Origin of the sequence: Acinetobacter sp. CFCC 11171 (genome assembly GCF_003268405.1) — a bacterium.
Taxonomy (GTDB): Bacteria; Pseudomonadota; Gammaproteobacteria; order Pseudomonadales; family Moraxellaceae; genus Acinetobacter; species Acinetobacter amyesii.
This window is the reverse complement of record NZ_LQXP01000008.1, coordinates 57,672-102,559: the sequence shown is the minus strand read 5'-3', so window position 1 is coordinate 102,559 and position 44,888 is coordinate 57,672. Positions and strand designations below refer to the sequence as shown.

46 protein-coding genes and 2 tRNA genes (1 of these 48 only partly in view) are annotated in these 44,888 nt (G+C 40.3%); 26 read left to right on the top strand and 22 right to left on the bottom strand.

Going from position 1 to position 44,888, the window contains the following annotated elements; translation table 11 throughout:
* Positions 1-191 precede the first annotated feature (191 nt).
* On the bottom strand, positions 192-581 hold the full coding sequence (locus AVJ20_RS05975) for a GNAT family N-acetyltransferase (RefSeq protein ID WP_078193146.1): 390 nt from the start codon (positions 579-581) through the stop codon (positions 192-194).
* Between the two features lie 97 nt (positions 582-678).
* Here AVJ20_RS05975 and hisB point away from each other — a divergent pair, with 97 nt between their 5' ends.
* The 8 genes from hisB (at position 679) to AVJ20_RS05935 (ending at position 7,146) form a co-directional block, all read left to right on the top strand.
* The gene (gene hisB, locus AVJ20_RS05970) at positions 679-1,272 is read left to right on the top strand and encodes an imidazoleglycerol-phosphate dehydratase HisB (RefSeq protein ID WP_078190487.1); all 594 of its coding nucleotides are present in this window, start codon (positions 679-681) and stop codon (positions 1,270-1,272) included.
* Positions 1,272-1,889, top strand: coding sequence for an imidazole glycerol phosphate synthase subunit HisH (gene hisH / locus AVJ20_RS05965; RefSeq protein ID WP_078193147.1), 618 nt, complete (start codon positions 1,272-1,274; stop codon positions 1,887-1,889). The genes hisB and hisH overlap by 1 nt, the downstream gene beginning before the upstream one ends.
* A 130-nt stretch (positions 1,890-2,019) precedes the next feature.
* Entirely contained in the window at positions 2,020-2,529 is a 510-nt protein-coding gene (locus AVJ20_RS05960) for a DUF805 domain-containing protein (protein WP_111884526.1), read from the top strand.
* Between the two features lie 229 nt (positions 2,530-2,758).
* Positions 2,759-3,232 carry a DUF805 domain-containing protein gene (locus tag AVJ20_RS05955; RefSeq protein WP_162689739.1) on the top strand — a complete coding sequence of 158 codons (474 nt, stop codon included), beginning with the start codon at positions 2,759-2,761 and terminating at the stop codon, positions 3,230-3,232.
* Between the two features lie 155 nt (positions 3,233-3,387).
* The gene (locus AVJ20_RS05950; RefSeq protein ID WP_111884524.1) at positions 3,388-4,053 is read left to right on the top strand and encodes a 3'-5' exonuclease; all 666 of its coding nucleotides are present in this window, start codon (positions 3,388-3,390) and stop codon (positions 4,051-4,053) included.
* A gap of 433 nt (positions 4,054-4,486) precedes the next feature.
* Complete coding sequence (locus AVJ20_RS05945) at positions 4,487-5,251, top strand: hypothetical protein (protein ID WP_111884523.1); 765 nt, start codon at positions 4,487-4,489, stop codon at positions 5,249-5,251.
* A gap of 193 nt (positions 5,252-5,444) precedes the next feature.
* Positions 5,445-6,176 carry a 1-(5-phosphoribosyl)-5-[(5-phosphoribosylamino)methylideneamino]imidazole-4-carboxamide isomerase gene (gene hisA, locus AVJ20_RS05940; protein WP_078190493.1) on the top strand — a complete coding sequence of 244 codons (732 nt, stop codon included), beginning with the start codon at positions 5,445-5,447 and terminating at the stop codon, positions 6,174-6,176.
* Positions 6,177-6,258: 82 nt separating this feature from the next.
* Positions 6,259-7,146: a DMT family transporter gene (locus AVJ20_RS05935; protein WP_111884522.1), complete on the top strand. Its 888-nt coding sequence runs from the start codon at positions 6,259-6,261 to the stop codon at positions 7,144-7,146.
* 90 nt (positions 7,147-7,236) lie between these two features.
* On the opposite strand, the gene AVJ20_RS05930 is transcribed toward AVJ20_RS05935, so the two are convergent.
* From AVJ20_RS05930 to AVJ20_RS05920, 3 genes are read right to left on the bottom strand one after another with little or no spacing between them, the layout of a single operon-like run.
* Positions 7,237-7,629, bottom strand: coding sequence for a DUF4870 family protein (locus tag AVJ20_RS05930; RefSeq protein WP_078190495.1), 393 nt, complete (start codon positions 7,627-7,629; stop codon positions 7,237-7,239).
* Between the two features lie 39 nt (positions 7,630-7,668).
* A complete protein-coding gene (locus tag AVJ20_RS05925) occupies positions 7,669-8,295 on the bottom strand; it encodes a DUF1294 domain-containing protein (RefSeq protein WP_111884521.1) in 627 nt (208 codons plus the stop codon).
* A gap of 26 nt (positions 8,296-8,321) precedes the next feature.
* Positions 8,322-9,272 (bottom strand): homoserine kinase, encoded by a 951-nt coding sequence (locus AVJ20_RS05920; RefSeq protein WP_111884520.1) that lies wholly within the window; start codon positions 9,270-9,272, stop codon positions 8,322-8,324.
* A 110-nt stretch (positions 9,273-9,382) separates the two neighbouring features.
* Here AVJ20_RS05920 and hisF point away from each other — a divergent pair, with 110 nt between their 5' ends.
* On the top strand, positions 9,383-10,144 hold the full coding sequence (hisF, locus tag AVJ20_RS05915; protein ID WP_320109244.1) for an imidazole glycerol phosphate synthase subunit HisF: 762 nt from the start codon (positions 9,383-9,385) through the stop codon (positions 10,142-10,144).
* A gap of 374 nt (positions 10,145-10,518) precedes the next feature.
* Here the strand turns inward: hisF and AVJ20_RS05910 are convergent, their stop codons facing one another.
* Positions 10,519-11,139 carry a hypothetical protein gene (locus AVJ20_RS05910; RefSeq protein WP_111884519.1) on the bottom strand — a complete coding sequence of 207 codons (621 nt, stop codon included), beginning with the start codon at positions 11,137-11,139 and terminating at the stop codon, positions 10,519-10,521.
* Between the two features lie 111 nt (positions 11,140-11,250).
* Here AVJ20_RS05910 and AVJ20_RS05905 point away from each other — a divergent pair, with 111 nt between their 5' ends.
* Positions 11,251-12,261, top strand: a complete 1,011-nt coding sequence (locus AVJ20_RS05905; RefSeq protein WP_111884518.1) for an AraC family transcriptional regulator — start codon at positions 11,251-11,253, stop codon at positions 12,259-12,261.
* A 166-nt stretch (positions 12,262-12,427) separates the two neighbouring features.
* Entirely contained in the window at positions 12,428-13,114 is a 687-nt protein-coding gene (gene aqpZ, locus AVJ20_RS05900; RefSeq protein WP_111884517.1) for an aquaporin Z, read from the top strand.
* A 99-nt stretch (positions 13,115-13,213) separates the two neighbouring features.
* Here aqpZ and AVJ20_RS05895 read toward each other — a convergent pair whose 3' ends face one another.
* Positions 13,214-13,462 carry a hypothetical protein gene (locus AVJ20_RS05895; RefSeq protein WP_111884516.1) on the bottom strand — a complete coding sequence of 83 codons (249 nt, stop codon included), beginning with the start codon at positions 13,460-13,462 and terminating at the stop codon, positions 13,214-13,216.
* A 117-nt stretch (positions 13,463-13,579) separates the two neighbouring features.
* Positions 13,580-14,668, bottom strand: coding sequence for a DNA/RNA non-specific endonuclease (locus AVJ20_RS05890; protein WP_111884515.1), 1,089 nt, complete (start codon positions 14,666-14,668; stop codon positions 13,580-13,582).
* 263 nt (positions 14,669-14,931) lie between these two features.
* Between AVJ20_RS05890 and AVJ20_RS05885 the strand changes: the two genes are divergently transcribed.
* The gene (locus AVJ20_RS05885) at positions 14,932-15,600 is read left to right on the top strand and encodes a hypothetical protein (protein WP_111884514.1); all 669 of its coding nucleotides are present in this window, start codon (positions 14,932-14,934) and stop codon (positions 15,598-15,600) included.
* Between the two features lie 201 nt (positions 15,601-15,801).
* Here AVJ20_RS05885 and AVJ20_RS05880 read toward each other — a convergent pair whose 3' ends face one another.
* On the bottom strand, positions 15,802-17,682 hold the full coding sequence (locus AVJ20_RS05880; RefSeq protein WP_111884513.1) for a potassium transporter Kup: 1,881 nt from the start codon (positions 17,680-17,682) through the stop codon (positions 15,802-15,804).
* A gap of 122 nt (positions 17,683-17,804) precedes the next feature.
* Between AVJ20_RS05880 and AVJ20_RS05875 the strand changes: the two genes are divergently transcribed.
* The 6 genes from AVJ20_RS05875 (at position 17,805) to AVJ20_RS05845 (ending at position 22,128) form a co-directional block, all read left to right on the top strand.
* Positions 17,805-17,895, top strand: a tRNA-Ser gene (locus tag AVJ20_RS05875).
* 183 nt (positions 17,896-18,078) lie between these two features.
* Positions 18,079-19,275: a tyrosine-type recombinase/integrase gene (locus AVJ20_RS05870; RefSeq protein WP_111884512.1), complete on the top strand. Its 1,197-nt coding sequence runs from the start codon at positions 18,079-18,081 to the stop codon at positions 19,273-19,275.
* A 1-nt stretch (position 19,276) separates the two neighbouring features.
* A complete protein-coding gene (locus tag AVJ20_RS05865; RefSeq protein WP_111884511.1) occupies positions 19,277-20,074 on the top strand; it encodes a hypothetical protein in 798 nt (265 codons plus the stop codon).
* Positions 20,075-20,181: 107 nt separating this feature from the next.
* On the top strand, positions 20,182-20,376 hold the full coding sequence (locus AVJ20_RS05860) for a helix-turn-helix transcriptional regulator (RefSeq protein ID WP_228144768.1): 195 nt from the start codon (positions 20,182-20,184) through the stop codon (positions 20,374-20,376).
* Between the two features lie 243 nt (positions 20,377-20,619).
* Positions 20,620-20,892, top strand: coding sequence for a hypothetical protein (locus AVJ20_RS05850; RefSeq protein ID WP_078193165.1), 273 nt, complete (start codon positions 20,620-20,622; stop codon positions 20,890-20,892).
* A gap of 300 nt (positions 20,893-21,192) precedes the next feature.
* Positions 21,193-22,128, top strand: coding sequence for a hypothetical protein (locus AVJ20_RS05845; protein ID WP_162689738.1), 936 nt, complete (start codon positions 21,193-21,195; stop codon positions 22,126-22,128).
* A 227-nt stretch (positions 22,129-22,355) separates the two neighbouring features.
* Here the strand turns inward: AVJ20_RS05845 and AVJ20_RS05840 are convergent, their stop codons facing one another.
* Together AVJ20_RS05840 and AVJ20_RS05835 are read right to left on the bottom strand one after the other, a co-directional pair.
* Complete coding sequence (locus AVJ20_RS05840; protein WP_111884508.1) at positions 22,356-24,938, bottom strand: DEAD/DEAH box helicase; 2,583 nt, start codon at positions 24,936-24,938, stop codon at positions 22,356-22,358.
* Positions 24,939-24,945: 7 nt separating this feature from the next.
* Positions 24,946-25,887 (bottom strand): DUF1837 domain-containing protein, encoded by a 942-nt coding sequence (locus tag AVJ20_RS05835; protein WP_111884507.1) that lies wholly within the window; start codon positions 25,885-25,887, stop codon positions 24,946-24,948.
* 599 nt (positions 25,888-26,486) lie between these two features.
* Here AVJ20_RS05835 and AVJ20_RS05830 point away from each other — a divergent pair.
* Together AVJ20_RS05830 and AVJ20_RS05825 are read left to right on the top strand one after the other, a co-directional pair.
* On the top strand, positions 26,487-26,714 hold the full coding sequence (locus AVJ20_RS05830; protein ID WP_078190515.1) for a hypothetical protein: 228 nt from the start codon (positions 26,487-26,489) through the stop codon (positions 26,712-26,714).
* Positions 26,715-26,903: 189 nt separating this feature from the next.
* Positions 26,904-26,979, top strand: a tRNA-Thr gene (locus tag AVJ20_RS05825).
* A gap of 51 nt (positions 26,980-27,030) precedes the next feature.
* Here the strand turns inward: AVJ20_RS05825 and AVJ20_RS05820 are convergent.
* The 3 genes from AVJ20_RS05820 to AVJ20_RS05810 all read right to left on the bottom strand — a co-directional run bounded on the left by AVJ20_RS05820 (position 27,031) and on the right by AVJ20_RS05810 (position 30,467).
* Complete coding sequence (locus AVJ20_RS05820) at positions 27,031-27,858, bottom strand: SAM-dependent methyltransferase (RefSeq protein ID WP_111884506.1); 828 nt, start codon at positions 27,856-27,858, stop codon at positions 27,031-27,033.
* A 1-nt stretch (position 27,859) separates the two neighbouring features.
* The gene (locus AVJ20_RS05815) at positions 27,860-29,158 is read right to left on the bottom strand and encodes an FAD-dependent oxidoreductase (protein ID WP_111884505.1); all 1,299 of its coding nucleotides are present in this window, start codon (positions 29,156-29,158) and stop codon (positions 27,860-27,862) included.
* A gap of 430 nt (positions 29,159-29,588) precedes the next feature.
* Positions 29,589-30,467 carry a pirin family protein gene (locus AVJ20_RS05810; RefSeq protein WP_111884504.1) on the bottom strand — a complete coding sequence of 293 codons (879 nt, stop codon included), beginning with the start codon at positions 30,465-30,467 and terminating at the stop codon, positions 29,589-29,591.
* A gap of 328 nt (positions 30,468-30,795) precedes the next feature.
* Here AVJ20_RS05810 and ycaC point away from each other — a divergent pair, with 328 nt between their 5' ends.
* Positions 30,796-31,422 (top strand): isochorismate family cysteine hydrolase YcaC, encoded by a 627-nt coding sequence (ycaC, locus tag AVJ20_RS05805; RefSeq protein WP_111884503.1) that lies wholly within the window; start codon positions 30,796-30,798, stop codon positions 31,420-31,422.
* Between the two features lie 107 nt (positions 31,423-31,529).
* Complete coding sequence (locus AVJ20_RS05800; RefSeq protein WP_111884502.1) at positions 31,530-32,453, top strand: LysR substrate-binding domain-containing protein; 924 nt, start codon at positions 31,530-31,532, stop codon at positions 32,451-32,453.
* A gap of 67 nt (positions 32,454-32,520) precedes the next feature.
* On the opposite strand, the gene ahpC is transcribed toward AVJ20_RS05800, so the two are convergent.
* Positions 32,521-33,084, bottom strand: coding sequence for an alkyl hydroperoxide reductase subunit C (ahpC, locus tag AVJ20_RS05795; RefSeq protein WP_078190520.1), 564 nt, complete (start codon positions 33,082-33,084; stop codon positions 32,521-32,523).
* A gap of 162 nt (positions 33,085-33,246) precedes the next feature.
* Positions 33,247-33,885 (bottom strand): TetR/AcrR family transcriptional regulator, encoded by a 639-nt coding sequence (locus AVJ20_RS05790; RefSeq protein WP_111884501.1) that lies wholly within the window; start codon positions 33,883-33,885, stop codon positions 33,247-33,249.
* Between the two features lie 132 nt (positions 33,886-34,017).
* Here AVJ20_RS05790 and AVJ20_RS05785 point away from each other — a divergent pair, with 132 nt between their 5' ends.
* Complete coding sequence (locus AVJ20_RS05785; protein ID WP_111884500.1) at positions 34,018-34,482, top strand: hotdog fold domain-containing protein; 465 nt, start codon at positions 34,018-34,020, stop codon at positions 34,480-34,482.
* A gap of 124 nt (positions 34,483-34,606) precedes the next feature.
* Here AVJ20_RS05785 and ssb read toward each other — a convergent pair whose 3' ends face one another.
* From ssb to AVJ20_RS05770, 3 genes are all read right to left on the bottom strand, one after another.
* Positions 34,607-35,194: a single-stranded DNA-binding protein gene (gene ssb, locus AVJ20_RS05780; protein ID WP_111884499.1), complete on the bottom strand. Its 588-nt coding sequence runs from the start codon at positions 35,192-35,194 to the stop codon at positions 34,607-34,609.
* A gap of 51 nt (positions 35,195-35,245) precedes the next feature.
* Positions 35,246-36,610: an MFS transporter gene (locus AVJ20_RS05775; RefSeq protein WP_111884498.1), complete on the bottom strand. Its 1,365-nt coding sequence runs from the start codon at positions 36,608-36,610 to the stop codon at positions 35,246-35,248.
* Between the two features lie 155 nt (positions 36,611-36,765).
* Entirely contained in the window at positions 36,766-37,851 is a 1,086-nt protein-coding gene (locus AVJ20_RS05770) for a DUF475 domain-containing protein (protein WP_078193178.1), read from the bottom strand.
* 207 nt (positions 37,852-38,058) lie between these two features.
* Here AVJ20_RS05770 and tenA point away from each other — a divergent pair, with 207 nt between their 5' ends.
* The gene (tenA, locus tag AVJ20_RS05765) at positions 38,059-38,724 is read left to right on the top strand and encodes a thiaminase II (protein ID WP_111884497.1); all 666 of its coding nucleotides are present in this window, start codon (positions 38,059-38,061) and stop codon (positions 38,722-38,724) included.
* A gap of 109 nt (positions 38,725-38,833) precedes the next feature.
* On the opposite strand, the gene AVJ20_RS05760 is transcribed toward tenA, so the two are convergent.
* The 3 genes from AVJ20_RS05760 to AVJ20_RS05750 all read right to left on the bottom strand — a co-directional run bounded on the left by AVJ20_RS05760 (position 38,834) and on the right by AVJ20_RS05750 (position 40,602).
* On the bottom strand, positions 38,834-39,556 hold the full coding sequence (locus tag AVJ20_RS05760) for a hypothetical protein (protein ID WP_111884496.1): 723 nt from the start codon (positions 39,554-39,556) through the stop codon (positions 38,834-38,836).
* Positions 39,557-39,745: 189 nt separating this feature from the next.
* Positions 39,746-40,084 carry a GlpM family protein gene (locus AVJ20_RS05755; RefSeq protein ID WP_111884495.1) on the bottom strand — a complete coding sequence of 113 codons (339 nt, stop codon included), beginning with the start codon at positions 40,082-40,084 and terminating at the stop codon, positions 39,746-39,748.
* 134 nt (positions 40,085-40,218) lie between these two features.
* Positions 40,219-40,602: a hypothetical protein gene (locus tag AVJ20_RS05750; RefSeq protein ID WP_111884494.1), complete on the bottom strand. Its 384-nt coding sequence runs from the start codon at positions 40,600-40,602 to the stop codon at positions 40,219-40,221.
* A gap of 179 nt (positions 40,603-40,781) precedes the next feature.
* Here AVJ20_RS05750 and uvrA point away from each other — a divergent pair, with 179 nt between their 5' ends.
* On the top strand, positions 40,782-43,613 hold the full coding sequence (gene uvrA, locus AVJ20_RS05745; RefSeq protein WP_111884493.1) for an excinuclease ABC subunit UvrA: 2,832 nt from the start codon (positions 40,782-40,784) through the stop codon (positions 43,611-43,613).
* A gap of 32 nt (positions 43,614-43,645) precedes the next feature.
* A complete protein-coding gene (locus AVJ20_RS05740) occupies positions 43,646-44,185 on the top strand; it encodes a hypothetical protein (protein ID WP_111884492.1) in 540 nt (179 codons plus the stop codon).
* Positions 44,186-44,402: 217 nt separating this feature from the next.
* On the opposite strand, the gene blaOXA is transcribed toward AVJ20_RS05740, so the two are convergent.
* On the bottom strand, positions 44,403-44,888 hold the 3' portion of the coding sequence (gene blaOXA, locus AVJ20_RS05735) for a class D beta-lactamase (protein WP_111884528.1). The gene runs 366 nt beyond the window's last position; 486 of the gene's 852 nt are visible here — the last part of the coding sequence; its start codon lies beyond the right edge, outside the window — the gene reads right to left on this strand; its stop codon occupies positions 44,403-44,405.

Genomic DNA, 44,888 nt, shown 5'->3' with positions numbered 1-44,888 from the left:
GGCGCGTATTAAACAATTTAAGCTGAATGCCGTCAAGCATAAGCATGGGCTTTTTTCTCAAATGTTTATTTTTAAATCAATATTTCACACTAATCGATTACTTTTTGTCTTATTTACATTTAAGTCTGAGTCAATTTAATTATTCAGACGAAAAAAAGACAGCACGGAGACTGTCTTTTAAAAATTGAACTTTACTCAACTACGTCAATTTTACCAATGTGTGCTAAACAACGATGAATCGCGCCACAACCTGGCTCGAAAGTTTTTACACCTTTTTCTTCCTCCATACGGGTAGCTTCACTGACCAAACGTTCTGCAACACCACGCCCACGATTTGCTGGGTGTACCACAATATATTCAAGGGTTTTGCTTTCACCTTGGCCTGTACACCAAATCGCGCCAATCAATTTTGTATTAAATTCTGCAGTATAAACTAAGGTATACTGGGCTAAGTTCTGCTCAAGTTGTTCAATCGCATCGGAACCGTCGCTAAACTCAGGGCTGGTGTCATACAGTCGCTCAAGCTGGCTGCGCACTTCATCATTTTCCAAAGAAGTATAGGCATGTACGGTAATAGGCATTGATAAACCCTCCTGAGCAATCTAATATGCGGTGACTTTTCGTCACAGCGAAAATATTTTTACATCAATCATTTTGACGTATTTGAGGAACGTGTCTATGACAGATCGTATCAGTGAAGTGGTAAGAAACACCAACGAAACCAAAATTCGAGTTCGTGTGAATCTTGATGGTACTGGTCAAGGCACTTTAAACACTGGTGTTCCATTTTTAGATCATATGATTGATCAAATCAAGCGACATGGTCTGTTTGATATTGATATTCATTGTGATGGCGATCTTGAAATTGACGATCATCATACCGTAGAAGACTGTGGGATTACACTTGGCCAAGCCTTTGCTCAAGCACTGGGCAATAAAAAAGGCTTACGTCGCTACGGTCACTTCTATGCGCCGCTCGATGAATCACTGAGTCGTGTTGTGGTGGATTTATCTGGCCGTCCGGGTCTTTGGATGGATATTCCATTCACTCGCGCGCGCATCGGGACTTTTGATGTGGATCTTTTCTCTGAATTTTTCCAAGGTTTTGTGAACCACGCGTTAATGACGCTGCACATCGACAACCTAAAAGGCAAAAACAGCCACCACCAAATTGAAAGCGTATTTAAAGCCTTTGCCCGTGCATTACGTATGGCTTGTGAAGTTGACCCGCGTGCCGAAAATACTGTTGCGTCTACCAAAGGAACATTGTAATGACCCGTATTGCCCTTCTTGACTATGGCATGGGAAATCTTCACTCAGCAGCAAAAGCCCTCGAACACGTGGGCGCAACTGTTGATGTCACCAATGATCCTAAGCTGATTGCACAAGCAGATAAAATTGTGTTCCCCGGTGTGGGAGCAATGCGTGACTGTATGCAAGGCATGCATGATGCAGGGATTGATGAAGTAGTCCGTAAAGCGGCATTTAATAAACCTGTGCTTGCGATCTGTGTCGGCATGCAAGCCCTAATGCAGCATTCCGAAGAAAATGGCGGTGCAGATGCATTGGGTATTTTTGAAGGTTCGGTTAAACGCTTCCCTGATGTAGAGGGATTAAAAGTGCCGCACATGGGCTGGAACCAAGTGCATCAGGCAGACCCTAGCCACCCGATGTGGAAAAACATTGAGCAAGATGCACGTTTCTATTTCGTACATAGCTTCTATGTAGAGCCGCAAGATTCAAGCATTGTCGCTGCTACCTGTGACTATGGTTTGGAATTTTGTACCGCAATTCACAAGGAAAACTTGTTTGCGACACAATTTCACCCAGAAAAAAGTCATACAGCCGGTCTGCAATTGCTGAAAAACTTTGTGGAATGGGATATTTAAAATTCCTTCACCGCAAAAAAGCCCGCTCCTTGCGGGCTTTTTTGTACTGTTTATTTTTCATCCTTTTATTTTCTACATATTCATTTTAGAATTTGCCTACTTATAAAAATACCAAAGCCTAGGAATAATAATGAATACCTTCACATCTGACTCACCGACCCAAGCCAGTGGTCGCTTTAGCCGGCGCGCATATCTTGCATGGAATCTACTTCTCGGCATTATTTTTACGCTAATTGCTGTTGTAGTCGGCCTGCTCATACCCGGCGCGCAAAATGCGCTGACTGAGGGTGCTATGTCGACGCCACTCATGATTATTTTCTTTATCATGTATGCCATCGTCATTTATTACAGCGTCATTTTCTTAATCCGTCGTTTACATGACCGAGACCATTCTGGATGGCTTGCACTGCTGATCTTAGTTCCTGTAGTGAATATATTGTTTGCGCTCTATGTGTTATTTGCACCGGGTAATAACGGTAGTAATAGCTTTGGACAACCACGCCCGACCAAAGGCTGGGAAACCGTGCTGGCTGTTTTGTATATCGTGGTGTTTATAGTCGGGATACTTGCTGCGATCATGATTCCGTCTTACCAAAACTATGTGATCCGCTCTCAACAAACCACGATTCAACAACAATAATGATAAATCATTAGATGCCGCCGAGATCGTCCTAAACAGCAATACATCTACTCAAACAAGCTCACACAAGTGGGTTTTTTTTGTACTTTACCTTTATAATCAACGCGCTTTTTTGGTACAGGATCAAATCCTGTACTTTTTCACATTTTTATGTCGTTTTTAGCTCAATTTTTTGCGGCTAAAAATGAATGATAACAATACTTTTTACGATAATTTAAGATCATTTAATATGAATAATTCACCCAATATTAACTCTGGCTGGAACCGTGACGGTCGCTTTAATCGCATGTCATTTATCGGTTGGAATGTCTTCTATGGCCTCATGCTAAGCATACTGATGCTGCTGATTGTCAGCATGATGCCCAATACTCTCAATGCCCTAATAGCTCACGCTGAAAATCCAATGACGCAAGTGATTGGATTGATCCTAAATATTTTAATGCTGATCCCTTTGATGATTTTTTCAGTGCGTCGTTTGCATGACTTTAATCTCTCAGGCTGGTTTGCACTCTTAGAGCTGATTCCGTTGCTCAATATCGTTATGTGCATTGCGCTGATGCTCATCCCGGGGTCTGCAAATGCCAATCAATATGGTGAGCCACGTGAATCCAAAACATGGGAGGTGGTCCTCGCCTTTCTCTTTATCGGTTTATTCTTACTGATCTTGGTAAATGTATTATTTACTGCGCGTTTTCTATTTTAAGTCGTCACTGACTTTAAGCCTATTGGTCACTGTCATAGCAACGCGCTATGACAGGCAGGTGAGTCAATGGCTCATGCTCAACGCCACATCTCGATATTTGCATTTCCCTAATAAACGCTCTAGGCTGCAACAACAAGCCTTTGAATTGAATCACAATGACTGATGCTCTACTGACACCTATTTTGCCAACAAAAGAACAGATTAAAGATTTTCCATTGTTCCAAAATTTAGTGCCAGAGCAGATCCATGTCATTCACAATGCCGAACAATGCCAACACTGGGCCGATGAATTGCAGACGACTGCCTTATTCGGTTTCGACTCTGAATCTAAGCCGACTTTTCGTAAAGGTGAGGTCTCTACCGGTCCACATTTAATCCAACTTGCGACGGCGCAACAGGCGTGGTTGTTTCAAATGAACGAATGCACTTGGGATTTTTTAAGACCAATCTTGAGTAATCGTGATCAAATTAAAGTGGGTTTTGGCTTAAAAAATGATGCGCATTTATTTCGTAAAAAAGGCATCCAACTGAATAGTGTCTTGGAACTCTCCAAGTGCTTTGCTTCTTTTGGCTTAACCCAACCCGTCGGTTTAAAAAATGCCATGGCACTGCTTTTTCGTGTGAATTTTCCAAAATCTAAATCGGTCAGCACCTCGAATTGGGCCAAAAAGCGCTTAAATCCAGAACAAATTCGTTATGCCGCTGCCGATGCCTATGCCCCTGTTTTGGTCTTTGAAGAATTATTACAACGTGGCTTATTACCTAAAACCATTCCCAATACGTCTCTCAAACTAAGAATTCGTCCGCACATGAAATTTTAAATCCTTAATTATTTTAATGATTTAATTTATATTCAGCGATGTAACCACTCTGTAACTGGATATTGCCCCAATCTATGGCATGACCAAGTGCAAAGATCGGCTGAAGAGTGCCAATGAATTTGCAGTATATTTGCGCTAAAGATTTGAACAGTACGTTATTGCTTTAAAAATAGTCACAGCACAGCCTAAAAACAATAAATTTGCACCTTTTAAGTACATTTATATCATTGATTTAGCTCATTTTAATTAAATTAATATACATTTATATTTTTATTCAACTAAGGTTTTGATCTCTCTAAGTTTTCTAGCAGAATTACATGATTTATCTTATTCTTTCTATACTTTCATAATTTGTTTTCATCAATCTCCTTTTGCTAAAACAAGTCTGCCAAATACATAACACATCATAATTTAAAAGCTTGGAGAACCTGACATGTTGAACTTATTTACAGGAAAAATCAGCGGTGTACTCAGCCTGACTTTACAAGGGATCAGTAAAGCAGTTGGACTGGTTTTAAATAGTGTTTTGGATACAGTAGACAGCGTATTAAAGACCGTTAATAGCTTAACAGCGCCCTTAACGGATGCACTGACTGAACTACCACTGATTGGTGGGACCATCGAAAAAGTACTCGCAGTTGAAAATCAGTTGGTCGACACCTTAGACGAAGGCTTACATGCGGTAGCCGATAAACTGGCGACCGGTGATCTTCTCGGAGGTGTACAGACCGCTCTCAATGGTGTAACTGGTGGGGTCGGTCAAACCGTGACAGAAGTTGCAAGTTTAGTTGATCATATAAGTGGTGTTGCTGCACCAATCACAGCCGCACTTTCTGACCTGCCATTGCTTGGCGGGCTATTGAATGCAGTAGGCGAAACTACGGGTAATTTAACAGGCTTGTTGGCTGAAACGGGCGACTATGTAGCCAGTATTGATCCTACCGAATTATTAACATCCGTCCTGAATGATCCATTAGCAAGTGTAGGTGGTGTCGTGCAAGATGTTTCAGGCACTTTAGATGCCTTACTGGATGACATTGCACCGATTACATCGATTGCAACTGAACTTCCTGTAGTCGGTGATCTCGTTCAAGTGGTCGGTGAAAGTACCACAGCCCTCAATCAAGGCTTATACGATGTCGGTAGCTTACTTCAATCCGTAAACATCGATTTATTACAAACAACCGCTTATGTTTAATGACTAAAAATACTAATACACAGCGCATTTTTATAGACCAACAATAAAATCCAATCCTCTATTTACACTGGCCTGACACATGTCAGGCTTTTTTAATTCATCAATTCTGATATTAGCATTTAGTGAATAGCCGTTTATTTGATAAGATTAGGTACAAATTCATTCTTAATTTGATTGAGCAAGGAGCGAAAGCATGCTGATCATCCCTGCAATTGACCTGAAAGATGGCAAATGTGTCCGTTTAAAACAAGGTCGTATGGAAGACGATACCGTATTTTCTGACGATCCAGTGGCAACTGCACAGCATTGGGTAAATGAAGGCGCGCGTCGCTTACATTTGGTAGATTTAAACGGTGCTTTCGCTGGTACACCGATTCATAAGCCTGTGGTTGAAGCGATTGCTAAAGCACAGCCTGAATTGCCAATTCAAATTGGTGGTGGTATCCGCTCTCTTGAAACCATTGAACATTACCTTGATGCAGGCGTCTCGTTTGTCATCATTGGTACAAAAGCGGTAAAAGAGCCTGAATTTGTTGAAGAAGCGTGCAAAAAATTTGCAGGCCATATCATTGTCGGTATCGATGCCATGAACGGCATGGTAGCAACGGATGGTTGGGCAAATGTCACTGATGTGAAAGCTACTGATTTGGCAAAACGCTTTGCAGATGCCGGCGTATCGAGCATCGTCTACACCGACATCGCACGTGATGGCATGATGCAAGGTGTGAACGTTGAACAAACCGTAAACCTTGCAACATATTCAGGCTTACCTGTTATTGCATCGGGTGGCGTGACCAACCTTGACGACGTGCGTAACTTAAAAGGCCAACCGGGCATTTTAGGTGCGATTACCGGTCGTGCAATTTATGAAGGCACATTGAACCTTCGTGAAGCTCAGTTACTGCTTGATCAACAAAGCTTGTAATATACCCGAGCAGAAAAGAGGTCTTCGGGCCTCTTTTTTTATTTCTCATTTTTATTTCCCCTCTTCGAACAATCAAATACACATGTCAACCGTCCAATCTGCTTGGAAAGCCAAGTTTCCGCAGCTCGCACTCATCCTGATTACCATGATTTGGGGCGCCAGTTTTATCACCGTGCAATACGGTTTAAATTTTAGCAGTCCAGTGCTGTTTGTCGGTCTACGTTTTGCCGCAGCCACATTGGCTGTGAGTCTATTATCGCTCAAATATCTTAGACATTTTTCTCAATATGATGTCATTGCGGGCGCAAGTATTGGCGCTGTGATTGCGATTGGCTATGCGACGCAAACAATCGGCCTGCAAAGCATCAGCAGCAGTGAATCGGCTTTTTTAACAGCGCTGTATGTACCGCTGGTGCCGATTTTTATGTGGCTCTGTTTTCGGCATAAACCGCATGTGATGACATGGCTGGGTGTGTGTTTGGCTTTTGTTGGTTTGGTCTTTTTAACGGGTAATGGTTTTGGCGCTATTCAGCTCAATTTTGGACAAATCATTACGCTGCTCGGTTCGATTGCCATTGCCTTTGAAATTATCTTGATCAGCTATTTTGCGCCCCGCGTCAATCTGCGCAGAGTGACGGTTCTACAGTTGGCATTTGCCTCTCTGTTCTGTTTCTGCTTCGCTCCACTGGTGGGTGAAACCACTTTGCCAAAATTTGAATGGCCATTAATCGCTGTACTCTGTGGATTAGGTCTGGCCAGCGCCGTAATTCAACTGGTGATGAACTGGGCGCAGCGCATGGTCGATCCTGCACAGGCAGCAATCATCTATGCAGGTGAACCGGTTTGGGCCGCGATCATTGGGCGGCTTGCAGGTGAACGCTTAACACCGCTCGCTCTCATTGGCGGACTGTGTGTTGTTCTGGGTGTGATTGTGAGTGAATGGCGGCCGAAATGGTTAAAGAAACGCTAATTTCAGCTTCCTCTCTTAAATCAAAAAAGCGGCCCATACAGCCGCTTTTTTGATGCCAAGATTTTTATGCCAAAAAGTTCTGAACTCGCATTAGTCATACATCGGTCTGTTGTCATTGACACGAATTAAACCTTTAATCGCGCGGTACACAATCCATAACCAAGACAGTCCGATCACCGTGACACAGAAGGTACTCGCTCCCAGTGCTACACCTGCAAAAGCATTGGCATTATTGCCGGTAAAGAACAGAAAAATAAAAGGCACGAAAGCAATGATGTTCCAAATGAGATACCACCAAAACGTACGGATCTGCCAAGTGAAATGGCTTTCAAAAATCGTACCGCGGACGTCACTGCGTTTGACGTAATTGATAATCAACGCGAGGACCGCAAGCAAGCCGGCAGAAAAAATCGCCACAATATAAAGAATATACAAAATAATCGTGAGCAGGCGGTTTGGATCTTTATCAATGGAATAATTCATTTCGCTCTCCGTCATGATGATTTTGCGGATCATTCCACCCTAAATATGTAGGATATTAAATGGTGAAATTAGCCATAAAATCAGTAATATGTTAAAGGCTATAGTACAGAAATATATTTTTCGAAATGGTTGTTTTTGTGTTTTATGCCGCAAACGTTGCTGAGCCAGCCATGCCGCCGGCCACCCACCTAAAAAAGACAAAAGATGCAGTGTATTTTCTGGCACGCGTCGATTCCCCATTTGCGCAGCTTCTTTATCCTGCGCATAGAACCAATAGGTCAGGACATTGATAATACTCACAAAAAGCAGCACCATGCCACTGAGTAAACCCGCCACAGACAAGCCCGCCAAGGCGAGGATATAAATGATGCACACGATTTGCATCGGCTCTGCCTGACGCGGCATCTGCACCACATTTTTTTTATTGGGGCGTTGTGTAGCTTTGGTTTGTGAGGCTTTTAAATAATGCACTTGCTGTGCACGAAAGCGTCCGCGTTCGTCTAAGATCACAGCATAATCCAACGCGCAGCCCACGATTGGTCGTGGGCCGGGACGGGAAAAATCTTTAATGTGCAAAAATACGCGATCTTTGGTGCTATCGTTCGGTTGAATGAAGCCGTAGCCCTTGTCATCAAACCATTCTACTAAGCGTCCTTGATCACGCATGCTTTTCCCTCTCGTTGTTTTAAAATTTATGCTGTGACGAATTTTAATCGTTCAATCAGCATATTACGCATTTCAGCAGGGTTTTTCTGCAAAATATCATCCCCTGTACGGCCTTCTGCAGCATTTTTCTGTGCCACCTGTAAACGCATCATCCAGAAGCGACCCGCCGCCATCGCCAAATATAACTCTAGGCATGATTTTTCATCTGCGGTTAATGGACGCACGCTTTCATAGGCATTTAAAAAGGCAATGGCTTTGTCTTCATTCAAATGTACATCCGGATATTCAGTACAAAAGTCATTTAAAGTAATAGCAATATCAAACAAGAGTTCGTCTTTATTTAACTCATAAAAGTCTAAAATGCCATTGAGTTGATCGCCTTCAAATAGAGTATTGTCACGGAACAGATCAGAATGAATAAAACCGGTAGGACGGTCTGGATACATCGCCGTTAAGATGTCATATAAGCCCAACAGATTGTTAAGTAACGTGGTATCTGCTTCATTTAATGTTGGACGAATATCACGTGAAACTTGTAACCAATAAGCATGATCACGATATTCTGCACGTTCCAAAGGGAAATCTTGTAAAGCCACATGCATTTTCGCTTGAGCCACAGCTATCGCCTCTGCTTGCGCTAAGCTCGCAGGCATGGGATGTTGACCTTGCATGCGTGGCGCAATCTGTGCAGGTTTATCCTTTAAACTATGAATCGCTTTACCTGAATGATTCAGCGGTACAGGCACAGCTAGACCAGCCTGCCCCAAATGTTCGAGTACAGGAACCAGCTCCCCTGCACCTTGCTCGTCCATCTCTTCAAAAACGGTTAATACATACTGCGTACCATTTTCGCAAACAATAAAATAGTTGGTATTTTGAATACCGCCTTGAATCGGAATCAGGTCAATCACCTCCAGTCCATAAGGTGCTGCAAAATCCTGAACTTCCTTTAAAGTCAAAGTGGTATAAACCGACATAGAAAACCTGCGAAAAAACTTACATATTTTTGATAGAATAACCGCTCCGACTACTAAGGTGTAGCATCTAAGTCGCGAAGTTTCATAATCGGCTGTTATTTTTGGAAAAAATTATGCTTGCTAAACGTATTATTCCTTGCCTCGACGTGGACAACGGTCGTGTAGTGAAAGGTGTTCAATTTCTTGATATTCGTGATGCAGGCGATCCAGTTGAAGTTGCACGCCGTTATAACGAACAAGGTGCGGACGAAATTACCTTCTTAGACATTACCGCAACCTCAAATGGTCGTGATACCACTTACCGTACGGTAGAGCGTATGGCTGAGTCTGTATTTGTGCCATTAACAGTCGGTGGTGGCGTGCGGAAAGTAGAAGATATCCGCCTGTTATTAAATGCGGGTGCGGACAAAGTTTCGATTAACTCTGCGGCTATTTATAATCCTGAATTTGTACAAGAAGCCTCTCAGCGTTTTGGCGCACAGTGTATTGTGGTTGCTATTGATGCGAAAAAAACCGGCGATAATAAATGGGAAATTTTCACCCACGGTGGTCGTAAAGAAACCGGTATCGATGCCATCGAATGGGCGGTAAAAATGGCGGACTTCGGTGCAGGTGAATTACTCATCACATCGATGGATGCTGATGGAACCAAAGCTGGTTATGACATTGAACTGATGCGTAATATTAATGACCGTGTGACCATTCCAACCATTGCTTCTGGTGGTGTCGGTAATCTACAACATTTGGCCGATGGTATTTTAAAAGGCGGTGCAGATGCGGTGCTTGCAGCCTCTATTTTCCACTTTGGTCAACACACCATTCCTGAAGCGAAAAAATATCTAGCAGAACAAGGCATTGAAATGCGCCTTTAATTGATTCATTTTCAATGAAGATTTAAAAGAGCGATGATTCGCTCTTTTTTTTGCTTTGGTGTTTTTGATGCAACAACATGGAGTTACAGCAGAGCATCGTCCATAAAATTCATTTACTATAGACATAAAAAAAGGAGCCTTGTCGGCTCCTATAAACCAAGAAAAACTACAGCACTTGGTCTGATACTTAAAACAAATGAAAAAATATACATAGCAACTTCATCAATCAACTCGTCGTGTACAAGCCTTTTGATGATTTAAATATAGGGCATTTGCACTGCATTTGATTGACAGTAGATTCATAATTTATTGACAAATTGCGACAATTCAATTGAATGGCAAAGCTAGTTGTCAAAACCCATGGTGCGTTCATATTAGACCGTTTCAAGAAGTGCAGCTGGCTTTTCACGCTCAGCGACCCACTTTGCAGGAAATACCCGATTGACCCAGTGTGACAATGGTTTAGCAATCGCTGTCGGCAGTAGCACACCCAATGGGTTCTGCTCCTGTAATTTCGCCGAGGAGATCACCCGAGTTCCTAAAATATAATCAAACCACGGCTTAGTCACACACCAATTGGCATCCTGATTTGAGTTCATATGGTGGTCATAGTGCCATGGAATCTTTTTCATCGCCCACTCTGGCTCAAGATGTGCGCGACGATGGATATAATAATAATTCCCTGCACAATACAATACCGACAAACTCATTCCTTTGGAAATAGGATAAAACAGCGGGACAAATACGGCTGAAACTGCCACCAGTGACAATATTTCATTTTTAGTGCGCCAGTTCTGTACACCTTCAACATAGCCATGATCATGAAAATCTGTTTTTCGAACTTCACGATGATGTTCCCAATGTGATTTCATGCTTTTCGGTACTGGACTAAAACGTGGCTTGCCTGACCGATGTGTCCCATGCAAAACATATTTATGCGCGAACCATTCAAAGGCATTGGCGACGACCAACCCTGCAATAAAACCTTTTAACATGACCAATATCTCCTTTTCTTAGCTCCACTATAGGTAATGAAAAGGGCTAGATATTGACCGTTTTTTTTAATATTATTGACAAAACACGACAAAATTTAGAATTAAAAAAATATGCAACAACTCAAGGACTATACAGGATCGGTCTATGGAGGACTGGGCCATTTGCTCTATGCTTATCACCAAGCTCAAGGCATTGCTATTCCTGAAAAATTGAATAAAGTTAAAAACTTAGAGCGTTTTGATTATGCCATTTGGCGTGATTTATTGATGGATTTAGATCAAAAGATCCAAAAGCCGGCGCTGGGTTTAGAAATTGCTGAACATGTGCAACCCAAACATATTGGCATTATTGCGTATATTGCCCTGTCCTGTGAAAACTTGGGCGAAGCGCTGCTCCGCTACCATGATTTTCATCGCTTAATCTTCGATGGCAGTCCATTGCTGATTGATATTCAAAATGATTTTTTTTCGATCGGTTGGAATGATTTACCCATGAATATGGCCAATCAATTGACCGATGAAATTGCGATTGCGTTAATGCTGCAGTTTCTAAAATTATTCATGCGTTTTGAAGATATCAATTTACACGAAGTGCATTTTCATAATCCTGCACCGAAAAATGTCGCTCAGTATGAACAATATTTTCGCTGCAAAGTTCGTTTTTCCCAAGAAAAGTCGAAGGTTATCGTTCCCATTCAAGAACTGTCTCGCCCTTTTTCCCAAGGCGATCAGACCTTACAAAAACTGTTGATGCAACAGGCACAGTCTTTATTAGAAAAACTGCCTAATACCACGCAAATCGACCAACGCTTACAGCAAGCCATCTTAATGGGTTTGCAAAAAAATCAGTTCCAAATTGAACATGTCGCTACGCAACTCAATCTTTCCGTCCGACAATTACAACGCCATTTACAACAACAAGGCAGCACCTATCAGCAACGTATGCAGGAAGTCCGCTGCATGATGGCTGAAGAATTTTTAAGAGACCCGCATTTAAGTTTGCAAGAAATTGCGTTACTGCTGGGTTATTCAGAACAGAGTGCGTTTCAACGTGCGTTTAAACAATGGCGAAACTTAACCCCACAGCAATGGCGCTTATCGCAAATTGAAGCAGCAAGTTAAAAATGTGACACGGTTATCATTTTAAATGTTGTGATTTTCAGCAAAATCCATTAAATCTATGCATATTCAATAAATGAATAAAACAACACTTCACAACTAGATTGCACTCATGCTGAGTGAAAGATTGAAAATCTATTCCAAATGACAAAAACAAATGGAGTTTTAAATGAATAAATATTTAGCAGAGCTGATCGGTACCTTTTGGCTGGTCTTTGGTGGTTGTGGTAGTGCGGTCTTGGCTGCAGCCTTTCCTGAACTTGGCATTGGCTTCGCTGGCGTGGCACTGGCCTTCGGTCTAACCGTATTAACGGCTGCTTATGCGCTGGGTCATATCTCAGGCGGACATTTTAACCCTGCAGTGAGTATCGGCTTGTGGGCAGGCGGTCGTTTTGAAGCCAAAGAACTAGCACCCTATATTATTTCTCAATTGCTGGGTGCAACCCTCGCCGCATTTATTCTATTCATCATTGTGCAAGGTCAGGCTGGATTTGCAGGCGTCGGCGGTTTTGCCACCAATGGCTATGGTGAATTATCTCCGGGCAAATACTCTATGCTCTCAGCGTTAGTTATTGAAATTGTGCTGACGGCTGGCTTCCTGATTGTGATCATGGGAGCAACAGATAAACGCGCCCCTGCTGGCTTTGCCCCAATTGCGATCGGTCTTGCGCTCACATTGATCCATCTCATCAGCATTCCCGTCACCAATACTTCGGTCAACCCAGCGCGTAGTATGGGTGTGGCATTCTTTGCTGAAACTGCTGCGCTGTCACAAGTTTGGCTATTTTGGGTAGCCCCAATCATTGGCGCGGTGATTGGTGCTGTCATCTATAAACTGATGGCAAAAGACGCATAAATAGAAGAAGACACCATAAAAAAGCTCACAACCTGTGAGCTTTTTTTTTCATTCATCCCGAATTGAGCATTGCGTCCTTCGACGGCCGATGAAACAGCATTAAAGAAATGGATTTTCCACTTCGTTTTCATCACCGCCCTGCACTATTTTTTCAGCTAAGTTGGTTTCTGCCTCAAGCGTGGTCACCACATCATTGAAAAATGCCTGTAAAGCTTTCGCTGCAGCTAAACCAGCTTGGTCTTTCGTCACCTGTAAGTTGCCATAAATATTAATTCGATCTTGGCCATTTTCTAGTGTTAAGTCATGAATTGCATGCGACGCAGTGTCATTTTCAAATGCTTTAAACATGTTGGATATCCTTCTTTTTTGTTGTAGTGATGCAGCAATAGAAATACGTGAAAAAGATTTCAACTGCAAGCAATAATCCTCTTCATCGCTCGCAGTTCAACGCTATTAGCTGCTCGATTATTTCAAAATCTGTAGCAGATATTGCAAAATTTCTTCAATCAATTGTTTGACCAAGGCATCTTGATTGTTGTCATTTTCACTGCTTGCCATGGATGTCTCTCCCACAGAACCACCACTCGATTTAAACTCTTTTTGCAAACTTAAAATCTTGTCTTCTGCGACATCTGCAGCACACTGGCTTTCAGCATCCCAATGCAAATAAGCGATGTCTTGATTTGCTTTGACTTGGGTGGCTTTGAGTGGCAAACGGTAGGTATTACGCTTTTGGTCTTCGGTTAATTCTGGAAAGAAATTAATTCCAGTCAGTTCTTCTAGCGCACAAATACTCATGACTTTGACTGTCGGTGCCGTATCTCGCAAGGTATTGTCTGCATAGTACACGCCTGCAACACCTTTTTTCGGCAAATAGATCGCCTTATAAGTAGCGGTCGGCACGATGACCCCTTGCCCGATGGTTTTTAATTTTTTCGCACTATATACCGGCCCCGTCACCACATAGACATCTTGCTTTTGTTTGGTCACTATCGCCCGTGTGGCTTCTTCTAACTCACGCCACACTTGCTGATTATTTTTTGGAGCTTGCGGCACCATATTGGCCAAAGAAAAACTGTCTAACTGCGCAGCTTTATTGGGCATATCGGCATTTGGCGCCATGTGTCCACGGTCATAGCCTGAAGATTTATAGTCTGAAAGCAAAGCCCGATATTCAGACGGCACGCGAGTCTCTTCATGAAAGTTATCTTCACGCGGAATTTTTTGACTCAGGCGTGCGGGGGTTAATGCTTCTGCAACCCAAAGCGGTGTCTTGGATATCCCTGAATACATGACATTAAAGCCATTAAAACACAGTGGAAAAATGTTTTTATGTAAGCTTTCACGGACCAAATAAGGTGGCACTTCACGATAAAATTGGTCCAAACAGGCGCTATTTGAAGTGCTGCTCATAGAAACAAGTTGTTGAATTTTTTCTTGCCCGAAAGCAATAGCAAAGCTTCCTGTTGCCACCAGACCCAACAGCACTTTTATGCCATTTTGCCCAAATAACTGTGAAAGCGGATTTGCTGAATTGCGTTTCTTTTTGACCATGACTTACAACAATGACTTCTAAAAGGACTATTTTTCCGCAGCTTAGCAAGGGCGCAAATTTTAGTACACTTTTCTTTTTTAATTTGCTTAACAATCACACAAATATTGTTTAACAAAGCAGCAGTTGATGTAACTTTATGTCGCAGTTGTGCAGTTCTTTATAGGAGGTCATGAAGCAGTTGCGTATGTTTCATTGAATTCGCCTCAAGAATTATGACAAGGTAAAAATACGAAAAATTGCGATAAAAATATACGGAGTGATTATGCATTCTAAAATTTTAGGTTTAGGTTTAATTTCAGGTTTAATGAGCGCAGCAGCATTTGCAGAACCGCCGATTCAACCCGGTGATACATTAGAAAGCTTATCTAAAGTCAAAATTGTGACCACCGTGAATGGTCAACCTGGTTCCATTCAGGACTTAGTTTCAAGTGGCCAAGTTCAATTGGTTGAAGCTCCTGCCGGACAAGTCAATGCCGCTGCAACAGAACAGCCCTTAAACCCTGAACAGGCTCAGGCAAACCAAATCGATCCGAATGCCCCTGCAGTTCCTGCAAATGCTGAACAAGCCGTGACTGAAGCGGAAAATGCACTCGCAAATGAACAACAAAGTGTAGCTGCTGCACCTACAGAGCAGTCCGTTCCAACTGAACAAACAGCAGTGGCCAATACACCTGAAGCCGTAGCGACGGATGCCAATGCTGCACCTGTCATTGCCTCTTCTGCAGAAGCGCCAGTGAATGCCGATAGCGCATCGGCTGCATTGCCTGAAGCTCCTCAAGCACAACAGGATGCTTTTATGGCAGCACCTGAAACTCAAAGTGCAAATCCTGCAGATGCATCAATTCAAGCCAACCCAGAAGCACCTGTTGCTGACGAAGCCATCCAAGCTGCGCCTGAAGCCTCTGCAGATGTAGACGCGACAATCAACTAATCAGCGTATTTTCAAGGATGAAATAACGCAACATCTTCATTCTGTTGTTTTGCTCGCATACTCCTCCCAGGAAAAAGCAACAGAATGATCTCTATGTCTTTGGACTAAAAAAGTTTAATTATTACAGATAAAAAAGCCAGAATTGATCTGGCTTTTTCGTGTCTAACTTTTAAATCTATGCCTAAAAGTTCAATCTACGTCTTAAATTTCAATCTGACTGCCCAACTCAACCACACGGTTGGTTGGAATTTGATAAAAATCGCTGACTGGACTGGTATTTCGCTGCATAGAGATAAACAGCTTTTCTCGCCAAGGTGCCATGCCTTCACCCAAGGTATGAATAATGCGGTCTCGGGAAATAAAGAAACTGATTTGCATTAAATCAAATTCAAAGCCCAATTCACGATACGCATGCTCCAAAGCGGCAGGAATATTCGGCTGATCTTTAAACCCATAAAACATGGTGATTCGATAGAATCGATCATCTAGTTTTTCCGTGATCACCCGCTCATTTTCGGGTACAAATGGCACATCTCGGGTGTTGACCGTAACCATAATATTGCGTTCATGCAGGACTTTATTGTGCTTGATATTATGCAACATGGCATGAGGCACGATCTCAGGCGTTCCAGTTAAGAATACCGCATCACCTGGAACAAACTTGGTTTCACTGCCCATGCTGACACTGCGAATAAACAGGTCAATAGGCAAGGCATCTTTACCGAGTCGATTGAGCACCAATGCCCGACCATCTTTCCACGTCATTAAAATCGTAAACAATACCGCACCAATCAGGATTGGAACCCAACCGCCCGCTGCGATTTTTAATGATGTCGATGCAACAAAAATCAAATCAATCAATAAAAATGGAGCTGCAAAAATCGCCACTTTCCAAACCGGCCAACGCCATAAACCATAAGCTAAAACTGAGATCAAAATCGTACCGCAGAGCATGGTCATGGTCACAGCTACGCCGTACGCACTGGCCAAATTCGCACTGTTTTCAAACAGCAAGATCAAGATCAGCACCGAGATAAACAATGCCCAGTTAATAAATGGTAAATAAATCTGACCACGTTCAACTTCAGAGGTATGTTTCACTGTCAAACGCGGCAAGTAACGCAATTGAATCGCCTGATTGACCATAGAGAATACCCCTGTGATCACCGCTTGAGAGGCAATCACCGCGGCCGCTGTTGCCAAAGCAATCATTGGATACAATGCCCATTCAGGAATCAGCATATAGAATGGATTGGCTAAAGCTTCAGGATTACGCAGTAGCAAAGCACCTTGACCCGCATAGTTCAACAGCAAGCACGGCATCACCACAATAAACCATGCCAAGCGGATTGGGAGTCGGCCAAAATGCCCCATATCGGCATATATTGCCTCACCACCCGTCATCGTCAAGATAACCGCACCCATGGTCAAAAACGCAACATAAGGCTGCTGTACTACAAAATTGAAAGCCCAATGCGGACTGATCATCGTCAACACAAATGGCGTTTGCGAAATACTCCATAGTCCAAAACCACCAATGGATAAAAACCACATAAGCGTCAAGGGACCAAAGAATTTACCCATCGTGCCTGTGCCATGGCGTTGCACTAAAAATAGCCCCGCCAAAATACCGATCGATAAGGGTTGCAGCCATTGGTTAAACATCGGCGTCGCAATACTTAAGCCTTCAATAGCGGATAACACAGAGATTGCGGGGGTAATGATCCCATCACCAAAGAACAAAGATGCCCCAATAAAGCCAAGGGCAATCAGGTAGATTTTTTTGTTTTCGGCAATTCGTGTGGTTCGTAGATTCAAGGCCAACAGCGACATAATGCCGCCCTCGCCATTGTTATCTGCGCGCATGATGATGCTGACGTATTTAAAACTAATCGTCAGCATGATGCACCAGAAAATCAGGGACAGAATACCCAGCACAGACGCTTCGCTAATCGCCAAGTGTGCTGTGAGGAAACATTGGCGCAGCGCATATAACGGGCTCGTCCCAATGTCTCCGAATACTACGCCCAAGGCTGCCAAGGTGATGGCAGGCAATGCGGCTTTTTGTGCAGTACTTTGCATATAATTGTCTTCAATTTAGACAGGATTTTTGCGAATCATAGCACCGCTCAAGATGTTTTTGTCTAATTCAATTGTTTCTCTTGGCAGAATATATTTTTTTCGCTATTATCCACCGCGCAAAAGGTGAAGTGTCCGAGTGGCTGAAGGAGCACGCCTGGAAAGTGTGTAAACGTTTATAGCGTTTCGAGGGTTCGAATCCCTCTTTCACCGCCAAAATTCATAATCATGCAGTCACATGATGTCTTAAAAGGCTTAAATCTAAAGGGTTTAAGCCTTTTTTGTTGTCTCATTCAATCTCATAGCATTCATTGCAATCCCCCATTTTGAGGGGGATAATTGGGGGATAAATTATCTCGGCAGATTTTCGTCCCCCAAATTGTATGGAAGCGCCTCAAAATGCTCACAGATGCTCAAATTAGAAAGATCAGACCACTTGAAAAGAAAAAACGCTATTCAGATGAAAAAGGCTTATATCTAGAAGTTACTCCTGCGGGCGGTAAGTTTTGGCGCTTAAAGTATCGTTTTAATGCTCGTGAAAGCACTTTAACTATCGGAAGCTATCCAGAAATCTCACTTGCCCAGGCCCGCCGTAGTCGCGATGAAGCACGTATTCAGTTGTATCAAAACATTGATCCTAATGCGGTGAAGAATCAACGCTTACAACAAATTGATGAAAGTATCCTTTTTAAATCACTTGCAATGGAATGGATGGATGACCGTAAGGCTGTTATCAAAGAAGCTACCTATTTACGCGACCTTTCCGTTTTTGAAAAAGATTTATTTCCAGCTTTAGGTAATCTACCTATTGATCAAATCAAAGGAAAAGATGTCCTCGCTTGCGCTAAAAAAATTGAAGAGCGTGGTGCACAGGAAATGGCTAAGCGCTCTATCCCTCTAGCGGGCCGTATTTTCCGTTTTGCGATACGTAAAGGCATAATTGAACATGATCCTACTCCTCACCTACAAGAGGCTCTAAAGCCCCGCAAAGTGATGCATATGGCACGTCTAGACATTTCAGAGTTCCCTGCTTTTTTACTTCGCATGGATAACTACCACGGCAATATTTTAGTTAAAACAGCTTTATTAGTGATGACATTAACTTTTGTCAGAACATCTGAGCTTATCAATATGGAATGGAATGAAATTGACTTCGAAAATAAATTATGGCGCATTCCTGCTCATAAAATGAAAATGGCTCTACCTCATATTGTCCCACTCTCAAAACAATCCTTAGAACTAATAGAAGGCTTAAAACCTCTAACAGGTAATAAACAATTTGTATTCTATAATCACAGCACGGCAAAACCCTTGAGCAACAATGCATTATTAAGTGCTATTCGAACTATGGGCTATATGGGCAAAATGACAGGTCATGGATTTAGAGGACTTGCATCTACCACCTTACATGAACAAGGCTATTTGCATGATGCAATTGAAATTCAGTTAGCCCATCAAGTCGGTAATGCGGTGTCTCAAGCCTATAACCATGCCCAACATATGGACTATCGAATAAAAATGATGCAGGAATGGTCTGATTTCATAGATAGTTTAAGGAATAATGTAATCCCATTCCCTAAATATAGAGTCTCATAACATGTCAGATATATTGCCATACACCTTTGAAGAGGCACTAAGTAAATTAGGTCATGGCTTTGATCTCGCAAAATTACTGGATCATATTGCCAACGGTGATTTAAAAATATGCTTTAGATATGATGGTGTAATAGGTTTTTTGAACCAATTTCTATCTTTTATGCATCCTCAAATGTCATCAGATGAATTAAGAGGTGAGCTAAGTGGTTCTATGGAGTTTCATGGATGGCTAACTATTGATTGCGGTTCTGAACAAACGAATGAAATCTTATATGGTGAAAAGACAGGCATTGATATCAATTATTCAAATGAGAAGAATCCAAATATTGATGTTCATAATAAATTTGATTTCATTCTCTTAAATGAAGACTTAGAGCTTTATAATTGTAATGGGCAAAAAGTTGAAACGCCTCGCATTTTTTCTAAAAAGATTTACTTTCAAGATCTTAGGATCACTCAGAAAAGTTTCAATTCATTCTTTCAAGAAAAATTAAAATTAGAAAATGATAATGAATATTCAAAATTACTAACAAAATTCAAAGAGCTTGAAAGTGAATACAATAAGCTTAAAAAAGAATTAATTAATGCAAAAAGTAAAAAAAGCTACGATCAAGCCATCTATTTGTTATGCCATTACCCCGAAATAATCGACTTAAATCAGAAACCTTATTCTAATTATGAAAGAGTAGCCAATCATTTTTCTCAACAAAGAATCACTCCTCCAATTCCTACAGATGAAACATTTGTAAAAATTTTACGTTCAGCGAAAACCGAATTTGATAATTTTTCTCCGAAATAACCCGATATCGGACATCAAAATTTAAGCCTTTTCTAGAATACACCTATCCCATGCAGTTACAACTAATTGCATGGCATTCCAACAACTTACATTGATAGGTGTAAACCATGTTTCAAGAAGAATTCTTGAGAATGAAAGATCTTGCCAATCGACCCGATAGCAAAGGACTGATTGGCGTCTCCTCCCAAACACTTTGGCGGTGGATTCAACAAAAAAAATTCCCTGCTCCCACAAAAATCGGTTCTAACATTTCTGTATTCAGAATGTCTGAAGTTCAGGCATGGATGAAGGCACAGGGCTAGAAATGACAGAGTCAAAAATTTACAACCGTAAACAGGCGTCTGAACTTCTAGCAAGCCATTTACCCCACAAAACGGTGGATCAATGGCATCACTGGCTTGTTAGAAACATTCGACAGTCAAAGCATGTTTACAAATTGACGTTTAAAGAAATTGGAAGGCAAATCTGTTACTCAGAAAACAGTTTACTTGCCTTCATTAAATCATCAACAACACCCTACAATCAAATGAACAAAGGAGTTCAACATGGACGTTAAAACTAAAATTCTCAGCGCCGTAGTTTCACAAGTCGTTGCGGATTTAATGAATCACAAAGACTGGGATTCATTCATGGACTACACAGATTGGACAGCTTTCCAAGCTGAAGTAAATAACAAGGAACTTACTTCAAAAATTCAACGACTACTCCAATGTCCTGAATATAAGCAAATCATTCAATATGGCAACAAAGTCTTTAATGATGAAATGAGTCGACAATCGGAGGAATTCAATCAAATGATTCAAAACATCCCTTGTTAACACATACGTATTGAAGAACGGCTCTAAGAGCCGTTTTTTATTACATTTAAATTTAAAAGGAATACAGAAGCCATGAATGATATTCAACTGAGTCCAAAATACCAACAACTTATGAATCGATTGGATCATTTAGATTCTATTGATCCATTTCACAATGATTATTATGCAGAAATGCAAGCCATCAATTTTCAGCGTGCATTTCTCAAAGCTCAATCCGCGCGACAGCTACATCTACCATCGACAACATCCCAAGTTTTGAGTCTCTCCATTTACACGCCGCATGCTGAAATGACCAACCTTATGAATTCATTAGATCAAATTTATGCCGAAAATGCTCAGTCGGCGATTGATTTAGAAACCGTTATTTACTCAAACATTAATAACTATGATTTCAAGGAAATGAATATTATGGTTAAAGCTCAAGTCGATTTTTTAGACTTATATTTTGAAATTGGAAAACCTTCTACACGGCATGACATTAAGAAATATTTAACGGAAAAAACTGGGATTACTCACTACATTTCAGAACATAAAAAAGGTTTCATCATTCGCCTGCATGATATGAATTCTTTGCACGAATTACGGCGCCGTATCCAATATTTAGATCATTATAAATGCAATAAAGACAGCTTTCGAATCATGGAACTTGAACTGGCAATTGATTTATATCGTTTTAAGCACAAAGCGCTTGTTACAGCCCTTTTTAAATCTATTTGTCTTCCTAGTACAGCTGAAAACTTCCGTGTTTTTAAGAACCAATTAGGCGTATTTACTCCCATTCCGTTAACCCCTCTCACAATGATGAAAAAAATTGAAAGTGGGTATAACATCGGAATCAATCACAAAAAAGCAGATGAATACTGGCATCTTTATGTCAAAACAACGGATCAAAACAAGCAACCGTTGCCTGAACACAAATGGCGCATCCGCGCAGAAAAGAACATTAAGCTTAATATTCTAACTAAAATGAATAATCGACTGAATAATTTAAAAGGTCTATTGTTCGATGGGTTTAAAGGACTGAGCTTTACGCAATTAGTGAATAATGCGCCCCAATCTGTGAAAGATATCTATAAAGAATCGATTCTACCTTTTGGGATGGAGCAAAAAATCTACTATGGCAAATCTCGTCATAAGAGGACTTTACAAGGATATATCAAAAAAAATGCAGATTTGAACCGATTCATTTCCAATGCGGTTCATAATCTTCTTCGCAATTTTGCTATCAGTGCTTAGCGATAAGGATTCTCCCGTAAGCTTTAATCCATAAGGCTTACGGGTTAAATCGTTTGATTGATCTGCCTAATAACTTATATACCCTATATACAAGTTATAGATATGATTCAGCTTAACATTAACTTAATCCTAACTTAACGCTTTTCAAACAAATGAGCGAAGTCTTAGGAAAGTAGCGAAATCGTGTATGGAGAGCATTTACAAAAACTGAATCATTTACAACATTCTTATACTTTCAAAGTATTATTCAAATTTCTAGCTAAAACATTATCAAGTTCTTTAACTAGAATTTTGTTCATTTTAGCTCTGCAATCAATTAGATTTTTTTCCAACCACATAAAAATTTCTCTTTTATTGCAATCAGTTTTAATTATTAATCTTGACAAATATAGAGCAGAAGATCGGGATAAACCAATAGAAACTAAGGTCAATTGAGTTTGATTAGAAACACCCATTTCTAAAAATGAATGAAAATCTCTGTGATCTTCAATTAAATCACTTCTACCATTATCATTTAAATATATATTTAATATGTCATTATAACATCCAATATACTTAGGAGCATTGAAACGTGGAATACGTTCAATACTATCAAGTACATCTCTAATAACCTTATTAGAATTAAAATTCTCCCCCTTTTCTTGGAGATATGAAATTCTTTCACTTATTATTCTAGAAACACTAAAACCCCACATCCACTTCAAAATTAGACTGTTATAAAAATTCTGTTGAGAAAAACTAAAACCCAAGTTATAGGTTAAGCTATTTTTTATTCTTTCTAGAACGCCTCGATACCGTTGATAAGATAATTGATTTTGAGCCCCACCTAAACACAAACGCTCAATCGGCTTATTATTATTAAAGTAAAAAGAGTTATATAGATTATTCATAAGTATTGGACTAATTCCTGGATTTTTCTCAACCACCTCAATATTTATTTTTAACGTAGCATTTAAATTATCCAAAGCAGTGTATAAACAACCCAAATCAATTAAACATTTTTTAAATTTAAAATAATCCAAATTTTTATTTCTAAAATAGTTAACAAATATTAAGTTTAAAAATGCCTCTAAATTTGGATTAGCCCGACACTCAGAAAAATGATCTGTTGATTGAATAAAGTTAATTATATCTGTAACTGAAAATTCACATTTCTGAGAAAATTTATGTATCTGAATTTTTTGTTTTTTTATAGGAGGTTCTCCTCCTTCCCATAATTCGTTTACATTAGAATCAACACAAAAAATATTTCCTTGGAATTCTTTACCCCAACGACCTGCTCTCCCGACAAGATTCCAAAAGTCTGTTGGTTCCATTAATTTCGTTCTACCCTTTTTAGGCCCTCTAACAAAAATATTTTTACATGCAAGGTTAACACCTTCTATTAAAGTTGATGTACAAATTAAAAATCTAATCTTATTCTCTGAAAATAAACGTTCGACTTCTGACTTTAAGGCTAGAGGCATATTGCCATAATGATAAGCAATCCCCTTAGTTAAAACTTTTGCCAATAAAAAATCTTGGTGTACTTCAGATTTAGCGAAATCTATTAACTCATCTATATCTTCATAAAATAGACTATTATTTATATATTGATATAATTCTTGTGCAATTTTTTCTGCATCAGCGGCTCCATTCACATAAATAATATTCCCATAACTATTATTAGAAATATTAAAAGCAACTTCTACTAAACGCTTTACTCCAGAAGTATTATTTTTCTTATATAAAAAATTACCTAATTTATTTTTTTCTTCAAAATAATTAAGATATACATCCCATTTTTTTTGTTTTTTATCTTGTTCAACCCATAACAAATTTTGATTTACCGTAATTAAATTACTTTTATACACTTCTGAAGTTTCATTATGATCTAAGAGTATTTCAGGATTATCTGTAAATGGACTAGCATATAAAATCTTAACCAGTGGATTATAAAACTTACAACTCATTATTGCTTGTTCTAAATAAACACCTCTAACTCCATCACCTATTTTATGAGCTTCATCGACAATCAAGACATCAACTTTATCTCGATAATTTATAGATAAAAAAATATTCAACCTTTCTTGAGTGAAAATTAGAATATTCTTTTTATACATTTTAATATCTTCAATTATCGGAATAACATTAATATTAACTTCGTTACTTACAACACCTAAAAAATCATTATAGACTTGGTTGATTAATGCTCTAGTTGGCACTACATATATAACTAGACCACTATCACTTTTATCTAAAAAATCTTTAACCCATGTTGCTAATATAAATGACTTTCCTGCAGAGGTTGGTGCGGAAATTGATACTTGCTTACTAGTAGTATCTTGGAGTAAATCCCAACATTGTTTCTGAAATTTATTTAGGTAAATTTCTTCTTGATCCGATAATTCAATCGAATATTCAAGATCCCTTCTAAATGATTCTATTTTTGCACGCACACATAAACGGTCAAAATATCCTTTGCTCACCAATTCTCTTTTCTCAGCTAATTTAATCGCATTTTTATTAGTAAGAGTATCTAAAATTAATAAAGCACTATCCTTATTATCACATTGTGACTCAGGTGTTAAACAATATTGAGCAACCTTGAGAGCAATATCTTGAAATAGCGGTTTATCAGAATTACAAAATAGACTTGCGCATGTTAACAAATAATTAATATCTTCATTTTTCAAACGATTAGAAATAATTTCTTCATTTTTATTTATATTTTCAAACTGATCACATACATAATTTACAGCTAGTTTAAGAACTAAATCTTTTACATAATTTTTACCAACTAGATAATCACACATCTGTTCAATGTTCATAATATTTTCATCCCGTCAATTTCTCATTAAATTTTTCTCTAAATTCTTGGACGTTTGGAAATGGCAATAAAAAGACATGAATTTTTATCTTAGTTAAATCCTCAGCAGATATTCTCGTTAAAACATTCTGGTTCCATTGAGTAATTTGACTAGAAACTCTCTCTCTTACTTCTTCAATAGCTTGGGCAATTCCTACTTCACCATAACAATTATGATCAAATGCGATTAAACAAATTCCTCTATATTCTAAAACGTTAAAATTAGGATCATCTGGATCAAGATATGATTGTAAAGCTTGTATTAAGTCTGGTTCTGTAACATTCATAAAGTCACTTAATAAATGCAAGTCCCTCCTGTCATAGCCAGTTCCATTACCTTTCAACAGAGGTGCTATACTTTTCATACACTCATAAATTGCACTACTAGGGCTTTTATATAATTTAGACTCACCCCAATATAAACAAAGTTTCTTTGTATCTTCACATACCCCTATATGTATCCCATCCGCCCCATTGTAGTGAAGCTGGCTGTTAGTCTTCAAACTCATTTTGCTAATTAACTGGGGTAGTTTTAACAGATACTCTGCAAAAAGAAATAAAAGTAGTTCTCCACTTTCTCCGCTATTATTTAATGAGGTAAACAAGCCTTTAGCTTTATTGCTTAGTTTCGCCATCTCGATCATTGAGCCAGTTTTATTAAAATCTGCAACGACCTTCTTTATTTCATTCCGAGGGATAGCATAATCGATCAAGCAATTACATAAATGCTCTACCAAACCATCTATTCTAATTTGACCATTTCCATCTAAATTCACACAGTGAAAGTGACAAATTGTACTCGTATCATTAATAGCTACATTTGGCTGAACCTCATGTAGGTAAGCACTTAAGGGCTTGGCCTTATCTCTTGCAAGATTAGTTAAAGCATTTTGTATTTCTTTAATTTCCATAATTTCTTTTAAACAATTTTCATACAATCATACTATATTTTTATGTCGAAATTTAAGAACTACTCTTTGCTAAAACTCATTGGGGGATAATTGGGGGATCAAAAAAAATATAAAATTTTTTATTAAAAGAATATCAATTACTTAATTTAAAAATATGACTCCCTCTTTCCAGAATAAACTGCAATGCCAAGTAGAATGAAGGTCTAAATTGATAAAATTTAGGCCTTTTTTAATTTTATTGTTCTCAATATTAAATATTCCCCTAATTGATCTTCTATTTGTTTAGCTCAATAACTTCACAGTATTTAAGTCCTGATTGATGGATTTAAATCACACGTTTTTTTCCTAATGCACGACTTATGGATTTTTTATTGGCAGCAATAAGTACACGTATATTTACAAATACAAATTTTATATTCTAAAGACAATTACTTAAGCCTATGCTAAAAATAAATCATCCTCTCAATATAGGTACTATTCAAAAAATTATTCATTAATTTAAACATCATAGAACTGAAACGCGATTGCGGTACTTTTAACTTGATCAACGAAAAACTTAAAAAACACCTTTCATATATCACTGCTATTCGGGAGAGAACATGAATAACAGCCAGAATTATGTTAAGCAGATCAAGAACGCCAAACGTGGTGGCTATACCCCAACCCTTGCCAAAGACATCAATAAACATAAAATTCAAAAAGCACAGCGTCTGATTGACGAATGGCGAAAGCTCGCCAATGAACTCCGCCCACAAATGCAACTGGAGATGGCATATACACTTGAGGAATGCGCACAGGATCTAGACCAAATTTTAAGAATGAAATAGCACTCAACGTTCATCCATCCTATTTTCTCGCCCACATCTTGTGGGCGAAACATTGCCTAATTTTATTTTCTGGTTTTTAGAGCCAAACATCGGTTGAATGCTGAATAAATCAAACGTATAAATTACATTCGATTTGCTGTTTTTTTAACTTGCGCCGCTTCAAAAAATCTGTAGAATGCATTCCACAACGCCGGCATAGCTCAGTTGGTAGAGCAACTGACTTGTAATCAGTAGGTCCACAGTTCGAATCCGTGTGCCGGCACCATTTCTTAGCCTCGCTTTTTAGTGAGGCTTTGATGTTTTTAGAGCCGCTCTTTTATGGCTTCCTCGCGCTAATCTGCACATAACGAATCAGCCCGTCTCGATACAACTTTTCGCACAATTTTGCCGTCATCTTGATTTTGAATTGATCCACATGACTCAGGCTCATCTGACTTTTTTGTTCTTGAATATAATCTGCAAAACCCTGAAATACGAATTCGCTGATATCTTCAATCTGGATATTTTCGAAACCTGCCTGTTGCACTTGGTGTTGTAAATTTTGCTTTGAATTTAAATTTTTCAAATTCACATCTGCTGCTTTCAACAGACTTTGATATTGCAGTCGCTGTAATGAATTTAAATTCAAAAACGCATCGGATAACATTAAATAGTGAAAAGCAAAGCGTCCTTTTGAATTCAAAACATGAAATATCGATAAAAGCAATAAATTCAAATCACTATGATAAGCAGCATCAATACACAGCACGGCATCCATACAGTTTTGTGGATAAATATTTTTTAAATTCAAAAATGAATCTTGCTGGATTTTGATTTTTGAATTTAAATTTTTTTGGATTTTTTCCACACATTCGGTTTGCAATTCGACTGCGGATAAGTTTTGAATTTGAAAATGTTCCATCCAAAAAACCAAGCTCGCGCCCTGCCCACAACCAAGGTCTAAAACACGATCTGTAGATTTTAATTGAATGGATTCGGCAAGATGGAAAGCGAGTTTTTGACAGGCTGCAGGGTAGGATGATTTTGCATCATTCCAATAGCCCAAATTGCTCCAAGCAAGCTCCGCATCATCTCCGAGTAGTCGACTGTTAATCGCATATTTATGGCTAGGAATATAATGACGAATTGCTTGAAGCCATTTCATGTTAGTAACCGAGTTGAGGGGCAACCTCCACTTTAGGTTTTAAACCTACAAACGGCAATGGTGCACCAAAAATTTCTGCAATATGCATAGCAGATGTTACCGCAGACTCTAAAATCGGCAGACCATCGCAAGACCATGAGCCACAAAAGAAGACTTTACGCTCAGGGGATAAATGTCGTTGCTGTAACTCTTTATTTAGCGCCACCGTATGTGAATCCACCACTGCGCGTGTCAAACTGACCGAAGAGATCACTTTTTTAGGATCAATCGGTGTCACTGGCTGCCAAGTTTGGAACACTGGAGTTTTACCCACCAAGCTCGGCTCGATTGAGTTAAGCCACACGGTAAATTGCTGACGAGTAAATTTACGATCCATCATATAACTTAGTACAGACCAATCTTTGCGCTTCGGCGGCATCACCGTTTGATCAGTGTGGATCACCAACTGACCTTGCTCAAATTTAAATTTCTTTAAAAGCTCAATATCGTCAGCAAACTGAGTAGAATCTAAAAATTCTTCCGTTTTGGTGGTTGGTGTTGCGACTACCACGCGATCGAATAGATGATGTGCTCCGGCCTCAGTTTCCACCAAGACCTTATCGTTTTGCTCGTGCACTTTGGTAATTGCCGTACCACTTTGAATATTTAAACCTTCAATCAGCTTATCAACCAACGCAGGTGTACCACCTTGGATACGCAACAAGGCATCGCCATTGGTCAATTGACGCAAGAAAATCAACAACGGTTTCGCAGGCCATTCCCCAATCGTTTTCGGGTTACAGGTGCAAATGGTATACAACACAGGCATGACCGCACCATGCCAAAATACTTCTTCAATTTCATTTTTATTAATGAACTCGGCAAGCGTGATGTCCTGATTTTTTGATTTAAAAAATCGAGTGATCGCGGCTTTAAGTTGCAACATTCCTTTGACTAAACGCCAGCCATATTGTTGTAAGCCTTTACGGTTATTAATAATTGGGAAATTACCAATACGGCTACGACTGGTGGTCAACCACGTTTCTGTACGATCTTCAAAGAGCCAACTGCATGCCATATAGGTACGGACAGGGAAAGTTTTAATTCCTAAATGGGTCGCCAAACTTAAGGTATTTTTCCAGAGGTGTGGATTCATCACACGCAAAGGGGCATCGATTAAGCCGCCTTCAAACTCAGTGCTGTGGCTATCCATACCACGACCAGGCAGAGCTTCGAAAATTGTAATGTTATGCCCTGCGTCTTTAAGAATTCTTGCGGTAGCCAGCCCAGCCATGCCACTACCGATGACTGCAATTTCCAATTTTCTTTTCCATCTATAAAACACAGTTTAAAAGTATGACTGATCAGAACTTAAAAATAGCTATTAAAAAATACCAGATTCGCATTTTTTGTATGGATTTCAGTACAGCGGTTTTTAAGTTAAATTTACAAATATTTACATTCAAAAAGCACACAATTTAAGCTTTGTTTTTTAACCATATTTTTCTTTAAAATTTTAATTACCCTATAAAACCAAACAATTAAATTAACCATTTTTATAACTTTTGGTTTACTTTAAAGCCAAGTCTCGCTAAGATGCGCCACATAAGAAAGTGATAAATTCATCACAATTTATAAAAAGTAAAATGATATTTAAATCATGACAACTATAAATACTACAGCGCTCAATAAAAAAGCCTCTGACTGTTCAGAGGCTTTTTTTTCGGCTATTTCAATGTCATGAATTTCGCTTAAGCTTCATGCGCCACTGCAATTTCACCAAATTTTCCGTTATTGAAATCATCAAAGGCTTGAATGATTTCAGCTTTGCTATTCATCACAAATGGGCCATAACCTTGAATCGGCTCATTTAGTGGCTGACCGCTAAGCAACAAAAATTGTGTGTCCTGCAACGCTTGTAGCTGAATGGCGATATCGTCTTTGGCAAACATGACCATCGAACTGTCTTGCACTTTATGGCTTTCATTCACCACAACTTCACCCTTCAAGACCACCAAAATGGTGTTATGCCCTTCAGGTACATGTAAGGTGGTTTCATATTGAGCTTTTAACTCACCATCCCAGACATTCACTGGACTAAAGGTCTGTGCTGGCCCAAGGTGACCACCCATTTCACCGGCAATCACCCGAATATGGCCTGCACCTTCATCCATGTCTATGCGTGGAATATCTTGGCGCGTGATCGATTGATAACGAGGCTGAGTCATTTTGTCTTTTGCCGGTAAATTCACCCACAATTGAACCATCTCAAAAAGACCACCTGCTTGAGCAAATTCAGGCGAATGAAATTCTTCATGTACCAAACCCGAACCTGCGGTCATCCATTGCACATCGCCCGTTTGAATTGTGCCGCCACCACCACTTGAGTCTTTATGAGTCACTTCACCGCTGTAGGCGATAGTCACGGTTTCAAAACCACGATGTGGATGTGAACCCACGCCATGCTGTGCAGTGGTGGGATCGAACTGATAAGGTGCTGCATAATCCAAAAGCAAAAATGGGCTAATCGCCTGACCTAGACGATCATAGGAAAATAAGCTTTTGACTGGAAAACCATCGCCCACCCAGTGCATTTGCTGATTACGATAAACACCAATTACTTTTTTCATTTCTTAGCTCCTATATTCATACGATAGGATGAACATAGCGCTAATTTTAAACTTTGAAATACTTACTGACCATCATCCAGATAGCATTCTATATCTCAAATATAGAACAATAATCAGTAATACAATCTAAAATTTACTCAAAAACAAGCATTGATTTGAAAAATATAGGGGTTTAAGTCATATTCAACAATAAATTATCCCAATTTTATGATTGTTTTTCTCATTTAAACCCATTCCATTATCCCATTTTTATAGCTATGCTAAATCGAGTTAACACGCAGACTTCATCTGATCCTGCGTACTTGCAAACAGGAAAGAGGACAATAAAATGGGCAAACCTTACGTTCGTTTAGACAAAGACAATGCCGCGGTACTTTTAGTTGACCATCAAACAGGTCTACTTTCATTGGTTCGCGATATTGATCCAGATAAATTTAAAAATAATGTGCTCGCACTTGCTGCAGCTGCTAAATATTTTAATCTTCCAACAATTCTCACCACCAGTTTTGAACAAGGTCCAAACGGGCCATTGGTTCCAGAACTCAAAGAAATGTTCCCTGACGCACCTTATATTGCACGACCAGGTCAAATTAATGCTTGGGATAATGAAGATTTTGTGAAAGCAGTCAAAGCAACCGGCAAAAAACAATTGATTATTGCCGGTGTAGTGACTGAGGTTTGTGTGGCATTCCCAACCTTGTCTGCTTTAGAAGAAGACTTTGACGTCTTTGTGGTGACCGATGCTTCAGGTACTTTCAACCATTTAACCCGCGACTCAGCGTGGGAACGTATGACGCAAGCGGGTGCACAGCTCATGACGTGGTTTGGTACCGCGTGTGAATTACACCGTGACTGGCGTAATGATATTGAAGGTTTAGGTGCGCTTTTCGGCAACCATATTCCAGACTACCGTAACCTCATCAACAGCTATACGCAAAATACTGAAAATAAATAATCCTTCAGTAGTAAAAAGCGGCTTCGAGCCGCTTTTTTTATACCTGATGTATAAATTGACGTATGATAATTGGAATTGAAATAATTTTTCACTGCATAAGGTGATCCATGCATTCATTTGATGACTATTACTACTTTTACTTGGTGGTGAAACATGGCGGTTTTAGCGCTGCAAGTGAAGCATCGAATATTACAAAATCAAAATTAAGCCGACGCATTTTAGATCTTGAAGCCAAATATAATGTCACCCTTATTCAGCGTTCTACCCGACACTTTAAGGTCACGACATTAGGCCAAGAATTGTATGAAGAATGCATAAAAGTGATCGAACAAGTCGAATGTGCGCATCAGGTACTCCTGAAGCAAAAAAGTGAACTTGAAGGCTTGGTTAAAATTAGCTGTCCACCAGTCATGTTGGAACATCAAATTCGCCCCTTATTAAATCAGTTTTTAAAAGATCATCCCAAAGTTCAGGTCGAACTCGAGCTGTCTAGCCGCCGTGTGGATGTCTTACATGACGACATTGATTTGGCGATTCGCACCAATTTTAGTAAGAATGAAGACTCGAGCATTATTGTACGTGACGTGATTAAAACAGTGCATTGCTTAGTGATTAGTCCTGAACTTTTACAAGGACGCGAGTTAAAGCATATTACCGAATTGACAGAATTTCCGAGTATCGTTTTGGGCACACAGAAAAACCGCTATCAATGGCATTTGCATCATACGGGACAGCAAGAACAGATTGAAATTGCCTTACAGCCTCGGATTAAAAGCAATGACTTAGCCGGTGCTTATTATGCAGCACTCGATGGTTTAGGCATTGCAGACTTACCCTATTTAACCGTGCAAGCAGATATTGAGGCAGGTCGTTTAATTCACCTCTTCCCCGAATGGTGCTCAAATGTCGGTACGGTGCAATTGGTATATGCTTCGCGCAAAGGTCAACGCCTAGTCATGGAAAGATTAATTGACTATTTAGTCGATGGAGTTCGTGGCTATGCTCCAGAACATGATGGCTATTTAGTCTAATGATCTAAACCACAAAAAAGCCAGAACTGAGTTCTGGCTTTTTTAAATCTACGGTTGGATCACCAAATTAGATTTTACCCACTAGGTCGATCGATGGTGCAAGCGTCGCTTCACCTTCTTTCCATTTTGCAGGACATACTTCACCTGGGTGTGCATGTACATATTGAGCAGCTTTTACTTTACGCATCAATTCAGAAGCATCACGACCAATACCACCTGCATTGATTTCAACGATTTGGATTTTACCTTCAGGGTCAATTACGAAAGTACCACGGTCAGCAAGGCCATCCGCTTCAATTAAAACATCAAAGTTTTTCGCAAGTGTCCAAGTTGGATCGCCAACCATTGGGTATTCGATTTTCTTAATTTCTTCAGAAGAATCGTGCCAAGCTTTATGCGTAAAGTGTGTATCAGTAGATACTGAATAAATTTCTACGCCCATTTTTTTGAATTCAGCATAGTGATCAGCAAGATCACCTAATTCTGTTGGACATACAAAAGTAAAGTCAGCAGGATAGAAAAACACCACAGACCATTTACCGTAGAAGTCTTTTTCTGAAACTTCAATAAATTGACCGTCTTGGTAAGCGGTAGCGTTAAATGGTTTTACTTCAGTATTAATTAAACTCATTTGATATTCCTCTAACTCATTTCAGGGATTGCTTATCTGTTGAAGCTAGAATACGACTTATCAAATCATAGGTAAAACCGAACTTTTTTATAAAAACTATCGGATTTTTAGATTTATTATTTAAATCAATCTTTGCCTTTCCATCGAGCAAACCAATCAATTTCAATGAGAGCAAGGCTTTATATCCATACAGAGGGCCTGCCAAGCAGCCTGTATAAACTGTTGTTTATAGTGTGATGGTGGCGTTTTGACTTTATGCGATAACCATGCCCGACAATAATTTTCCGTTGCCCCTAAGACCAAAGACATCATTAATTCTTTGGGTAAATGCTCGATCAAATGCCAATCGGATTGTGTGGTCAACCAATCCAGCAGCGCGGTATTGCGTTGTAGATTATGTTGTTTTAACTCGGCTTGTAGCGTTTCCTTACGCATACTAAACCCTGCCGCATACAAGAATCCTGCAAAATCAGGATACGCTTCGACCCAGTCTATATACGAGCACAAAATGGCTTGAATGCCTTCCTGCAGCGATTGGGCCTGTGTCAAGGCGTCTGCCCTTTTCGCAAATTGATCTTGCAATGCTGCAAAATACAATGCTGCTACTAAACCATCTTTATTTTTAAAATGATGGTAAATCGCACCAACACTGGTCTCTGCGCGGTCTCGCACAAGTTCAATCGTCGTCGTTTCAATCCCTTGTTCTAAAAAACATGCAAGGGCTTCTCCTAAGATCTGCCTTTTAAGTTCCGCTCTGCGACCGCTGTAAATTCGTTGCAATAATGCTTGATTTGACGACATTGATACTTTCCTTTGCTCGGGTCATTTTAAAACAATGTTGGCTTTTTTTAATAGCTGTGACGTCATTTACGCCATTAACAGAATATTATTCCGTATTAGAATTATATTCTGAATAATGAAGGATAATTAAGCATGAGCCAAGCATTAAAATTATGGAAGGTCTTCCAAAACAAACCCGCAGGGAAATGGACTTTTTCTAAATTGCTGTGTTTAAAAGCACCGTATTTCAGCAGTATTTCGCCTGTTTTTGATGAATTAAAGCCCCAATACTGTGAACTACATATTAAAAAACAGCGCAGTGTGTTGAATCATATTGGCACTGTCCACGCGATTGCCATGTGTAATATGGCCGAATTGGCTGGCGGTACCATGACGGATGTAACCGTTCCGAGCAGCCATCGTTGGATTCCCAAAGGCATGACTGTGGAATATTTGAAAAAAGCCGATACAGATTTAACGGCCATTGCCACGCCTGTCGATGCTAATTTTACGTGGAATGCAGGGAGTGATTATTTGGTGAATGTCGTGGTGAACAACACGCGTAATGAAGCCGTTTTTAAAGCCGTAATTACCATGTGGGTTTCTGAAAAAAAATAAGTCGTCGACTCAATTGCAAAATGAAACTGATCTTTCAAGATGAGACCTACGAAAAAAAACCCTCAAGATTGAGGGCTTTTTTTTGATGATGATCTACCGTTTTAAACGCTGTGTTTAAGGTTCATTAAAACGGTAAGTCGTCATCTAAATCTACTGCTGCAGGAGCCGGTGTCGGTGCAGGCTGTTGTTTTGGCGCAAAACCACCTGGGTTGTTATTGCCATAGCTATTGCCTTGAGCCGGTTGGTTATTGCCATAACCGCCTTGGTTTGAGCTATTACCGTAGCCACCTTGGTTTTGGTTATTGTTATAACCACCTTGTTGATTATTAAAACGAGGCTGACCAAAATCACCGCCTTGACCTTGTTCGCCTTGTTGGCGATTATTGTCAAGCATTTGCATTTGTTCACCACGAATTTCAGTCGTGTAACGCTCTTGACCGCCTTGATCTGTCCACTGACGAGTACGTAATGAACCTTCAATATAAACTTTAGAACCTTTGCGCAAATATTGCTGTGCAATTTCACCTAAGCGGTTATGTAACACAATACGGTGCCATTCTGTTTGCTCTTTACGTTCACCTGTATTTTTATCTGTCCATGAATCACTCGTTGCAATTGAGAACTGAGTGAGAGAACCACCATTTGGGAAAGTTTTTGTTTCAGGGTCACGACCCAAAGTACCAACTAAAATGACCTTATTTACACCACGCATCAGACGTATTCTTCCTATTTGTTTCTATTATTTACTTTATAAGAGTTATGGTTAAATGGCTACCTCTTTCCCTAACAAGTGCGTTAAATGTTGTCGCGCAGATTCATCCATCTGCTGCTTATCCACTTTTACATAAGCCACTTGCTGGTCAGACATCACCACAACTTCTTCAATACCACGAATTGCTAAAAGCTGAGAAGTCCATTCATCCGTTTCTTTATCTTCAGGCAAACTGAAAACCATAGACGATAAATAACGCGGCTGAGCCAACCCAAAACTAATGATCAACCATAAAATGGCTAGCCCTGTCAGGATGCCCCATCCCATTGCCGTATCATTTAGCAACAGAAGTTGCCCACCAATCATACCACCAAAAAATGCCCCCAGAAACTGACTGCTGGCGTTCACCCCCATGGCAGTCGCTTTGGATTGAATTGGGGCTGCTTTCGATAACCATGACGGTAATAATGCCTCCATCACATTAAATGCGATAAAGAATAAACCTAAGCCTGTCAGCAAAATATATTTTGATTCGAAACCAAAAATTAAGATGCCCAATCCTAAAATAATGCCACCAATGGCAGTCAAGAAAATGCCGCGCATTTTGCGATATTTTTCCGCCAAAATAATACTTGGAAATGCAAAAAACAGGCTCACGACCAAAAGCGGCAAATACACCAGACCATGTGAATGTAATGGAATATTAGCAAAGTCAATCAACTGAGACGGCACATAGATAAACATCGCTGTGAGCAGTAAATGCAATGAAAAGACTGAAACATGTAAACGATTTAGATCAGGCATTTTCAGTACTTGCTTTAACTGCGTCAGATAACCTTGTTGAAAATTTTTATGATGACGCGTTACTTTCGGTACCAATAGCAACATCGCAATCGCGGCAAGTCCCATGATGGTGGTCACCCAAAATAAACCCGAGATGCCGACTAAACCTGTGAGCCAAGGCCCAAGGCTGAACGCGACCACAAAGGATAAACCGATACTCATCCCCATCATGGCCATGGCTTTAGTACGCTGTTCTTCACGTGTGACATCGGCTAACAAAGCCATCACTACGGCAGATACAGCACCACCACCGGCAATCGCACGCCCGATAATCACGCCATAGATACTATCGGACATTGCAGCAATTGCACCGCCTAAAGCAAACAACAGCAGCCCAATTACCACCAACGGTTTACGACTATAACGGTCTGCAATTAGACTAAACGGGATCTGTAAAATCGCTTGAGTTAAACCATAAACACCCACCGCTAAACCAATAAGTGCTGGTGTTGCCCCTGCATATTGCTGACCTGCCACAGAGAAAACAGGAATAATCATGAACAGCCCCAGCATACGTAAGGCGAAAATACTACTCAAAGCAAAAGTTGAGCGTCGTTCAAGAGCATTCATCATAGCTGGTTAAAAATTCATTAATCTTGGAATGGGATTATAGGACATTCAGCTTAAAGCGAAGCAGGATTTTTATTGATTTTAAATATCCTGATGATTGGACAAATAAAAAGCGCAGCTGATGCTGCGCTTTTTGGGAGATTTTAGGCAAATTTAAATTAGCCTAAATTTTCTTGACGCTTTTTATATTGAATTGAGGCAATCACAGCCCAAACAATGAATGCCACACCAATTAGACCCGTTACCACTTCAGGGACATGAAGACCTGTGCCACTCGCCAACATAATGAAGGCCAAAGCACCAATCGCATAATGCGCACCATGTTCAAGGAAGATATAAGCATCTAAGGTGCCTTTATCCACTAAGTAAATGGTCATTGAACGCACGAACATAGCACCAATAGCAAGACCGAGCATAATGATTACCACATCAGAGGTAATCGCAAATGCACCAATCACACCATCAAAACTGAATGAGGCATCGAGTACTTCAAGGTAAAGGAAACCACCAAAACCTGCTTTGATCACGCCCGTCGGTACGCCATTTGCGTCATGTCCAACCGCATTACCGTTTTCATCAACTTCAGGTTCACCACCCAATAAATGACTCAGTACTTGGACACCGATATATACCACGATCCCCCAGATACCCGCCATCACTACCGCTAGACGAGAGGCTTCGGCCACGTTTGCTGCCATTATCAATAACGCAATTAGGGCAATAAACACGGACATCGCAGGAACGTTTGCAAGATTGGCCAAACGGCGCTCTAGCCAACGGAACCAATGGGTATCTTTCCCTTCATCTAAGAAGAAGTTCAGGAACACCAACAATAAGAAAGCACCACCAAAGGCCGCAATTTCTGCATGATGGGCCATCAATTTTGCAGAGTATTCAATTGGATTATTCAATGCCAATTGCACCACTTCCATAGCGCCCATGTCTGCAGTAACAGCCACGATCACAATTGGGAAAATCAGACGCATACCAAAGACAGCAATCACGATCCCGACGGTTAAGAAAATCATTTTCCAAAAATGATCCCAACCACGGAGTACAGATGCATTGACAACGGCATTGTCAAAAGACAAAGACACTTCCATCACCGCTAAAATGGCAGTGATGGTCAGTGCTGTCAGCATGGCTTGCACACCTGCATTTGGGCCATGATTCAGACCCCAATATGCAGAAATGGCAAGACACACGATCGTAAAGACGATTGAGAAACCAAAATGTTTCATCATGATAGATCGACCTATTCATTCAATAAGATTTCAAAATGAGGGAATACCCAGTTTGAAGCTAAGTTTATGGCGCAATTATGCAGCTTTTCAGGATTGAAACCAAAAATTATTCGTTACATTTTGAATAAACACTCTAAGATGGAGGCTCTCAATTACATCGCATCATGGTGTAGACCCGTCTTTCATTTTTAACGACAGGAATGTTCAATGCGTTTTTCTGAAGAAGTTTGGCAACGTAATACCGCGTTATATCAGCAGATACTCCATCTACCTTTTAATCAGGAATTGGCTCAGGGCAGTTTAAGCCGCGACGCCTTTTGTCACTATGTCATTCAGGATGCCCATTATTTATTGGCCTATGGTCGTGCACTTGCAGTGTGTGCAGCCAAGGCATTTGATGCCGACGATGTGATTCAGTTTTCTGAAGCGGCAAAAATTGCCATCGTGGTGGAACGCAGTCTGCACAATGACTTTATGCAAGGTTTCAACATCAGCAAAGAACAGTTTGAAAATACCCCATTAACCCTTGCCTGCCATCATTACACTTCGTTTCTAACAGCGACAGCATGGTCAGAAAGTTACCCTGTGGTCCTTGCCTCACTCCTGCCTTGCTTTTGGATCTATGCTGAAGTCGGCAAAGCCATTGTCAGCCAATCTGTGCCGAATAACCCTTACCAAGCATGGATCGACACCTACTCAGGTGAAGACTTTAATACCGCTGTACAAAACGTGATTCAAACCATTGATCGAGTGGCGGCTCGCTGCGATGCAGATACACGTGAAAAAATGCATGCCGCTTACACAAACGGCGCAAAATTAGAATGGATGTTCTGGGACAGCGCATATCAACAGCGGACATGGCCCATTGAATAAACCTGTGATTTAAGCTGTATAAAAATTTAAGGATCTAAAATTACTTTTAGATCCTTTTTTTAATACGGTTGGATTCGGTTCAAATGACCTTGCACGATCATTCAGTGTATTAGCGTTTAAAACGATACCATCCGAGGAAAATCCCCATCGCGATAATCACCAAAAAAATCGCAAAACGTGCTTCACGCAATTCACTGCGCGCTGCTTTGCGTTCCTGCATTTCTTCTGAATGAAATTGTGATTTGACCATCGGATCAAGTTGAGCAATGGCCAATAAATCTTTGGGCTTTTCACCTTTGCCTAAAATCAAATACAGCCCTTTCACCTGCATTTCATTGAGTTTACCCAGTTCAATATTCAGTTGGGTGGCTTGTGCATTATAGTCAGGCACCCAATCTTCTACGCGGGCATATACATGGGCACGACTAATATCAAAGATTGATGCATCCTGCACTTTCTTGCCCGTTTGATCTTCCAGTTGTTCACTCAAATCGGAGAATTGGGACAGTACATAGTCTTTTTTCTGTGCCAACTGTACGCCGTCAAAAGCATACTCTTGTATTTTTTGTGCAGGATTATTTTTCGATAATAAACCTTGGGGAACGACTTTAAAGTCTAATACGGTGTTGTCAGGGACTTGGTTGGTTTGCAGCACCATATAGACCACAGACCATAGCTGTTCATTTTGCCCGACCGCAGGCACGCTCACGCTATAACGCTGCTCGGCTGCAGGGTCAATAAACTGTTCAAACGCGAGGATTTGACTGTCTTCAGCCCACAGGATTTGGCTTGAAAACATGAGGCAGATGATCACCCAAAATTGTTTTAACATTATTTGCTCTTATCATGATTATTTGCTGTTCTGTCAGAATTATAATTAATTATTCAAATACTTACATTTAAAATCACACATTTAACGATTGGAAATTCATCATAATTTTAGCCAAATCTATTGTTTTATAAATGATCTAGAACCCATAAAAAATTGATCTAAATCAGCATCGATATAGGCTTTTGATGCTTACTGAAAACTCTGCCATGCATAAATCAAAACAGCCGCAGCAAGCACCCAACTCAACGTTGCTACACTCAAACATGCCGTTAAACTCACACGTGTTGCGAGCAGGTACACCATCAATAAATAAATGAAATACGGGATGAGAGACCAGAGTCCAAACAGTGCAGTTTTTTGTAATGCGGCTGCACCCTGATCATTTGCCACAATTACATGAGCAATCAACGCAAAAGTCGGAAACAATGGAACCAAACCTGCAATATAAAACGCCTTACTTTTAGACAGCAAAGCAATTAATACCACAACAAAGGCACCCATTAAGCTTTTGAGAAATAAGGACAACATGGCATTCTATAGTTTCGAGAAAACTGCATTTTACGCCTTTTCTGCGATAGTCCTGAGATTTTCCAATGGATTGTTATGCGCATGACACAGGAGATTTAAACGATGAACTCAAAACAGTCATAGTGCCGTGATCTTTATGCACCTTTACACCATAGGCTAGATGTAAAGCGCGCTTTTTGTTGCTCAGCCATTTGCTTAAACTGCGCTTGAACTTTTAAATCTTCAGCACTCATCAAATGTTGATTGTTTTCAACAATTGCCAAAACCAAATCAAACTGTTGAGGAATTTTTTCGCAAGCCAGATGCTTTTTTTCAGCTTCTGTTTTGGCTTGACCTAATTTCGCAATATACAGATCAATTTTTTCACTTTCGGTATTCAGCGCCAAAGTTGCTTGTTCTAAGCTGTCATATTTTTGCGCTTTCGGTGTGTGGTTCGGGGTACATGCACTCAAAAACACACTACACATCAATAAACCCATCACACCTAATGTTGGATTGAGATGAAGTTGCCATTTCATGTTAAAAGTCCTAGATTGCTGATTTGCGGATGTTTTAGGGCATCGGCACAGACAGCTATATTTTGATTCGGCCATTTTTCTCACAAAGTCACGCATAAATCTAGGTTTAAATTACACTTGAACATTTTTCATGCGCTATCATATATAGGTTTTTCGGTGAATATTTTAGGACCCCTTGCATGAGCCAAAGCCATATCCGTATTCGAGGCGCACGTACCCATAACTTAAAAAATGTGTCACTCGATATTCCACGCGACAAGTTTGTGGTCATTACGGGTCTTTCTGGTTCAGGGAAGTCCTCTTTGGCTTTTGATACCTTGTATGCTGAAGGTCAACGTCGCTATGTTGAGTCCTTATCTGCCTATGCACGCCAATTCCTTTCGCAAATGGAAAAGCCCGAAGTTGACTCGATTGAAGGCTTGAGTCCTGCGATTGCCATCGAACAAAAATCAACGAGCCACAACCCACGCTCAACAGTGGGAACAATCACCGAAATTTACGACTATTTACGTCTACTCTATGCCCGTGTCGGCACGCCGTATTGTCCTGAACATGACCTCCCGATGGTGGCTCAGACTGTGTCTGAAATGGTTGATACCGTCAAAGGTCTAGAAGAAGGTACGGCGCTTATGTTGCTTGCCCCTGTGGTCCGTGACCGTAAGGGTGAATACACCAACTTATTTGAACAATTACAAGGTCAGGGTTTTGTCCGTGCCCGTGTCGATGGTGAAGTCATTGATATCGATACACCACCCGAATTAGATAAAAAGAAAAAGCACACCATTGAAGTCGTTGTCGACCGTTTTAAGGTACGTGATGATCTTGGCAACCGGATTGCAGAAAGTTTTGAAACGGCTTTACGCATGGGCGGTGATATTGCCATTTTGTCATGGATGAAAGGCGAACAAGAAGACCGCGTATTTTCAGCCAAACACTCCTGCCCTGAATGTGAACGTGCCGTCGGTGAACTCGAACCACGGCTATTTTCCTTCAACAATCCATTCGGTGCCTGCCCTGTTTGTGATGGTTTAGGCACACGCAGCCATTTTAGTGCTGACAAATTGATTCCCAATAATGAAGTTTCGATTAGCCAAGGGGCAATCCGTGGTTGGGACCGTCAACGTCCGTATTACTACAGCATGATCCAAAAAGTTGCCGATCATTTTGGTTATTCTCTAGACACACCGTGGAATGAACTCGATGCCGAGACCAAAAAGAAATTCCTTTATGGTACAGGCAAGGAAAAAGTTGACCTCAGCTATATTGATGAACGTGGTCGTTCGCACAAACGTGTGCAAGCCTTTGAAGGGATTTTGCCGCACCTAGAACGTCGCTACCGTGAAACGGAGTCGAACTATGTGCGTGAGGATTTAGCACAGTATTTATCCAATGCCGCATGTGATGCTTGCGGTGGCTCACGTCTCAATGAAATTTCACGTCATGTCCGAGTTAAAGATAAAACCATTGCGCAAATCACCAAGATGTCGATTGGCGATGCTGAAAGCTATTATCAAGACCTCAACTTAAGCGGTGCCAAAGGCGAAATTGCTGACAAGATTTTCAAAGAGATTCGTGAACGTTTGCACTTCCTAGTCTCTGTCGGTTTGAACTATTTAAGTTTATCGCGTTCGGCAGAAACACTGTCGGGTGGTGAAGCTCAGCGTATTCGTTTGGCTTCGCAAATTGGCGCGGGCCTCATGGGCGTGATGTATGTCCTTGATGAACCGTCAATTGGTCTACATCAGCGTGATAATGACCGCTTGCTTGAAACCTTAGTTCGCCTACGTGACCTTGGTAATACCGTGCTCGTTGTAGAGCATGATGAAGATGCCATTCGAGCGGCTGACCATATTATTGATATCGGCCCAGGTGCAGGTGTGCATGGCGGTCATGTGATTGCCGAAGGGACGTATGACGAAATTTTGGCAAATCCAGATTCATTAACCGGTCAATATCTATCAGGAAAACTCAGTATTGATGTGCCGAAAACACGAACACAACCGCCAAAACCTGAAGAGCAAATTAAGTTAATGGGCGCTGCGGGTCATAACCTGAAAAATGTCGATTTGACTATTCCTTTAGGTGTGATGACCTGTGTGACAGGTGTGTCCGGTTCAGGTAAATCGACGCTGATTAACCGTACTTTGTTACCACTTGCAGCAACTCAATTGAACGGTGCAACCACACTGACTGCGGAAAAATTTGACTCGATTGACGGCTTACAGTTCCTCGATAAAGTCGTCGATATTGACCAAAGCCCAATTGGTCGTACACCACGTTCAAACCCCGCAACTTACACTGGTTTGTTCACCCCTATTCGTGAACTTTTTGCGCAAACCCCTGAAGCTAAAGCACGTGGTTATGCTGCAGGTCGTTTCTCGTTTAATGTGAAAGGCGGTCGCTGTGAAGCCTGCGAAGGCGACGGTATGATTAAAGTCGCAATGCACTTCTTACCTGATATGTATGTGCCTTGTGATGCCTGCCACGGCAAGCGCTATAACCGTGAAACGTTAGAAGTTGGTTATAAAGGTCGTAATATTTCAGATGTCTTAGAAATGACGGTTGAAGATGCGATGCATTTCTTCGACGCTATTCCTGTGATTCACCGTCGTTTGGAAACCTTGAACCAAGTGGGCTTGGGCTATATCCGTTTGGGTCAGTCTGCAACCACACTTTCAGGTGGTGAAGCACAGCGTGTCAAATTGGCTCGTGAGTTAGCAAAACGTGATACAGGCAAGACTTTGTATGTACTTGATGAACCGACGACAGGTTTACACTTCCATGATATTGCTAAATTGCTCGACATCCTGCATGAGCTACGTAATAAGGGTAATACCATCGTGGTGATTGAGCATAACTTGGATGTGATTAAAACTGCCGATTGGATTGTGGACTTAGGCCCTGAAGGTGGTGCGGGCGGCGGTATGATTATTGCCGAAGGTACGCCAGAGCAAGTGGCGAAGAATAAAGTGTCACATACAGCGAAGTTCTTAAAGCCGATGTTGAAATAAGATTCACTTTCCTTTAAGTGCATGATAAAACGGTGATTCATTCACCGTTTTTTATTTATATGACTTTATTAGAGATAATTGATACAGCCGTAAAAATTGGTTTAGGAGCACTGATAACTGGCGTAATTACCTACTTAAATCAAAAGGCAAATATTTCAGCATCAGTAGCAAAAGATAACCTTCTATATAATCGTAATTTATTGACCAATATTTCCAAAGATCTCGAGGAAATAAATCATCTCGTTTTAAAAATTTGGGCAATTTTTGAATTTGAAACAAAACAATCTCAACCAGCTCTTAATGAGATTTCAGACAGACTTAAACCTCTAAGACACGCACTTTTTAATGACTTTAATTTGCTTAGCAAAAATGAAGGTTTACTTCTTTTACATGGATATATTGAACAACAAGAAAAGCTAAGAATTTATGGCGAATTACTCGGAAAATTTAACGCTTATACACTTTGTAAAAATGGAGCTATCAATGTTGAAACAACTGCTCAATATAGAGTTGAAATTTTAGAAGCTAGAAAATCACTTTATACGAGCTTAAACAAAGCCATTTCTAAATAAATTCTTGTTCTTCACAATATTCAATCACATGACGCGACATGGATGTCGCCTGTTTGACTGGGGCAGCACGGATGTGCCCTCAGTCAAACAAAAGCATTTTGCTTACTTTTGTGCTTTCAAAAGTAAGATAAATCCTACGCAATGGAAGCTAAAACCTAATGCAAAGCGAGGACGTGCCAACTCAAAATTCAAAATTCAAAATTCAAAATTCAAAAAATTAACGTAAATAATGAAACACACCCAACTTATCCAACACATCCAACGTCAACTGCTTACGCTCCGCCACATCATCCCCTGCAGCCATCTGCAAATTCAAACTAAACGCCGTGATCTTGCCATGACCATCATCTACCCAACCGGTATACCACCCAACTTGCGGCTCTACATCCATACCCCAACCACTCTTGGCATATAACTTCGCATCCCCACGGCTTTCAATATAAAGCATATCTTTAACTTGCTTTTGTACCGCGACATCAAACGGTAATTTCTCTGTCGCAAGCTGATACGCAAATTTGACTTCTTGTTCAGGCGTAATCTTTAACGGCCCAACCAACCAAAAATTATCCACCTGTTTGCCAATATTGGCATTGCCAAAACCGACCCGTTTGACTTCTTGTTGCATTAACGCCAAACCTATTCGCCTTGCCAGTTCCTGATATACAGGAACTGCAGATGCTTGCATCGCTTCACCCAAAGTCAG

Excerpts from the sequence above, each read along its gene's own strand:
- AVJ20_RS05975 (WP_078193146.1), bottom strand. The coding sequence starts at position 581 with ATGCCTATTACCGTACATGCCTATACTTCTTTGGAAAATGATGAAGTG.
- hisB (WP_078190487.1), top strand. The coding sequence starts at position 679 with ATGACAGATCGTATCAGTGAAGTGGTAAGAAACACCAACGAAACCAAA.
- hisH (WP_078193147.1), top strand. The coding sequence starts at position 1,272 with ATGACCCGTATTGCCCTTCTTGACTATGGCATGGGAAATCTTCACTCA.
- AVJ20_RS05960 (WP_111884526.1), top strand. The coding sequence starts at position 2,020 with ATGAATACCTTCACATCTGACTCACCGACCCAAGCCAGTGGTCGCTTT.
- AVJ20_RS05955 (WP_162689739.1), top strand. The coding sequence starts at position 2,759 with ATGAATAATTCACCCAATATTAACTCTGGCTGGAACCGTGACGGTCGC.
- AVJ20_RS05950 (WP_111884524.1), top strand. The coding sequence starts at position 3,388 with ATGACTGATGCTCTACTGACACCTATTTTGCCAACAAAAGAACAGATT.
- AVJ20_RS05945 (WP_111884523.1), top strand. The coding sequence starts at position 4,487 with ATGTTGAACTTATTTACAGGAAAAATCAGCGGTGTACTCAGCCTGACT.
- hisA (WP_078190493.1), top strand. The coding sequence starts at position 5,445 with ATGCTGATCATCCCTGCAATTGACCTGAAAGATGGCAAATGTGTCCGT.
- AVJ20_RS05935 (WP_111884522.1), top strand. The coding sequence starts at position 6,259 with ATGTCAACCGTCCAATCTGCTTGGAAAGCCAAGTTTCCGCAGCTCGCA.
- AVJ20_RS05930 (WP_078190495.1), bottom strand. The coding sequence starts at position 7,629 with ATGAATTATTCCATTGATAAAGATCCAAACCGCCTGCTCACGATTATT.
- AVJ20_RS05925 (WP_111884521.1), bottom strand. The coding sequence starts at position 8,295 with ATGCGTGATCAAGGACGCTTAGTAGAATGGTTTGATGACAAGGGCTAC.
- AVJ20_RS05920 (WP_111884520.1), bottom strand. The coding sequence starts at position 9,272 with ATGTCGGTTTATACCACTTTGACTTTAAAGGAAGTTCAGGATTTTGCA.
- AVJ20_RS05910 (WP_111884519.1), bottom strand. The coding sequence starts at position 11,139 with ATGTTAAAAGGTTTTATTGCAGGGTTGGTCGTCGCCAATGCCTTTGAA.
- AVJ20_RS05905 (WP_111884518.1), top strand. The coding sequence starts at position 11,251 with ATGCAACAACTCAAGGACTATACAGGATCGGTCTATGGAGGACTGGGC.
- aqpZ (WP_111884517.1), top strand. The coding sequence starts at position 12,428 with ATGAATAAATATTTAGCAGAGCTGATCGGTACCTTTTGGCTGGTCTTT.
- AVJ20_RS05895 (WP_111884516.1), bottom strand. The coding sequence starts at position 13,462 with ATGTTTAAAGCATTTGAAAATGACACTGCGTCGCATGCAATTCATGAC.
- AVJ20_RS05890 (WP_111884515.1), bottom strand. The coding sequence starts at position 14,668 with ATGGTCAAAAAGAAACGCAATTCAGCAAATCCGCTTTCACAGTTATTT.
- AVJ20_RS05885 (WP_111884514.1), top strand. The coding sequence starts at position 14,932 with ATGCATTCTAAAATTTTAGGTTTAGGTTTAATTTCAGGTTTAATGAGC.
- AVJ20_RS05880 (WP_111884513.1), bottom strand. The coding sequence starts at position 17,682 with ATGCAAAGTACTGCACAAAAAGCCGCATTGCCTGCCATCACCTTGGCA.
- AVJ20_RS05870 (WP_111884512.1), top strand. The coding sequence starts at position 18,079 with ATGCTCACAGATGCTCAAATTAGAAAGATCAGACCACTTGAAAAGAAA.
- AVJ20_RS05865 (WP_111884511.1), top strand. The coding sequence starts at position 19,277 with ATGTCAGATATATTGCCATACACCTTTGAAGAGGCACTAAGTAAATTA.
- AVJ20_RS05860 (WP_228144768.1), top strand. The coding sequence starts at position 20,182 with ATGTTTCAAGAAGAATTCTTGAGAATGAAAGATCTTGCCAATCGACCC.
- AVJ20_RS05850 (WP_078193165.1), top strand. The coding sequence starts at position 20,620 with ATGGACGTTAAAACTAAAATTCTCAGCGCCGTAGTTTCACAAGTCGTT.
- AVJ20_RS05845 (WP_162689738.1), top strand. The coding sequence starts at position 21,193 with ATGAATTCATTAGATCAAATTTATGCCGAAAATGCTCAGTCGGCGATT.
- AVJ20_RS05840 (WP_111884508.1), bottom strand. The coding sequence starts at position 24,938 with ATGAACATTGAACAGATGTGTGATTATCTAGTTGGTAAAAATTATGTA.
- AVJ20_RS05835 (WP_111884507.1), bottom strand. The coding sequence starts at position 25,887 with ATGGAAATTAAAGAAATACAAAATGCTTTAACTAATCTTGCAAGAGAT.
- AVJ20_RS05830 (WP_078190515.1), top strand. The coding sequence starts at position 26,487 with ATGAATAACAGCCAGAATTATGTTAAGCAGATCAAGAACGCCAAACGT.
- AVJ20_RS05820 (WP_111884506.1), bottom strand. The coding sequence starts at position 27,858 with ATGAAATGGCTTCAAGCAATTCGTCATTATATTCCTAGCCATAAATAT.
- AVJ20_RS05810 (WP_111884504.1), bottom strand. The coding sequence starts at position 30,467 with ATGAAAAAAGTAATTGGTGTTTATCGTAATCAGCAAATGCACTGGGTG.
- ycaC (WP_111884503.1), top strand. The coding sequence starts at position 30,796 with ATGGGCAAACCTTACGTTCGTTTAGACAAAGACAATGCCGCGGTACTT.
- AVJ20_RS05800 (WP_111884502.1), top strand. The coding sequence starts at position 31,530 with ATGCATTCATTTGATGACTATTACTACTTTTACTTGGTGGTGAAACAT.
- ahpC (WP_078190520.1), bottom strand. The coding sequence starts at position 33,084 with ATGAGTTTAATTAATACTGAAGTAAAACCATTTAACGCTACCGCTTAC.
- AVJ20_RS05790 (WP_111884501.1), bottom strand. The coding sequence starts at position 33,885 with ATGTCGTCAAATCAAGCATTATTGCAACGAATTTACAGCGGTCGCAGA.
- AVJ20_RS05785 (WP_111884500.1), top strand. The coding sequence starts at position 34,018 with ATGAGCCAAGCATTAAAATTATGGAAGGTCTTCCAAAACAAACCCGCA.
- ssb (WP_111884499.1), bottom strand. The coding sequence starts at position 35,194 with ATGCGTGGTGTAAATAAGGTCATTTTAGTTGGTACTTTGGGTCGTGAC.
- AVJ20_RS05775 (WP_111884498.1), bottom strand. The coding sequence starts at position 36,610 with ATGATGAATGCTCTTGAACGACGCTCAACTTTTGCTTTGAGTAGTATT.
- AVJ20_RS05770 (WP_078193178.1), bottom strand. The coding sequence starts at position 37,851 with ATGATGAAACATTTTGGTTTCTCAATCGTCTTTACGATCGTGTGTCTT.
- tenA (WP_111884497.1), top strand. The coding sequence starts at position 38,059 with ATGCGTTTTTCTGAAGAAGTTTGGCAACGTAATACCGCGTTATATCAG.
- AVJ20_RS05760 (WP_111884496.1), bottom strand. The coding sequence starts at position 39,556 with ATGTTAAAACAATTTTGGGTGATCATCTGCCTCATGTTTTCAAGCCAA.
- AVJ20_RS05755 (WP_111884495.1), bottom strand. The coding sequence starts at position 40,084 with ATGTTGTCCTTATTTCTCAAAAGCTTAATGGGTGCCTTTGTTGTGGTA.
- AVJ20_RS05750 (WP_111884494.1), bottom strand. The coding sequence starts at position 40,602 with ATGAAATGGCAACTTCATCTCAATCCAACATTAGGTGTGATGGGTTTA.
- uvrA (WP_111884493.1), top strand. The coding sequence starts at position 40,782 with ATGAGCCAAAGCCATATCCGTATTCGAGGCGCACGTACCCATAACTTA.